Source organism: Photorhabdus aballayi, assembly GCF_026153155.1.
Lineage (GTDB): Bacteria > Pseudomonadota > Gammaproteobacteria > Enterobacterales > Enterobacteriaceae > Photorhabdus > Photorhabdus luminescens.
Genome location: NZ_JAPFCD010000034.1, coordinates 1 through 57,671, shown reverse-complemented (window position 1 = coordinate 57,671; position 57,671 = coordinate 1). Strand labels below are relative to the sequence as shown.

The window sequence follows — 57,671 nt, the reverse complement described above, 5'->3', positions numbered from 1 at the left end:
TGAATACGATCTTTAAGTAGAAAAAAAGAAATTAACGCGCCAATAGCAGGGTAAGTTGCTGAAATAGTTGCTGTGTAGCTAATACCAATGTATTGAATAGCTAAAATATAACAAGACATGCCAATTGGGCCACCAAATATAGCCGCCAGTATAATTATTCCATTTTTCTTGTTTTTGGGGATAAGGCGTATCGTTCGGTATTTTCCTTTAACTACAAGATATATAAACATATATCCACACGAAATCGTATCATTTAGGAATGCGAGTACGATGGGAATGAAAAAGCAACAGGAAAGTGCGGTGTTTTTTAGTAATAATGCGAAAAGTACGCCACTTAGACCCCAGAAGACACCAGAGGAGAGTCCATAGGCATTGGCTGTTATTTTACGGTTGGTGAATATAGCCATTTGGATACTGTTTCATAAATTTATAGACTCATGCTAAGAGGTTAGCTCAATAATTTCCAGATGTTTAACCATTTTCCTTTGTTGAGGGAATAAATGAAGGAAGTATAATGCATATGATATATCTAATAATGAGATTTTTGTTGGCTTTTTATTTTAGTTTCCTGAATTATATAATTTTTAATTGCTCGTGTGTTAAATATTTCATAGGATTATTGTTTTTCCATAGGGCTAATATTGGCAATACGGCCGGTTTTGTTGGTAGTTGATATATGGATATACCAGGTCTATTTAGTGAGAAGATTTATACCCAATAGATTTCGAGTTGCAGTGCGGCGGCAAGTGAACGAATCCCCAGGAGCATAGATAACTATGTTCCTGGGGGGAGTGAAAGCAGTATAGCTATTATTTTAAAAGATCGTAAATGTAATCTTTAGGATGAAAATCAATAGGAGAATTGATGAGGATCTTCCTAATACTCTTAAAATCGTAATTTTCACAAGATGTTTTTAGGTCATTTAATAACGGATTTAATTTATCCCAGGTCAGAAAAACTTCATTAGCTGTCATTATTCTTGGGTGATTGGTGCCAGAAACATTATCACCAATTAATAACTCTTCATAAAGTTTTTCACCGGGTCTTAAGCCGGTAATTTTGATTCCAATATCTCCATGAGGATTAGTTTCATCTTTCACTGTTAGTCCGGAAAGATGAATCATTTTCCGGGCGAGATCATAAATTTTCACTGATTCTCCCATGTCCAGAACAAAAACATCGCCATTATTGCCCAGTGCCCCTGCCTGGATAACTAATTGGGCGGCTTCTGGGATCGTCATGAAGTAACGGGTAATTTCTTTGTGGGTGAGGGTTATCGGTCCACCACTTTTTATCTGTTTTTCGAACAGGGGAACAACGGAACCGGATGAACCAAGAACGTTGCCAAAGCGAACCATTGAGAATTTTGTGTGGCTGTTCTCTTTAGCAAAGGCTTGTAATATCAGTTCAGCAAATCTTTTTGTCGCGCCCATTGTATTTGTCGGGCGGACGGCTTTGTCGGTAGAGATTAATACAAATTTTTCAACTTTTTGGTTAATTGCTGCTTTGGCAAGTGAGAGGGTGCCAAAGATATTGTTATTAATGCCCTCTATGGTATTCATTTCTACCAATGGAACGTGTTTATATGCCGCCGCGTGGTATATGGTATTAATGTTAAATTTATGGATTATTCTATTTATTTTGTCTGAATCTTTTATGTCGCCTAGAATTGCTGTAATCGTTATATTCAAATCTTTATCTGAGTTTATCTTTTGTAACTCTTTTTCTATTGAATAAAGGCAATATTCGGTTAATTCAAATAGGACTATCTGAGAGGGAGATTGAGTGATGATTTGCCTGCATAACTCTGATCCGATTGAACCGCCGGCACCGGTAATAAGAACGTTTTTGTTTTTGATGTTTTTACTGAGTAGGCTTTGTAATGGATCAACTTGTTCTCTTCCTAATAGATCATTAATGGAAACGCGTTTCAGTGAGTTTATTTGCGCTTTGCCTTCAACCAGATCATTGAAGCTTGGAATGGTGAGGATTTCACAATGTTCTTTTTGCAGTTTTTCTAGTATTTTTTTTCTATTAGATGTTGATGCACTGGGTATGGCTAATAATATTTTCTTTATATGATATTTTTCTACTAAAATCGTTATCTTCTCTGGCGGGAAGACATAAACCCCATGAATCGATAGATGATGTAATTTATGATTATCATCAACAAAAGCAATTGGGTTGAATTCTCTATGTTCTCTTAATATGGGTAAGAGTTGCCGGCCAGATTCTCCTGCTCCATATATGATAACCGGAGCGCCTTTATATTTTATTAAATTACGTAGCGTTCTATAGATAAATCTTGTGCCGCAGAGCGAGATAACTAAGAAAGAAAAATAGATAATGGGTACGGTTCTAGGCAAAAATGCTTGTTGATATAAGGAAATTGCGGTTAATAGTAGAGTAGATAGAAATGAACCAATAATAGCCCATTTCAATATACTCATGTTGACATATTTTAATATCGATCGATAAAAGCCAATTCTTAAGAAAATGAATAGTGTGAAAGGTATGGTGAATATAATCGTTAACCAATGTTGTAAGCTGAAAATGGGTACTTCTCTATCAAGGCGTAGCCACATGCTTAGCCAGTATGAAATAATGATAATAAATATATCTACAATCAGAAGAACGATGGTCTTTATTAGTCTATCTTGGTAGAAAAACATTCTCTTGTTCATAATAGTTAATTACCTAAAAACTACTTTGTAAATGGTTTTAAAAATAATCTTTAGATCATAGAAAAATGACTTTTTATCAATATATTCCAGGTAGTACTTGGCTTTTATCGGCATAATAATGTTGATATAAGCTTGATGAGGATCGTTATATTGGCTTAATATCTGGTTTTCATCGATCATTTCTATGGAAGCCAAATCTGTTATGCCGGGTTTTACCGATAATATTTTGTTTCTGATATCATCTGGATATTTGTCCATAAAGTGTGGCACTTCGGGTCTTGGCCCGACTAAGCTCATTTTGCCTCGAACAACATCAATCAGTTGAGCTAATTCATCAATTTTATATTTGCGTATAAATTTTCCAGAGTTGGTAATACGGAGATCATGACCAATAGTAAGTTGTCCTTTTTGCTCTGATCCAGTGCTCATGCTCCTAAATTTGTGAATATAAAAATCTTGATTATATTGGCCCACTCGTTTTTGTCGGAAAAAAATGGGTCCTTTCGAATCCATTTTTATCCAGATAGCAATAGTGATTAAAATAGGGAATAATAGGATGAGTCCAATGAGAGAAGAAATAAAATCAAAAAGCCTTTTTATCGCTAAATAATATGTCATCATTTATGCCAAGATCTCTTTAATTGTTTTGATAACGTAGATTTGGTCTTCTTTTGTCATTTTTGTGTATAAAGGAATGGATACAATTCTTTTAAAATTTTCTTCTGCAACTGGGAAGTTGTTTTCGTTAAGAGAATAGGTATTTTTCCATATAGGCTGTTTATGTAGTGGAATAAAATGGACAGAGCAGCCGATGTTTTTTTCTGCCATTTTTATAATAAAGTCATCTCTGGATATGTTGACTTCATCATTTAATCTAATGGTATATAAGTGCCACGCGTGTTGGCTATTAGGTTCTTTAGGTTTCGTGGGTAAGGTAATGGGCAGATCTTTTAATTCATTATCATAGAGTTTAGCCATTTCCTCTCTTTTCTTATGGAAAGTATCTATTTTCTGTAGTTGGTGGATGCCAATGGATGCACAAATATCTGGCATGTTATATTTATAGCCTGGCTCAATCACTTCGTAATACCAGGCAGGTATTTTAGATTGATATCTATCAAAGGCGTCTTTGCTAATGCCGTGGAGACGCATTGTTTTTGCTCTTTTTATGATATTTGGATTTCTGGAGACTAGCATGCCACCTTCCGCTGTCGTCATGGTTTTATTCGCGTAAAAGCTGAATACAGTGACATCAGTGTCTAGCGTGCCAATTTTCTTTCCCTTGTATAAAGTCGGAAATGAGTGGGCGGCATCCTCAACTATTCGTAGATTAAATTTTTTAGCGATTGCAATGATGGCATCCATATCACAGGATAAACCTGCAAAGTGTACCGGCATAATCGCTTTAGTTTTGGTAGTTATTGCTTTTTCTATTGCTGTTGGATCAATATTCAGGCTGTCAGGTAAGGAATCAACAAAAATGGGATGAGCCCCCAGATAACGGACAACTTCCGCTGTTGCGGTGAAGGTATAGGTAGGCACGATAACTTCATCACCCGGCTCAATACCTATGGCTTCCAGCGCTAAATGCAATCCCGCTGTTGCTGAATTTACCGCAATGGCCTCAACATCAGAATCTAAATATTGGGCAAAATCTTGTTCAAATCTTTTGGTTTTAGGTCCGGTGGTTATCCAACCCGTTTTAAGTGAATCAATAACTTCATTAATTTCTTCTTGACCGATTTCTGGGAGTGCGAAAGGGAGAAAAAAAGAGTTCATGTAATAATCCTTATCTTTTGTTTTTTACGTGGAATTTCTTATTGAATATAATTTTCATTATTCCAATGAGATACCCTGATCCATAAGATAAATGTATGCACAGAAATATTAATGGTAAGAAAATATAGTTTTTTTTATTTTTAAAATGGGCTTTTATTGTTACCAATAAAGTTAAGAAGAAATAAATAAAAATACAACCTATATATAGATATAAAAATATTGAACTAATGAATGAGAGGATTAATCCTAGGATTAACCCTAAGACAAAAATTGGTGGTATTAATTGCCGAAATGATGTTATTTTTTTCAATTTGAGATTGACTAGTGGTTTAAATAAACCGTATTGGTAAAACATAGAACAGATTTTTTTAATTGAGTCTCTGGGGTAATAATCAATAATAATATCTGGGGAAAGATATATGTTACCTCCATGCTTTATAATTCTATTGTTAAATTCATCATCTTGGTTTCTGATTAAATCCTCATCAAATAACCCTATTTTATCGAATATTGTTCTTTTGAAAAACCCAAAAGGTACCGTATCAACTTTTTTTATATTATTAATGCCAATTCGAAAATAGGAGTTACCCATTCCAAAGCGACTACTTAAGGAATATGCAATATTATCGGCAATGGTTGTAGAATTACATGGTTTTGTATTGACAATTCCACCTATATTATCAGCATCAAGTTTTTTTGATAAACTATATAGTTTGGACAAGTAGTTACTAGGATAGTTAGAATGAGCATCGATTCTGGCTATATATTCCCCTGATGAATTTTTTATACCAATATTCAAAGCAGCAGGAACATGTTTATCAGGGTTGTATAGTAATTTTATGAAATCATATTTTTCAGTATAACTCTGAATTACCTTTAAAGTACTATCTGAACTATAACCATCTATAAAAATAATTTCTAATTGCCCGATAGGGTAATCTTGTTTTAGAAGTGATTCAATACACCCCTTTATATATTTTTCTTCATTTAATATAGGGCAAATAACTGATATGTTTATCATGGTTGAATAATCACTCTATTTGGATAATAATGATAGCTATTTAAATGTAATCCCTATATTTTGTTCAAATCTTCCGGTTTTAGGTCCGGTGGTTATCTATCCTGTTTTAAGTGAGTCAATGACTTCATCAATTTCAGATTGCCCAATTTCAGGTAATGCAAAAGGGAAGGATTTATTATTCATGATTGATTATGGCCTTTAAGAAATTATCTGCCAGTATGGAATAGGTGTGATTTTCTAAAGCGTAAATTTTGCCTTTTTGCCCCATTTGGTTTAATTCGTCAGTTGATAGCTTACTGAGTTTTAATAAGGCCTGAGCAATGTCTTCTGGTTTGCCTGATTTAACGGTGATACCACAATTTACGTCAGAAACAGGATCATTACCGGCATCAATTGCACATAAAATGGGTTTTCCAGCCATCATATAATCAATAAGTTTATTCGGGCTGATGCCAAATCTGAATAATGATTGTTTTTGTAGTCCTATATAAGCAATGTCAATTTTATTGAGTAATGTGGGTATTTGAGTTTTGGGGATCGGATCAAAAAATATAACGTTATTTGTTCCCAGTGATTGAGATTCTTTTATTAAGTTATCCTTTTCAAGGCCAGTGCCGACTAATAAGAATGTCATCGGTTTATCATGAAGCAGTGAAGCGGTTTTGAGTAGTTTTTCTAGCGCATTTGGGCGTCCGTGGGCTCCGCTATAGCATACAATTTTATGGCCTTTATTTTTTTCGGTTGCAATAAGTTCTTCTAGTGAGCTGTTTAACGGAGTAAGTTGATTTATCCAATCTTCTATAACCACACCATTAGGGATAATATGTAATTTGCTGAGCTCTAATCCATGTGCTTTCGTATGTTCTTGTACATTAGGAAGCATGGAAATGACCACGTCAGGATATTTATAAGCTGCGTTTTCAGCGAGTTGACATAATTGAATAAATGGATGTTTAGGTGAAATTCCTCCTAATTCTATGGGGGAAAGAGGCCATAAATCATGGATTTCAAAGACCAGTTTGGCATTAGCTTTTTTGGCAAGACGTTTTGCAATCCATATATCCATTGGATATGTACTTGAAGCAATGACAACATCAGGTCGATATTTTTTGACTAAGTTATGGCTATCAAACCAAATTTGTCGTAAAAAAGAGAAAATATTTTTGACTCTGGATAATCCATTGCCGTTATAACTCGGGGTTGGATACCAGACATATTCTAATCCATTAATATTTTCGGTGGTTTTTTTATTGTCTATCAGTGTAGGTTGTTTGGTCCGTACATGAGAATAAGAGGCTGCGAGTAGGGTAATATTATGTCCAGATTTAATCCATTCTTGCCCTAAATGATATGGACGAAACTCCATACCCAGGTCCGGCGAACCGGTATAATGGTTTATATAGACTATATTCATAGTAATTTTTCTAATTCGTTAGCAATTCTTGTTGCAGCAATACCGCCGCCATACATGGATTGAACCGAGCCTATATCAAGACCCATCATGTCATGAACTGATTGGGTTATTTTGTGACTGTCAGCCTCTGAGAGTTTGTTGACGCCTGCTGCAATTAATTCTACCCATTCAGTTTGATCTCTCACGGTGATACAAGGTTTCCGGAAGAAGTAAGCCTCTTTTTGAAGTCCGCCGCTATCGGTAATAATCAAGGCGGTGTTTCTGAGTAACCAGATCATCTCTAAATATCCCACTGGCTCAATTAAATGGACATCTAAATGCAAGCCGTATTGTGCTAACATTTTTTTAGTCCTTGGGTGAATCGGCATAACAACAGTAGCAATTCTTCTGTGTATATCATTTAATGCGTTCACTATCTCAGTTAAACGTTTTTGATTATCGGTATTTTCAGCACGATGGAGTGTGGTTAATATGAAGTTTTGTATCGAATCCAGCCCATCCGGTTTTTTGGCTGTTTGGCTGAAATATAAAGCGGCATCTTCCATTACATCACCGACTTTTCTGATATGAACCGGCTTTGAATTGAAGCCCTCTTCTTGTAGATTATTGACGGCGGTGTCTGTTGGGCAGAAGAGAATTGAGCTGACATTATCGGTTAATATTCTATTGATCTCTTCGGGCATCTGCATATTAAAACTACGTAGACCGGCTTCAACATGGATAATGGGAATATGTAATTTAGATGCGGCTAATGCGCCAGCTAAAGTCGAGTTTGTATCACCGTATACCATAACGGCATCAGGCTTTTCTGTGATAAGTATTTTTTCAACTTCGATTAGCATCTTGCCGGTCATTTCACCGTGCGATCCGCCATGAATATTGAGTGTGTAATCCGGTTTAGGAATAGCTAATTCATTAAAAAATATATCAGACATATTAGTATCAAAATGTTGACCGGTATGAATGATAATCTCTTTAAATTTATTATGATTTTTTAAAGCGCGAGACACTGGGCTGGCTTTAATGAATTGTGGTCTGGCGCCTAATACGGTAATAATTTTTTTCATATCGATTAACGTCCAATTTGTTGGTAAAAGTTGTTAAGTTTATTTTGTTCAATATCCCAATTGTATTTTTCATTGACTGCGATAAGTCCATTACTACCCATTTCTTCTGCTATATCAGGATTATTTGATAAGTAGTCTATCGCATCAGCGATTTCTTTAGGGTTTAATGGGTCGATACAAATGCCACAGTGGTTTTTGACAACAATTTCTTTCCATAATGGGAAATTTGAAGCGATAACAGGGATACCCGCACTCATATATTCGAATATTTTATTGGGTTGGGCATCAATATGATTGGGAAGTGGATGATAGAGAACGATACCCGCAATAGATTTAGATAAAAGTTCTTTGGTTTCTATGCGATTTAAAAATCCCAATGCATCTATTTTGTGCCAATTTTTCATGCTTTTTATTTTATTCTCTAGAGCGTTATCCGAAAAATTGCCCGCGAGTTTCATTGTTGTATTTGTTGTGAGGTGAGAGAGGGATTCAACCATCTCGGCTATACCTCTAATGTCGGAGATGCCGCCGACATAGCAGACTTGTTTTTCTTTTTCGTGCCAGTTGGCATGTTTATTATGCAACTCGCCTAATATGGGATAGTTATTAATGTCTATGGTGTTGTTATTGAGTTTTAAGAATTTATCTCTTATTGACGGCGTAGCCGTAATAATGCCGTCAAATTTAGGCGTCGAATACTTCTCGTAGAGAGCGAATAATTTAGAGATAATAATCTTAGTCAATTTATTTAAATATGGCTTGCCAAAAATTTGTTTAGGGACATCCTCATGGGAATCAAAAATAACTATTTTACCTTTCCTTTTCAGTTTTAGGCCGATAGGGATGAGTTCTGGATCATGGAAATGATATAAGTCAGAATCTAATTCTAATGCTTTTTTATAAACTTTATTGGTTGTCTTAAAGATTCTATTTAATCGACCAGGTAATATACCGACATCCATGATAGCAATGTTATTCTTGATTTCATTATCTTTACCATCGGCAACAATAAGGGAGACCTCATGTTCTTTTTGTAAGGCAGAACATTCTTTTAGGAAAATACGGGTGTCGAAACGCGGATGTACCGAGGTCATATGTGTGATTTTCATAAGGGTATTTTGTTCGTTTTCGTCGGGAATAAAAATAATAATATGCTTAATGCCAGCAGCCCATAGGTCAGTAGCAATGCGGTAATCGCTGAGTTTGATATTGTGTATACAAAGGGTAAATAGAGTGTCGTTGAAAATTCAAATGGCACTTTTTTTGAACTCAGGTTCATGGCAAAGAGCAATATATTAAATATAAAAAAGTTTATGAGTAAACCCAGTGTGCCGTATCTGGCGATACCGTCGCCAATAAAGCCAGTATTAGCCGAACCTGAGGTACCATAATAGATTTGAGAAACTATTTGAGGCGCCTCTGTTGTAAATTCACTGTTGTTGTTATAGATATAATCATAAAAATAATAGGTATTTAATGTGGGTGTGAAGAATACTCTACGTAGCCAATGGATAAGTGGATCATAAAAATCGAAAATAAAATATAATACCCCCGCGGTAAGGAATAAATAGAGAATGATATTTATCACCGAATTACTGATCGATTTTGTTCCTTTTATATAGAAGTATAGGATGATAACCGCGAGATTCATAAACGCTATGCTTTTTAATCCTGAAGAACTGTAGATTAAATAGGAAATCAAAATGCTTATTGTAATGAGGAGATATTTAATCGGGCCTCTTATATAGAGGGAAGCTAATAGTAGTAATGGTGAGATAACATATCCCCCATTGGTGATGATGTACATCGTGAGTAGCGGTGTGTTGTCTTTAAAGTGCTGTCTTACGGAATAAACTTTAAATATATTAGGGGGTATTAAACTTAATCCAGGATTACTCATGACGAATAAGAGTACAATAATACCACATCCTATTATCAGTATTTTATATAAGTCCCACGGAATTTTGAGTTTCGGCATCGTTATTCTATCTATTATCCGAAAGAATAATATCGATGAGAAAAATAATATATTTATTGTGCATACGAAAATGATTGAATAAATAGATGCTGAATTAATCAGTGGAAATATAATGGATACCGGTATAATGTAAGTGATATAGATTAACCATAAAAAAACCATCACGGGATTTTTTTGGTTGTTGAGCAAAATGAGCGGTAAGAATGATATCCAGCAGAAAAAGATACTTAAGTAACCTTGAGGGGTAATATTATAGCCTCTTACCTCATGGAATGTATCTAATATAAGAACGGAGTTTAGGTAAATAATAACCTGATAGATAAATATTTTCAGGATTATTTTAATATTATTTTGCATTTTTTCTGATAAAGAAGTAAATGAGTGATAATACTAAGATAGACAGGAAATACATAGTGATGAATTGATAGTATGCCCAACTACTAGGGCCATGTTTTATGTAATAATACCCGCTATTAGTCACAGATTTATTCCAATTGTTATATAAGTCTATTATTCCTTGGTTTTTGAAATTTTGATTTCTCTCTATCAGATCTTTTAAAAGAAGGGTATGTATTTTATGATATTTAATATTACTTGGATTGCCAATTAAATCATAACTGGACCATTCATTTTTTATGTCGAATTTAAATATATTATGGCTGATTGATTGATATAGTTTATCGGTTATTCGGGTGTTTTCATCTATATTTAAATAATTCTCAAAGGATTCAATGCCATAAGTCGAGTAGATCATGCCGTTTAATACAAAAGCCAATTGGTCTGAGTTGGCTTGGGGATCAACATATTCTTCAATCCAGGGCATATTATCTAAGGTTGTTAAACTGCCGCCTTTCTGGATAGGTGCTAGTGATGATTGATAGAGTAATTTCGACGTTAGCAGATACTTATCATCACCAAAATAGTCATAAGCTCTTAATAACAGAATAATAGCGTAGGCATCTGTTAGTCCAGACCACCAGGGGGCAGAGAGTTTATTATTTTTATAGCCTTTATATGACCAATCAAAATCATATAAGTAATGATTTTCCCCATGAAATAATTTTATGTTATTTAATAACCAGTCGGCTGAAAATTTAAAATTAGCAATTAATTCGTTTTGATTGAATGTCGGTGGCGGGACATTCCAGCCGGGTAAGGATGAATCGGTTCGCCATAATATATTGACGTTGTCTTTATTTAAGCCTAAAGAAGAGTATATCAGGCCATAGTGAACAACATAAAATGGGGATAAGAATGGCTCAGGAATATGAGGTGAGTGTGATAAAGGAAAGCCATTGCTATTAAATTCGCGTTGCGTGAATTTCCCTTTCATGACCAGGTTTCTCACATTACCGTTGAATTCATCCAGCTCATAAGCATATTTATTAAATGTATAGCTGACAATCATCACGATAATGATATAAGGAATTATTTTTATTATATTTTTGCTTTTCTTCATTTTAACCTTCTTTACGCATGAAAGATAATTTTAAAATATAGGCTGTACTTGTCATATAAAGAACAAAACTTGTGAGTGAAAATAATAAAAGGGTAAGGTAAATATCACCTAATAGATATCCAGCAAAGAGAGCTATTAATCTTAATATGATTGATGTTGTTTGAATAAATAAATTACTTTTCTGATGTTCATAAATCGATAAATATATCGATAACGATGAGTATATTATTTGTCCGCATAAGTGTGGTATTAAACATAGTAGATATTTACCTGATTCATGCCATCCTTCACCGAAAATAAAGGTTATGATGGGTATGCCTGCGAAGTATGTCACGATAGCAAATAAAATAGCAATACCCGTTAGGCAATGAAATGTTTTTTTTATCTTGAAGAAAGGTGATATAGATGTGTCTTTTAAATATCCTTGTAATATAGATGAAACGGTTTGACTTAATAGTGTAATTGGAGCGCCTGATATTCTAGCGGCAATTAAATAGAATCCAGCGGATTTTAGTCCATAGGTGGACATGATAAACAATTGAGGTAGCTCATTACTCAATGTGTTAATGAGAGCCGCAGGAAAATCATAAACGGGAAATTTATAATATTTATGAGCAAGCAGTTTTATTTTTCTAAATTCAGGTTTGTTGATAATTAAACGATATTGGGATCTTTTACTTAAAAATAGGACACCTAATGATTGCCCTAATATTTGGCCTAAGATGAGACTGCTTGCTCCTAAATGAGCAATGCCGCCAATGATTTGAGTGCTAATCATGGCAACGGTTTGCGTTATTTTAGTGATAGAGAGCGCATGGTATTGTTTTTCTCTTATACTCTTAAAACTCACTGCTCGATAAAACCCATAGGTGATAATTCCTAGCGGGATATAGTATAGATAGTTTCCTATAATTATTTTTTCTGGGATATGAGATATTGCAAAAACAATGATAACTATCAAGCTAATGGTTATTGGAATAATGCAAGATAATGTGACCAGTGAATTAGTTTCACGCGTTTTTTCTGATGCGCTGATTGAAAATTCATAACGAAGACAAGCGCCTACAGCAAAAACACTTAAAAGCGATGAAAATGAAGCATAAATACCTAATTCTTCCGGTGAGAATAATCTGGTTAATACTGGCGTTGATAGTAATAATAATATCTGGCTAAATAATGATGAGAGTAATAAGCCAGATATATTTTTCAATAATTTATAGTTCATAGATTTTAAATTGAACGGGCAATTTTATTAATTAAATCTATGGATAAATAGGGATGCATCGGCAAGCTAATCACTTCTTGTGCAATTTCGTCCCCAACAGGCAGAACACGATTGCTGGCCACCGCCGGTTGTTTATTCAGGGGAATCGGGTAATGCACAGCGGTTGGAATGCCGTGCTCTTTTAATTTGTGTTGTAATTCATCGCGGTTTTTAACCCGGACAGTATATTGGGCATAGGCGGAGAGATTGTGTGGCTCAATATACGGCGTGGTCATGATGCCGATGTCGTTCAACGCCTGATTATAGTTTTCTGCCACCGTCTGACGTAGTGCCATTTCTTCATCAAATATCTCCAGTTTGGGTAACAGAATAGCCGCTTGCAAGGTATCTAAACGGCTGTTCACTCCGACCCTGACATGATGATATCGCCTGTCTTGCCCATGACGGGCAATTTGGCGAATAATTTTCGCCAGTTCTTCATCATGGGTGAAAATAGCGCCGCCATCGCCGTAACAACCTAACGGTTTACTGGGAAAGAAGCTGGTGCACGAGATGGTCGTTAAGTTACAGGAACGTTTGCCTTTATAAGTCGCGCCAAAACTTTGGGCCGCATCTTCTATGACGATCAGGTGATGTTTTGCTGCGATGGCATTAATTTCGTCAAAATCGGCACATTGGCCAAATAAGGAAACCGGCATGATCGCTTTGGTTTTTGGCGTAATTGCCGCTTCGAGTTGCGCGGGATCTAAATTATACGTGGTGGGCTTGACGTCAACATAAACCGGAATTCCGCCCAGTAACGCAACGGTTTCAGCAGTGGCAATGTAGGTAAAGCCCGGAGTAATCACTTCGTCGCCGGGTTTAATGCCAATCGCCATTAAGGCAATTTGCAAGGCGTCAGTGCCATTGGCGCAGGTAATACAATATGGCGCTCCGGTGTAGGTAATCAGCTTTTCTTCTAATTCGGCGACTTCGGGCCCTAAAATATATTTTCCATGTGTTAATACTTTCTGGATATTCGCGTCAATTTTATCTTTAATTCTCAGTTGTTGTGCTGCTAAATCGGTAAATTGCATGCCTTTATCCTTTAATTACTTTATTCGCACGACTCGATTATTCTCTAGCTGATAAATATGGTGAGTATGAGGACAGGTAGCGGTGGCGTGTCCGTGTAGCGGTAAGTCTAATTGTTCACCAAATTCACTCATCCAGCCAATCTGTTTGGCTGGCACTCCCACCATCAGGGCATAATCAGGGACATCTTTATTCACCACAGCGCCAGCGCCAATAAAGGCATAAGCGCCAATGGTGGCGCCACAGACAATGGTACAGTTGGCGCCTAAGGTGGCGCCTTTTTTTACCCATGTGTTTTGATATTCACTTTTTCTTTCAATCAGTGAGCGGGGATTATAAACGTTAGTAAAAACCATGCTCGGGCCACAAAATACGCCTTCTTCCAGATGAACATTGTCATAAACAGAAACATTATTTTGTATTTTGCAGTGATTGCCGATAGTGACGTGATTGCCAATAAAGACATTTTGGCCCAGAGAACAGCCTTCGCCAATTTGCGCGCCAGAGCAGACGTGGGTGAAATGCCAGATACGGCTGTTTTTGCCGATTTGGGCCCCATCATCCACGATGGCGCTGGGATGTATCATTACGTGTTCTGCTGACATGAGACGGATTCCTGGGATTTAATAGGTTAAAGGCAAAGAAATGGTTTTGTTATCTCTGGCTGATAAATAGGCGGCGATAAGCAGCTCTAAGGATTTTAAGCCTTCCCGGCCATCGGTTATCGGTTTGGCTTCGCCTTTCATCACCTCAATGACATTTTTATAATAAAGCGGATGACCAAAGCCATAAACAGAAGTGGTTTCGTAGTTGGCAGTTTTGACTTGTTGGTCATACTCTTTTTCATCAGCGAAATGCCATTCCTGGATTTCATTGACGGCTAAACCCCCCACCCTGACTGTGCCTTTTTCCCCTAAGATAGTGATGGAGCCTTCAAGATTCTGAGGATAAGTACACATGGTGACGGCCATCGATCCTAATGTGCCATCCCGCCAGCGGATATTGAGTACCCCGGTATCTTCCGTTTCGATATCTAAGTGCGTGGATGTCATGGCCTGAACATCTTTGACCGGGCCGATTAGCCATTCAATTAAATCAACATAGTGGCTCGCCTGATTCATGAAGGCGCCGCCATCAAATTCCCAGGTACCCCGCCAGGCGGCCTGGTCATAATAGGCCTGGGGACGGGTCCAGAAAACATTGAGGTGGACCAGATGGATTTTGCCAAACCGTTTTTCGCTGACCGCGCGTTTCAGTAATTGCAGGGTGGCATTTAAGCGGTTCTGTTTGACGACAAAGAGGTATTTGCCGGCTTTATCCGCGGCTTTAACCATGTTTTCCCCATCAGCCAGACGGGTTGCCATCGGCTTTTCGGTGACGACATGAAAGCCTTTATCAAAGCAGGCCATCGCTTGTGCTGGATGCAGGCCGGATGGGGTGGTCAGGATAATGATATCGGCGGTGATGTTATCCAGCATGGTATTTAAGTCGCTAAAACCCGGGACGCCGGTTTTTTCTACCGTCGCGTTTAATGCATTTTGATCGTTATCACAGACGGCCACTAATTCGGCCGTTTCTTGATGTATTTCCAGCGAATTGAAATGATTTTTAGCGATCCGCCCACAACCGACTAAAGCAAATCTTATCTTTCTGTCTTTGATGATACTCAGCATATCTTATCCTAAAGTTAAGCTTTGATAATGTTTGTGTGATTGGGTGAATATTTACCCCGGGTATCAACAATTAATGTGGCGTGGTTGATAATTAATTCATAATCAAATTTGTCGTGATCGGTGGCTAAAATAATGCAGTCGAAGTCTTTGAGATTATTTTCAGTGATCGGCTGGCTGATTAAATTAAAATGATGTTCCCGCATTTTAGGAAAAACCGGGACATGCGGATCTGAATATTCAATATTGGCTCCTAATGCGCTTAATTTTTCCATAATATGCACTGAAGGGCTTTCTCGCATATCATCCACATTCTTTTTATAGGCAATGCCGAGGATTAAGATGCGGCTGCCATTAATGGATTTATTCGCTTTGTTAAGGGCTAATACGGTTTTGGTGACCACATAATCGGGCATGGAAGAATTGACTTCCCCGGAGAGTTCAATAAAGCGGGTATTGATACCATATTCCCGCGCTTTCCAGGTTAAATAGAAGGGATCAATCGGAATACAGTGGCCGCCTAATCCGGGGCCGGGATAATAGGGAACAAAGCCGAAGGGTTTGGTTGCCGCGGCCCGGATCACTTCGTGGATATCAATCCCCATTTTATCGGCAACGAGTTTCATTTCGTTGACTAAGCCGATATTGACCGCCCGATGGATATTCTCCAGGAGTTTTGTCATCTCGGCGGCTTTGGTTGAACTGACAGGGACAACCTGGTCAATCGCGTGTTGATAAACGGCAATACCGGCTTTTAAGCAGTTTTCAGTATGACCGCCGATGACTTTAGGTATGGTGCGGGTTTCGAAATCAGGATTGCCGGGATCTTCTCGTTCGGGCGAATAGACCAGGAAGATATCTTCGCCGACGGTTAACCCGCTTTCTGCAACCCGGGGGAGTAACTCTTCTTCGGTGGTGCCCGGATACGTGGTGCTTTCTAAGGAGAGGACTTGCCCGGCTCTTAGATACGGTTTTACCCTGTCCGTGGTGTTAATCACGAAACTGATGTCGGGTTCACGGTATTTATTTAACGGCGTGGGGACGCAAAGAATAATGGCATCGCATTGAGTGATTTTAGTGAAATCTGTTGTGGCTTCGAAACCGGTATTTATCGCTTTGCTAATTTTGGATGAGGGAATATGTTCAATGTAACTTTGGCCTTGATTTAGTTTATCTGTTTTTTCTTGATCAATATCGAAACCAATGACTTTAAAACCGATATCGTTATATCTGAGCATTAACGGTAAGCCAACATAGCCCAGGCCAACAATGGCAATGGTGGCGGTTTTATTATCAAATTTCTCGGTGAGAATGTTGAGTGAGGACATATTTTGCCTTTTAAGATGATGACTTAAAAATGAAATTGTGAAAATAAATTACATTTGGTTTTTAATAGAATGCTATCTATTTCCATAAGTTTTATTTGGCAAGTAAAATTTTAACAAGGTTTTTAAATAGGTTGTGGAAGATATATTGCTGAAATAATAAATAAGGCAATAACAAAGCTACCGCACTAGGTTATTGGTTCCCAGAACTCCATAAAATCTTATAATTTTATCTACTGTTTTGATTTTTTAATGCTTTTGTCTGCTGTAATGGAAACGTAATTAAAGATAAGTTTTTTTAATGAATAACAGGGGAGGTTAAACTGTCAGACTTACGGGGTCAAGTATAAATAAAATTTATTTGTTTAATTAATTTTCAGAATAAGGTTAGCAGAAATCTGTATTACCGGCCATGAAGTGGTAGCCAAATAACCAAACGTAAGCCGCCGAGAGGGCTGTCCTCGGCACAGACCCAACCGCGGTGCTGGTTAATCGCGGTTTCAACAATTGCTAAGCCAAGGCCAGTGCCGCCGGATTCCCGATCGCGGGCTTCGTCTGTACGGTAGAAAGGGCGGAATATGTGTTCGCGGTCTTCCGGGTTGACGCCCGGGCCGTCATCATCAACGGTAATGGTGATCCCTTGATTATCGGTATGAAATGCGACCGCGATATGGTGGTGGGAGTAGCGTAAGGCGTTACGCACGATATTTTCGAAAGCACTGCCAAGTGCTAATGGGTTGCAGTAAATTGCCCAAGAGCTCGGTGGTAAGGTGGCTTCAAGGGTTTTATCCATCTGTTCAGCTTCGAAGCGGGCATTGTCAAGGATATCGTTCCATAAATCTGTCATTTTGATGTTTTCTCTCAACAGTTCATTTTTATGCTGACTGCGGGAGAGCACTAACAGATCGTTAATCATGCTGTCTAGCCGTTGGGCTTCTGTTTCAATTCGTTCCAGCTCTTTACTTTCACCATGACGGCGGCGAAGTAATGCTGTTGCAAGTTGTAGACGGGTGAGAGGTGTGCGTAGTTCATGGGAGATATCGGAGATTAGCCGTTGTTGTGCGGTGACCATTCTTTCCAATACACTGATCATCTGGTTGAAGCTGTTACCGGCGGCCAGAAATTCTTGTGGGCCGGCTTCCAATTCTGGATGCTGACGTAAATTGCCTTTAGCAACATCGTCTGCGGCATTTTTTAATTTGCGGGCAGGTTTAGCCAAACTCCATGCCAGCCATAGTAGGAGTGGCGCACTGATTAACATAGTGGCGGTTAATAGTAATAACGGCCGGTCAAACATCAGATTAATAAAATCCGATTGTGGGCTATTCGCTGGACGAACTAAATACAGTTGATAATGATCTTCTCCATCTCGAATGGAAAAGGGCCCTAACATTTCAGAACGACCATATTTTTTCTTTTTCGGGTGATCGGCATTATCTGATTGCCCGATAAAGTTGCGGACAACTTGCATTTCACTCCTTTGTGCGCCAATAACTCGCCCTTCGCTGGTGACCAATATCAAGCGCTGACCTGGGGGGGCCCATTTTTCAATCGCGCGAAATAAACGGCGCCACCAAAGTAAATCGTTAGCGGGATCTTGAGCTAATTCTGCTTCGATATGTTGTTCCAGCATAACTCCCTGCCGGTATTCATTTTCCAGCAGAGAGGTTAGTTGTCTGGAATCCAGTTTCGGCACCATTAATACCAACATTAGGACTAACGCCAGAGTAAACCAGAAAATTGCGAAGATGCGTGCCGTTAAACTGTTTATCATGTCGCAGAAACCATTAAATATCCTCGGCCGCGTAAAGTCTTAAACCAGGGGAGTCCATCTTCCCGTTCAGGCAATTTACGGCGTAGGTTAGAGATATGCATGTCAATTGCTCGGTCAAATGGAGTAAGTCGCTTGCCTAATACTTCTTGGCTCAAATGTTCACGGGAGACAACTTGGCCTAAATGTTGAGCTAATAGATAGAGCAAAGTAAATTCGGTACCGGTTAAATCGAGAATTTGATTAGCAAAGCTGGCTTCCTGTCGGCCAGGGTTTAATTGCAGGTTATCCACCTGAAGCGTAGGTGGGCCATTGTCTGTTTGTTGTTGCTCACTCCAGTTTGAGCGGCGAAGAATAGCACGTATACGCGCCACTAACTCACGGTCATTAAAGGGTTTGGCGAGATAGTCATCCGCCCCTAATTCTAGTCCCAGAACACGATCCAAATCACTTCCTCGTGCTGTCAGCATAATGACAGGAGTTTGGTGGTGTAGCCGAAGCTCCTTCAATGTTGTGATGCCATTTTTACGCGGCATCATAATATCGAGTAGTAGTAGGTCGATCGAATCGTCAAGGAATTTTAATGCCTGCTCTCCGTCATGAGCGATCACAACGTTAAATCCTTCCATTTCAAGTAGTTCTTTTAATAGTGATGTCAATTCACGATCATCATCAACTAATAGGATTTTATGCATCGATTACTTCCTCCAAGAGCAAAAATACGATAACAAACTTTGCTATTCCACGACTTTACGTTCTTTTACAAGCTTTTGACGCTAGTTTGCAGCCGCGTAGGTATAGTTGTCCACATTGGACTTAATAGCATCGTTCGGGGAAACGAGGAGTTGTTTAATGCGTAACATAGCAGCGTTAGTTTTAGCGTCAATGTTTGTTCTTGGCTCGACAGCATCTTTAGCTGGAACAGCAAGTACAATGCACGCTGCTACGGTACCCGATAATTGTGCGCCTTGCGATTATAAAAAGGTAGGAAACTATCATTATCGTAACAGTAATGATGTTGGTGATAATGACCATATGTTCAGCGGTATCACTTTAACTGAGCAGCAGCGTCAACAGATGCGTGATTTGGTCGGGCAGAAACATCAACCGCGTTCATCGATGTCAATGAGCCGCACGGAGCGAGAAGAGATGCGCAAGCTGGTCACTGCGAAGGATTTTGATGAAGTGGCAGTAAAAGCCCTGATTGAAAAGATGATCAGATGTAATGTGGAACACCAGGTAGAAATGGCACGTATCCATCATCAGATGTACCAACTGTTGACGCCTGAGCAACAAGCGCAATTGGAGCAACATTATCGACAACGTATGTCTCAGTTACCGAACTGATTTGTAATACCCATAGCAGCAAAGTAGTAGCAAACGAGAATTTTTCCTTGCCATAGACACCATCCCTGTCTTTTCCCCCGCCTTTTAGGCGGGATTTTTTTTATCTGGCTAAGATTAATTCACTTTAAAATCAACTGGATATAAGTTTTACAAGCAACTGTAAGTAGCGCGGAAATTCTTAAGTGTGGACATTAGCGTGGACACTTTTGAGTGCTACGGTTGCTTGTTACTGCTAAATTTCCATGCCGCCATTCAGTGGATTTAACGTGATTGCAAATAGTCGGGTGCCAGATGAGCATATGCCATAGTTTGTTGTATATTGGCATGATCGAGTATTTGTTGCAGGGCAACAATGTTTCCACCTTTCATCACAAAGTGACTCGCGAATGTGTGGCGTAGAACGTGCGTTGCTTGTCCTTCTGGTAAATCAGGTTTTACTACATGTAGGATCTTGCAGAAATTTCTGTAGTCAACATTGAACAGCTTGCCCATTTTCTTTTTACCGCGAATTTCTCTCTCCAATTTTTCAGAAATGGGAACGATACGTTGATCTCCATTTTTGGTATTCTCAACTAAAAGCCCAATTAACAAACTGGAGGGGAAGATCAAGAACGGCAACGGATCACGCCGGAAGTTTATCCTCATGGGCTCAGTCTATCAGACTCATCAACCTCATCCTGGTAACGTAATGGATAAAGGCGCAGTAAATGGCCTTCGTGAGTGGTTCGAAAATGTAATAGGGGTCGAACATGATTAAAAGCAACAACATTATGACTATCGACGGCCATCCCGCTTCTGTTACCTACGAAGCAGAAATTAGGGCCTTTCGCGGCAAGTTTCTGGATGTCACCGGATATTGTGATTTCGTATCAAACAGTATTGACGGGCTTGAAAAAGAGGGACAAATCTCACTGGCTGAATATATAGAAACGTGCGAGGAAGAGGGAATTAACCCATTCAAGGAAGAGGACAAGATAAAATCTTTTACTCTTCGTTATCCTGGCTGGCTGGAAGCTCGCTTGACTGCGGCGACAATATCACACGCAGTCTCAAAGAACCAGTTCATAGTTCAGTTGCTTGAGCGGGAACTTCAATAAAATAGATAACGCCGGACAGTGACAAAACTTGTTTTTATTGCTGTTTGGGGTTGTTGGGGTCTGCTCAACCACCCCAGCGATAACAGATACTGCAATAGTGACTTATCGAGGATACTTTCCTGTTCGGCCTTGATAAATGAAAAAGCCTACAGTATGTGGGATTGATAGATCTGTTAATGTGATGGTTAAATTTTAATTAATTATTTCTTATGAAAGTAATTTGTGGTGAAAGCCCCGTTTAAGGGGCTTTGTTGTCAATGTGGACATTGAGTGGACGATGATAGAAAAAGTATATTTATTTTCAATATGTTATGGGTTGTAGATCCCTAGTTTTTCTTGTGTGATATTTGCACGTAAACGAGCGGCTTTTAAACGTTTGTTAATCATAAAGTTAACCGTCAGTTATTAGAAATGTAGCTGGCGATATATTTAACATTTCTTAGTGCTTTTTTGTCAAAACTTACTTAACAATAACCTTAATGTTTAATTTGTTATTTGGGCAGTAACCGGGTAGCTGCGATAACCGCCAACAAATGCGGGCTATACTGGCCCCCACATTTTGTTGGCTTTTTACTATTGCTTAATGCTTTGAAGTGACCTGTGGCGTTTCGTCATTGTCACCGTATAGAACGATCCCTGACGTGTCGATCTCATCTTCCAGTTGGCGCAAGTCGTAGTTCGTCTGTAAGCGCATCCAAAACGCCGGATTACTCCCCAGTGCAGCAGACAGTCGGATAGCGAGCGCCGGGGTTAACGCCGTTTTACCCGAAAGAAAGCGGGAAACCGTTGCTGGAGTTACGCCGATGTTTTTAGCAAACTGGCGAACGCCAACCCCCAAATCCTCCAGCATGTTGGATACCATAACGCCCGGATGAGAAACAATAGCCTGTCTCATTAGTGATAATCCTCCAGGTTTAAAATATAAGCATCACCATTTTTAAATTCGAACGTGATGCGCCAGTTAGCTCTGACAGTAATTGACCATATGCCAGTCCTATCCCCTTTCAGGGGTGTAACTTGTAGGCATGAATATTTAAATCTTCTATCATGCTAGCCGTGTCGATGGCCTGTAAGCGGTCATTGATTCGGACAGCATCCTGCGCCGGGATGCCTGAAATAACTCCTTTTTCAAAAAGTTGTTTCAACCCTTTGTGTTTAAATGACTTAATCATTTTGCTCTCATTCTTGTTACACCATGCGTAACATTATACTCTGCTGTTACATGGCATGCAACGCCAACAATAAATAACCAAGGGCCGTAACTCTAAATATCAAAAAATTTTGCAGACAATGGTTGCGTTAACTAATTGCCATTTGAGGAGATTTGGCAATATGTTCAATAGTGAATTGGGGTAGTAGAAACAGATGGCTGATTTTCATCAGCCAAAGTTAAAGTTTATGGCCTGGCCCACACTTTTTTATGTTCTGTGCATCTTCATTATAAGCAAGGTAGGTGTGATAACTTTATTTTTAACGATTTCTCATTAATGAGTGCAAAAGAATTATTGTCTGGGTAGTTTCATATTGTTGTGGGGGGGATGGAAGCCCCGAAAAAATCGGGGCTTATGTCGATGTGGTCAAGGTGTAGACACTTATTTTAATAAATCCTTTTATTACAATGTGTTATGTTTAAAAAACAAACACCATCCTTGTCTTTCAGGCCCTTTTGAGGGCTTTTTTTTCAGTCACTTACAACACATTTCCTTGTAAAACAACAACATAAAAAAGTATGAAGGGGTTGGAAAGTATACGAAAGTTTTTGAGTGTGGACGCTTGTTGGACGTTCGCCACACTCTCCTGCTTTACTCTATTTAATCCCACCCTTAAGAGGGTTTAATGTAATGGTATGTTGCAGATAATCTGAGGCAAGGTGTGCATAGACCATTGTTTGGATTATGCTGGCATGTCCTAATATCTGTTGTAATGCAATTATATTCCCTCCATTCATCATGAAGTGACTGGCAAAAGTGTGTCTGAGAACATGGGTTGCTTGCCCTTTAGGTAAGTCGGGTTTTACTACATGTAAGATCTTGCAGAAATTTCTGTAGTCAACATTGAACAGCTTGCCCATTTTCTTTTTACCGCGAATTTCTCTCTCCAATTTTTCAGAAATGGGAACGATACGTTGATCTCCATTTTTGGTATTTAGAAAAATTACACGGCCTTTTAGTACCTGTTGAGCTGCCAGACTTTCGGCTTCTCCCCAGCGCGCACCAGTGCTAATGCAGAGTAAAGCCAGCTTTTTTTCCTCTTTACTTAGAGAATTGAGTAGTAGATCTATCTCTGGTGTCCCGTTGAACGTCGGATGAATATCGCTGGAGTCATCCGCTGCGTCGCATGTCAGGAAGTTTTTGAACTGAAACAGAAGTATTATCGGAGTATATGAATTGGTGAATAAAACTATCTTGAAGTGGGTAGGTTCCAAAGTCCGCATTATGGATAAATTGCTGCCCTATTTGCCAGCAGGTCAACGGTTGGTTGAACCGTTCGCAGGTTCATGTTCTGTGATGATGAATACTCAATATGATGCGTATTTAATTGCGGATGCCAACGGCGACTTAATTGATATGTATCAGTGCATCAAAGATAATTGTGATGGGCTTATAAATTTTGCGCAAGACTGGTTTTCGTATTTTAATAGCGAACATGGGTTTTATTGTCTGAGAGATTTATTTAATTCTGACGATGTAAAATATAAATCACAGATATGGCTCGCATCGGTATTTCTATTTCTAAACCGGCATTGCTTTAATGGCTTGTGTCGTTATAACTCAAAAGGTGAATTCAATGTACCTTTTGGGAACTGTAAAAAGCCTTACTTTCCTGAAGTAGAAATATTGGCGTTTGCTAAGAAATCCAAGATTACTTCTATCCATTGTGCCGATTGGCGCGAAATACTGAAAATAGTTGATTTTGGTGATGTGGTTTATTGCGATCCTCCCTATTTCACCAAAGGCGTTAATTTCACGCAGTATTACAAAAATGGCTTTTCTCATAATGACCATCAGGAGCTTACTACTTCTTTGAAACAGCTCAATGAATTATTGGGTGTTCCTGTCACCGTTTCCAATTCCATTGAAGCTAAAGAACTTTATGCCGATCTGGGGTTCACTATCCATGAAATAGAAACACCGCGCACCATTGCCGCTAATGGCGACCGTCAGCCGGCAATAGAGATTATTGCAACGTTAGAGGCGAGTGCATGAGTGAATTAATCGACTTGTTGCAGGAACACAACAGTGATTACCAGAAGTCAAAACACCTGCAATATGAGATGTTCAAACCCGGCTTGCCCCGCGAATCAACGTTAGCTGAACAGATTATGTGGCAGGTGAATCCTGACGATCATGACTGGCGCCATAATATTGTCGGCAATCTGCCCGATTTTTTGGCGCTCTATTTTGCTACCCGGTACAAAAAAATATTTACCCAGTCAGGGTGTAATGGTCGCCGCCGTGCTAATACGTTTTTGCGTCAGTTTGGCGAGAATGTATTACCACGGCTGAATAAAGTCACTGAACGTTATCAATTCAAACATCATGTATCAGGTGTTACTCCATTTCCTTTTATTGAGCAGTTGGAAAAACTGGTCACACTGGATCGTAGAGATATCAGGCAGCTTGCGTGGGAAATTGCCCGTTTGGGTTGGACGATGAGCGGGGAAAACTAACATTATCATTCGCGGAGTTGGCAAATGTTATTGATTTCGTCAGAGCAGCAAACGGCGAACAGCCTTCAATTATCGTCTGGGAAAATGTCCCCGGAGTTCTATCCAGTAAAGATAATGCCTTTGGTTGTTTTCTTGCGGGACTTACCGGAGAAGATGAACCATTGCAGCCGTCAAGGAAGAAATGGACGAACTCAGGTTATGTGTCTGGACCACAAAGAGCCGTTGCATGGCGAGTGCTGGACGCTCAATATTTCGGAGTGGCTCAACGACGTCGCCGTGTGTTTGTTGTCGCAAGTGCTCGAACAGATACCTGTCCCGCAAAAATACTTTTTGAGCCAGGCAGAATGCTCCAGGATTCTGAACCACGCAAAACGGCGGAGAAAGCAATTACCGGAAATGCTGGAAACCGTGTTGTTATCGGTAATCTCTGGGACTCAGAGTTAAACCCGCATCCGACATTAAGCTCAGGTGGTATTGGTATGAGCAATAAGGAGATATTTTCTCAGAGAACCAGCGGATTGGTATCTACTTATCGGTTGCTTTCGTTTGGTGAATACCGGACAGATGATGTTTCATCAGCACTGCGCTCCAGAGATGATAGAAGCGCTACTGATCTAATAGCAACTTATGGGGCTGTGCGCCGTTTAACACCAGTGGAATGCGAAAGACTACAGGGTTTTCCCGATAATCACACCCAAATTCCGTGGAATGGCAAGGCTTCGGCTGATTGTCCTGATGGTCACCGTTACCGGGCAATCGGAAATTCAATGGCTGTGCCTGTAATGGCATGGATTGGGAAACGAATTTTAATGCAAGCGAGGAACAAATAATGATGCGTTACAACGGAGTATCACTCTAGGAAATGACGAATTATCTCGTTAAATCGAAATTGTTCACTGAAACGACCGGGGCACGATCCCTATGAGGTGGTTGAATATCTGGCGTTGCTGATCCGCATCCGGTGACGGAATGCTGCTTCTTTGGCGAGGCTAGAGATTATTAGCGCAAGGGCTAAGTTAGCCCTTGAGCTAATTTGGCTAAAAGACTATTATTTAGGCATGAATAGGGGATTGCCGAATGTTTGAAATTAAGTTTCATGATGCTTTTAAGGAAGAATTAAAATCACTGCCTGACTCGCTGGAATTGCGCATGGTCGCGTTAATTAAGCGTTTGAGGGAAAACCCAACCAGCCTGAGAGAGCTGCATTCAAAACCGATAGAGGGATATAAAGGGCTGTTTGAGTTGAGAGCAAAAGCAAAAGCCAAAGACGGAATAGCCAGAAGTTTTTTTTGTTATTCCACAGGGAAGAAAATCTATCTGTTACGATGCTTTGTGAAAAAAACTAATGCTACTCTCCTGGATGAACTCAGGATAGCGATTGCGCGGAAAAATGAACTGACAGAACCATCAAGAGATTAAGAGGAAATATGATGCGTGATGACTTAGACCTCTACATTGAGGAAAGAACCAAAGAAAACCCTCGATTTAAAGCCTCGTTAGCGGAAGAGGAGAAAGAGCTTGAGTTAGCGATTGAGATGCAGAATATGCTGACTGAATGGCGGAAACATGCTGGGCTGACCAGCGCTCAGGTTGCTGAAAAAATGGGTATCAAACCACCGACTGTATCAAAAATAGAAAGAAATATCGTTAAGGCATCCATTGATACACTCAGTCGCTATGCGCGGGCCTGTGGTGTTAACGATATCAAAATATCCTTATCATTAACAAAGTGATCGTTTTTTATTCTTTTGTTGCGGGTGCGCAAAGGATGCATAATCCCCCCCATTCCCCGTACCAATCCGCAAGATCAAACAAGGATCTCATGCTCCACCAAGCACTAGTACTGCTGCGCTTTTAACGATTCCTTACAGGTGCATAAAAAGCTTCACATACACCGCGCTGCTGTGGTGCGGTGCAGAGCACAACGTAGCCCCCGCCTGCTCAAAGAAGATAACGGGGGTGATTCATCTGTTGATGAAGGATACGCGCAATCAGAATATCGGTATCCCGGATAGTATAGAAAACCGTGTGGCGGTGAAACTCAATCCGCATTACACCTGGGACAGATGGGTATTCCCTCCCTATATGTGGCATCTCTGCTAGCGTGTCAAAAAATGCTTCCAGCGCTTTCATATAATGGTCAGCCTGAGTTTCATCGAGCTGCAAAAGTGTATAATCATAAATCCCAGCAAAATCTTCGACAGCCTGATCCGTGAGCTTATACATTATGTCTGCGTTTCCGTTGTTCCGCTATATCCCGTAGGGTCAGCGAGCTTTCCCCACTTTCCAAGCCAGCAATAACCGCCTTGCGTACAATCTCATCGTAAGCTTCTTGTTGCTCCAGCAAACGCAGCGCCGAACGTATAACTTCACTGGCATTTCCATAACGGCCACTTTCAATCATATGCTGTACGAACCTGTCAAGCTGTTTGCCCATACTGACAGTAGTAATTTTTCTCATATTTCACCAATGTATTAACTATTAATACATCAAATATGTAGCAAATCAGGCCGCATTACCAACGTTCTGAAGCCCCGAAAAAATCGGGGCTTATGTCAATGTGGTCACTGTGTGGGAGCTTGTTGAAGTAAATTCTGTTATTTCAAAGTAATCAACAAGGGAAAATTAGCACGATCTCCGTTTCCCTCCTCCCACCGGCAGGTTTTTTTATTGTTGTTATTCTAACCAATCCTGTTTATCTTATTTCATTTAACTTAAGTAGATTTGATTGTTCATTTGTGCTCAAAAAGGGAAAGGATATGTCTGGTAACGAGGTAAAAGATCGGCGTCCGATCAAGACACGCAATGCAGTGTGGGCCGGTAAAATGGCTAAATGGTTGCAATGTAAAGGGGCGACACCAAATGGCATATCTGTTGCCAGCGTTGTTTTTGCTGCATTAGCTGGTGTGTGTTTTGCCGTGTGTTTTTTAGTCGAGTCTTTTTGGTTGACATCAGTTTTATTGATTATTGGAGCCTTACTTATTCAAGGCCGGTTAATGTGTAATTTATTGGATGGCATGGTCGCTGTTGAAGGAGGATTGAAGACGGCTGCCGGTACTGTTTTTAATGATCTTCCTGATCGTATTGCTGATTCTCTTATTCTGATTGGGGTGGGGTATGGTTTAACACTTTTTCCATTTGCGATTTCTCTTAGCTGTATTGCCGCATTATTAGCTGTTTTGACCGCTTATATTCGCTTGTTAGGTGGGACTTGTGGTTTACCTCAGCGTTTCCTTGGGCCGATGGCAAAACAGCATCGAATGGCATTAATTACCGTGAGTTCAATTGTTGCCGCTTTTTTACCTCAGTTATGGGGCCAGTATCTTTTATTGGCGGTATTAGTCGTTATTACATTAGGTTGTCTCTGGACATGTGTTCGGCGAACCAGAGTCATATTGGGTGAATTACAAGAGAAGGATGCTTGTAATGAATAGACCACAAGAAGTGACGCTGGTAAGTAAAGGTATGGGTTCGTTTCTGTCTGGGCTTTGCCGTTTGTTAACAGGAGTGAGAATTCGTTGGATTGGGTGTAAGCCATCGGTAGCTTCCCGAATTTATTATGCTAATCATAGCAGTCATCTGGATGGGTTAGTTATCTGGGCCGGGTTTCCTCGGGTGTTACGTTCTCGGGTGCATCCAGTTGCTGCTCGTGATTATTGGAGTAAAACTTATCTGCGTAGATATTTTATTAATAAAGTTTTTCGGGCTGTGCTTATTGATCGTAAAGGAGAGGATTGTTTAAAGGGAAATACCCTGACGCCAATGGAAGATGTATTAAAACGAGGGGAATCTTTGATTTTATTCCCAGAGGGGACACGAGGAAGTGGGGAACAAATTAATAGGTTTAAAGGTGGTCTATATTATTTAGCGAAGAAATACCCTGATGTTGAGCTTATTCCGGTTTATCTGGAAAATTTAAACAGGGTTTTGCCAAAAGGCTCGGCACTTGTTGTTCCTGTTATTTGTTCTGCAACATTTGGGCAACCTTTGGAAAAGTTAGGTGTAAAAGAGGAAAAAGCTGATTTTTTACAGCGGGCTCGTTTGGCATTGGAGGCGTTAATATTATGATCATGCTTAATAAGCAACTGTTGCTATTGATGGGAGGCATGTTCGTACCATTAATTATTGCCAGTATTGTTGGGGCAATATTGGCCTCCAAATATTCAGGGGATAAGAATAATCCAGCAATCGATAACCTAAATGCCCGCATTCGTGGTTGGTGGATGATGTGCATTGTTTGTGTGTTGGCAGTTATTATTGGGCCAGTCGGCTCAGTTTTATTATTTGCAAGCATGTCATTTTTTGCCTTACGGGAATTTTTCACTTTAACACCAACGCGACGAAGTGACCATGAAGCCATGTTTTGGTGTTTCTTTATTTTTATGCCATTACAGTACATTGCAGTTGGTATTCAGTGGTATGGCGTATTTTCTATTTTCATTCCTGTTTATGTGTTTCTATTTTTACCTGCCCGGATCGCATTGGCCGGGGATACGACTAACTTTCTGGAACGAACAGCTAAAATACAGTGGGGTATGTTAGTTGCTGTATTTTGTATTAGCCATGCGCCCGCTTTATTGATGTTAGATATTCCTGGTTATGAGGGGGAAAATGTCGAGTTATTGTTGTTTTTAATGATTGTGGTGCAGATGTCGGATGTTTTGCAGTATGTGTTTGGTAAATTATTTGGTAAACATCCTATTGTGCCTAAATTGAGTCCGAATAAGACAGTTGAAGGTTTTATTGGTGGTATTTTGGTTTCAGTGTTACTAGGAATGTCACTTTATTGGGTAACGCCATTTTCTCCGTGGGAGGCAGGTTTGATGTCGTTAGCCATTACGCTGATGGGCTTTATTGGTGGATTGTGTATGTCGGCGATAAAGCGTGATAGTGGCATTAAAGATTTCGGTGAAATGATTGAAGGGCATGGCGGTATGTTAGATCGGATCGATTCGTTATGTTTTGCCGCTCCAGTCTTTTTCCACCTGACACGTTATTTTTATACATAGAGGTTAAATAAAGGATCATTCAAAGGCGCTTTTAAATGATCTAATGTCGAATTATATAGTTTATGGGGTGAACGACAATGGGATGATCTTGCTTGTTATTGCTATTGGTAAGCGGGCCGGAGATGTGGTTTATGCCCTTGCCAATGAACGGTAAAACGCACAGTGTATCTTGTTGGCATTCGCAAAAAACGCTGTAAATTCTTATCCAGTGTGGACGGGGGATATGCAAGAACGGGATTTCTCAGAGGTTGATTGATGAACGTAAGAGCTATGGAGGCATATTAAATGACTTTTTAGTCAACTTGATCTCAAAAAAGAGACTCAGTGTTAATGCAGACTTAGTTTTTTACCGTATTATATAAAGAGTTGAATCAATTCAGCCTGATTGTTTCAGTACGCTGGGCGATAACAGGTTAAGAAAAAGCGGATTTCAGTTCAGGCAAAGTGATTGCATACGGAGTCCGTCATTAGCGGGTTTGCAATTATTACATCTACAAGTCAGAGGTCATCATGAGCAATGAGATCAAAAGAATCGGTGTCTTAACGAGTGGCGGTGATGCGCCAGGTATGAATGCAGCTATTCGTGGTGTGGTTCGTGCGGGATTAACCGAAGGGTTGGAAGTTTTCGGTATTTATGATGGCTATCTTGGTTTGTATGAAAACCGCATGAAGAAACTTGACCGCTTTAGTGTATCCGACATGATTAACCGTGGCGGCACTTTTCTAGGTTCAGCCCGTTTCCCTGAGTTTAGGGATGAGAAGGTTCGTACTGTCGCTATTGAGAATATGAGAAAAAGCGGTATCGATGCTCTGGTCGTTATCGGCGGTGACGGTTCCTATCTTGGTGCGAAGAAACTAACAGAAGCGGGTTTTCCTTGTATCGGTCTACCGGGCACCATCGATAATGATGTGGCGGGTACCGACTACACCATCGGCTATTTCACTGCGCTGGAAACAGTAGTTGAAGCGATTGACCGTTTGCGTGACACCTCGACTTCCCACAAACGTATTTCCATTGTTGAAGTGATGGGGCGCTATTGCGGTGATCTCACGTTATCAGCCGCTATTGCGGGTGGTTGTGAGTTTATCGTTCTACCGGAAGTCTCGTTTAGTTGTGATGAGCTCGTGGCTGAAATTAAAGCAGGTATCGATAAAGGTAAACGCCACGCCATCGTTGCAATTACCGAGCATGTTTGTGATGTCTATGAACTTGCGAGACATATCGAAAAAGAGACGCATCATGAGACCCGTGCTACAGTTTTAGGTCATATTCAGCGTGGTGGTTCCCCGGTTGCCTATGATCGTATTCTGGCTTCCCGTATGGGAGCATATTCCATTCAATTACTGTTGGAAGGTTATGGTGGTCGTTGTGTTGGTATTCAGAACGAGAAACTTGTTCATCATGACATCATTGATGCAGTGCAGAATATGAAACGCGTGTTTAAACAGGATTGGTTGGAAACCGCGAAAAAGCTATATTGATCACGTCAATACCGGCAAATCTCAATCTGTTGCAGCCTCTTTGGAGGCTGTAATGTCTCCTTAGTATATTCCTATCACATATAAATAAATGCTTTTAATTATTTCTGAGTGATAACGCTTTCTGTCAGCCTTGAATGTCATAACCGTTAAAAATAGTTTGTGGAGAGATTCAAGTGAGAGTCAGATGGCATGTAGCATTGGCGTTACTATTGATTACCAGTAGCAGCGTATGGGCAAAAGATCTTCAACTTCTTAATGTTTCCTATGATCCAACCAGAGAGTTATATCAGCAGTATAATCAGGCTTTTAGTGATTATTGGCAGCAGAAGACCGGGGATAAAGTGATAATCCGGCAATCTCATGGTGGCTCGGGTAAACAGGCAACTTCTGTTATTAATGGCCTTGAGGCGGATGTGGTGACACTGGCTTTGGCCTATGATGTGGATGCCATTGCGGAACGTGGCCGGATAGCGAAGGCGTGGATTAAGCGTTTGCCAGAAAATTCGGCCCCCTATACTTCAACCATTGTTTTTTTAGTGCGGAAAGATAATCCAAAACAAATTAAAGATTGGTCAGATTTAGTTCGTCCGGGTGTATCTGTTGTGACGCCTAATCCAAAAACATCAGGCGGCGCACGTTGGAATTATCTGGCTGCATGGGGTTATGGGTTGATTCATAACAATCAGGATCAGGACAAAGCGAAAGCATTTGTTAAAGCCCTTTACCAGAATGTTGAAGTGCTTGATTCTGGCGCAAGAGGAGCGACCAGTACTTTTGTTGAGCGTGGAATCGGTGATGTATTAATTGCCTGGGAGAATGAAGCATTATTAGCAATTAATGCGCTTGATAAAGATAAATTCGAAATTGTGACACCTAGCCTTTCAATCTTGGCTGAGCCGACGGTTTCTGTTGTTGATAAGGTGGTTGATAAACGTCATAGCCGTGAGCTAGCAACAGAATATCTGCAATACCTTTACTCTCCCGTTGGACAGGAAATAGCGGCTAAAAACTATTATCGGCCACGTGATAAAGCGGTTGCCGATAAGTATCATTCTGTTTTTCCTGCATTGGAATTATTTACTGTCGATCAAGTATTTGGTGGCTGGGGAAAAGCGCAAAAAGTGCATTTTGCGGCGGGCGGTGTGTTTGATGAGATTATTCAGCGCTGAAAATCAATAACCGCCGTAGATGTACGGCGGTCAATTAGCATTGAAATATGAACTATGCTTTTTTCGCAGCGGCTGCGGCTTTTACGATAATAGTGAAAGCATCAGCTTTTAGGGATGCACCACCAACTAATGCGCCGTCAATGTCTGGCTGAGCAAAGAGTTCAGCGGCATTATCTGCGTTCACAGAGCCACCGTACTGGATAATGACCTGTTTTGCGATTGCTTCATCTTTCTGTGCAATGTGATCACGGATAAATTTGTGCACAGCCTGAGCTTGCGCTGGCGTCGCTGATTTGCCTGTGCCAATTGCCCAAACAGGTTCGTAAGCGATGACGGCGCCTTGGAATGCTTCTGCTCCCAATGTGTTCAGAATTGCATCCATTTGCCTTGCGCATACGGTTTCAGTCTGACCTGCTTCATTTTCCTGTTCAGTTTCGCCGATGCATAAAACAGGGATTAGACCTTGTTGTTTAAGAACAGAAAATTTTTTCGCAATGAATTCGTCACTTTCTTGGTGGTAAGTACGGCGTTCAGAGTGGCCGATGATAATGTGCTCTGCGCCAATGTCTTTCAACATTGCGGCGGAAGTTTCACCGGTAAATGCACCAGACAGGTTAACGTCAACATCCTGTGCGCCCAGGACAATACGGCTGCCAGCCAGCGCTTGTTTAGCCTGAGAAAGATAAAGTGCTGGTGGCGCGATAGCGACGTCACAGCCGGTAACACTGCTTAATTCTTTACGCAGGCCAGTGATAAGTTCGTTTACCATATGGGTACTGCCATTCAATTTCCAGTTACCCATCACCAATGGATGTCGCATGTTTTTTCCTCCAACCAGAGAAGTTTAAGTAGTGAGCTGAATTTAGGATCGATTAGGTAGATCAATGCTCCACAGTATAGTGATCATTGCAGACAATAGCTTTTTTTTATTACTAATCTTGATTAGTTATCTGGTTCAGATAACCATAGCTTAATCGGTTCAATAGCGAAAGTAAGTGTTTTTTCGCTACTATTTACCACAATATAGCGAATGGCTCCGATGTTTTGGCTGTAAAATAGCGATTTTTTACCGTTTCTGAGCAAATTATCAATATTCTCTTTGCTTTGTTCCTGTGAAAGCGTCGGGTTAAAATAGCGCATCAGGGCTATCATGTACTGCTCTGCCAGAATTTGGTTTTGCTGAGTTTCAGCGGTATTTTCCGATGGTAGTAATGTCAGTTGCAGACTTTTTATTTTTTCACTTCCTCGCTCAAGTACGGCGGAAGAATAAAGTTTTTCATTAATTTTGCTGGCAGCTCGTGTCAGTGGCAGGTAAATGTTTTTACTTATGATTACCCGATATTCGCGTAGTGGCAATGTCGGGTTGCGGCGATTATATTTTTCGCGAAATCGCGGAATAGTTTCATCGAAGGAAGGGGCATTCGGCAGAAGATAGGTCGCTTGTACTGTGGGTTCTGTGGTTGTGGGTTTATCAGCATTGGCTACCAATGGTAAACCGACAATGTTTGCCGCTAATATTATGGCTAGAAATTTATTAACGTCCGTTTTCATGTTGCCGCTCGCTTAGGTTAAACTGCGCTGAGAAACAGAATACACGATTGGAAAAGAATAGATGACATTACAACAATGGGTTTTTTCATTCAAAGGACGAATTGGACGGCGTGAATTCTGGATTGGCATTGGTGTTTGCCTGGCCTTGATGTTTGTTATCTTGACTATTCAGGGAATGAATTCTTTGACCATGCACTATGCTGTTTTTGCGCTTGTCTTGGTGATGTATCCCGCAGCAGCAATGATGGTTAAGCGTCTGCATGACCGAAATAAGCGGGGAGGTTGGTCGCTGCTTTTATTACTGGCAGGGTTGTTGATCGCCGTTGATTGGGGTGGCATGGCGCCATTCTGGCAATGGGGGATTGGCCGTTTTATCCCCACATTGATCATTGTAATGATGGTGCTTGATTGCGGTGTATTCCGTGGTACGGATGGGCCAAACCGGTTTGGCGAAGCGACAGAGAAAGTGGATTTTATTTCTGCCAAAGATGACTGAAATTACCAATATTGCTCACTGGTGATATGCCCCGGTTTGCGGCGTAAGTGTTTCGTCATTCCACGCTGCTCTTTTAGCAGTTGTTGGGTATCTTTCACCATTTGAGGATTACCGCATAACATAATATGGCTGTTGTCGTTTTTCATCGTAAGCCCGACAGCGGCCTCAAGTTCTCCGTTCTCGATCAGTGCCGGGATACGGCCAGTCAATGAGCCGGGGTTTTGTTCACGGCTGACAATAGTTTGAATTCGTAGCTTGCCATTGAAATGCTCAACTAATTGCTGCATTAAGGGCAGATAGCTTAAATCTTGTGTTAGTCTGACTGCATGCACCAATACAATATTCTCAAATCTTTCCAGGTAGTCCCCTTGTTGAAGAATTGAAAGATAGGGGCCAATGGCTGTTCCCGTTGAAAGCATCCATAATGTTTTGCAATCAGGGATTTCATCAAGAATAAAGAAGCCTGCGGCTTGTTCTGTCACTAATAGATTATCACCAGGTTGCAGTGCTGCTAACTGTGGACTAAGTTTGCCTTCAGGAACCGTCACTAAATAGAATTCAAGGTTATTGTCTATCGGAGCATTAACGTAAGAGTAAGCCCGTTGCACCCGTTCATCATCTATTTCCATCGCCAGTTTCGCAAACTGACCCGCAGTGAATTTTTCAATCGGTGCATGCATCCTGATGCTGAATAAGGTATCCGTCCAGTGAATAACCTGTGTAACTTTTCCTGTAACCCAGTTTGCCATTGGAACTTGTCTCCTATTCTAAAAGAAATCCCCGAACCGTTTGTTTTTACGTCGCTATTTTAGTCTATAGAGATAAATACCATTATCGATTCTGTGTTACAGAAAAATTAACCATTATTTTGTTAATATTTAGTTGATATGTACATATTTGTTGCCATATGTGGCGTAATTGACTGTCATTTTTTCTGAGAATAAAATTGTGCACTACCTCGCAAAATATTTTAGATTTGTTAAGTTAGTCACATTGGTGAAGTAAGAGCATGCAGGCTGTTTTCTAATAGCCTGGCGGTTTACTGCGACTTTATGAATTGTATGAACGTGTTGTGAATGCGATGAGAAAATTAGAAAACTTTCATTTATTACTGATATTGATTGCACTGGCTGCTGTAGGGCAGATGACACAGACAATCTATGTGCCTGTGATTGCAGATATTGCTAAAGATTTTAATGTGCCAACAGGTTCTGTACAACGTGTGATGGCTGCATATCTGCTTTCTTATGGGCTTTCACAGCTTTTTTACGGTCCTCTTTCAGACCAAATTGGCCGACGTCCAGTTATCTTGGCTGGTATGATAATTTTCCTGTTTGCTACTGTCTGTGCTTTATTCTCTCCTAATTTGGATGTATTGGTTGTCTCCAGTGCTTTGCAGGGGCTAGGAACGGGGGTTGCCGGTGTGATGTCCAGAACGATGCCAAGGGATTTATATACTGGCACTGCGCTGCGTTATGCTAATAGTTTGTTGAATATGGGAATTTTGGTTAGCCCGTTACTTGCGCCGATGATTGGCGGTGTGATAGCGCATTTCTTTGGTTGGCGTTCCTGTTATCTGTTTTTATTACTTTTGTGTGTTGGCGTCGTTTATTACGTGTTTTCTAAATTGCCGGAAACCCGACCACAGCAAACTGAAAAACGAAAAATGCTCATTTCTTTCCATCAACTGTTATCAAATAGCGCGTTTACTGCTTATTTGGTGATGTTAATCGGCGGCTTATCAGGGATTGCGGTCTTTGAGGCCAGTAGTGGCGTGTTAATGGGCGGTGTGCTTGGGTTGAACAGTATTACCGTCAGTATTTTGTTCATTTTGCCAATTCCTGCGGCTTTCTTTGGCGCATGGTATGCCGGGCGGGAAGGAAGAACTTTTTATAATCTGATGTGGCATTCGGTGGTTTGTTGTTTATTGGCTGGTGCATTGATGTGGTTACCGGGATGGTTCGGCGTTATGAATATTTGGACGCTGTTGGTGCCTGCCGCGCTTTTTTTCTTTGGTGCAGGAATGTTATTTCCATTAGCGACAACAGGAGCAATGGAACCATTTCCTTATCTGGCCGGTGCAGCCGGGGCGCTGGTTGGCGGTTTGCAGAATATTGGCTCTGGTCTGGCAACTTGGTTATCTGCAATGCTGCCGCAAAATGGTCAGTTTAGTGTGGGTATGTTGATGTTCTTTACGTCAGTTTTGATCTTGCTTTGTTGGTTACCATTGGCGCATAGGATGCAGCGTCAGGGGCATGTTGTTTAATTAACCTGAACTCTGGATAAGGAAGAAAAGAAAAAAGGAACTAAGTGCCTGAGGCACGATCAAAGTTTTTGCTTAGAAAACAAAATCGTGCCTCAGGCTATGACTACTTTAGAAGAACTTTACTGCTGCGTCGATGATTTTTGCCAAAAATTTATGCCAATGTGGGAGCAACAGCTTATCGCAAATAACCAGCTTAAACACCATCGCGCCACATCACTGTCTCTCAGTGAAGTGATAACTATCCTGATTTTATTTCACATGAGCCATAATCGTCATTTCAAAGGGTTTTATACGGAGTATGTACAACCCTTCCTTACCGCTGAATTTCCCGGATTGGTGAGCTATAACCGGATAATAACATTGAAGAAAAGCGCCATTATTCCTTTGTGCGCTTTTCTTTCTTCACGCAAAGTCAAATCACAGGGTATTGCTTTTATTGATTCCACCAAAATCGCCGTTTGCCATAATGCGAGTATTCCCCGATTATCAATGCATCAAAATGTAAATTTTCAGCCTATAGATATACGTAAACCTATCGATAAATCATCTCCTTTATTATCACAAGCGTTAACATCAAATGAAATATTAACCTGTGAGTTTTTCTTTTATCGAACTTCGATGAATGGTGGTCTTGAATTATATTATAAAATAAAACTAACCGAGGCATCTTTAGTTAATATAAATTTCTTTTGCCCAAACTCTATAACACATAATGATGCGCAACCAGAGGAATCTCTATCCATTAAATTTAAATCCATTACGTGGGAGCATGTAACTGCCGGAACTAGTTCTTATAGTATATGGGAAGAGAGGGTATACTAATGATTATTCCGACAATGAGTCATTTTGATTTTTATGGTGATGAATTAATTAAGATATCCAGATATTCAGCAGCTTATTTGTTGGATGATATTGAATCTAAAAATGAATATTTATATGAAATTGGTCAGGTGGTTAGATTAATAAGGAGTGATTATCAAATCGCCTTATATAATTATAATCAAGGGCGTCATGAGTCATGGGCTGACGTAAAAAGATGCATAGCCGAAATAAGAAGGGAATTGGATGCTGAAAGGTATGGTTATGAACAAGGAAGAAGAAAAGATAGGAAAACATATTTAAATACCCAAGAATACTCAGGAAACGGATTTCTATATTATGGTAAAAATGGGTTAAAAGTTGTTGGAGGTATTGTGCAGCTTGGAGCTGGAATTATGGCTTTTGGCACAAGGGGAGGGTGGGTAAGAGGCATGGAGTCTAAAGGCATGGGAGTTCTAGCTATAGCCACAGGGGTTGGCGACGCAGTGGAAGGGGCAAGCAATATCATGTATGAATGGACAGATGGCTATATAAATCCAAATAATCCAACTAAGTTTTTGACAGAAAAGGGTTTTTCTTTTTTTGGTGCTGATGAGGGTACTGGGGAATTCGCGTATGATATGGTAAACTTTGGCGTTGGTATTTATTTTGGGTTTACAGCTTTTGCTAAATATGATCCTTCTAAAAGAATTATAAACTTACCTGTGAAAACAAAAAGTGGTCTTGAAAAAGTACCACTTTTACATAAATTATTCACTGAAAAAGGGGGGGTTAGGTTATTCAGGCATATGGAAAATGATTATAAAAGAAAAATTTTTACCAGTGGTAAAGCAGTACTTACTTATAAAGCTAGTAATGCGGCAATTAAAGCATATTTGCTGTTAGATAAATATTTTCTCAATGAGAAAGATGAAAGTAACTGAATAGGTAAATTATTTTCGCCTTTAAGTATAGAAGAAAACTAAATTTTCTATCTAAGGATATTACTATGGATAGAAGTATTATAGAAGAAAAATATATGAATGCATAAATGAAAAACATCGCAACAGGATTATTATTGGTTGAGTATATGCTTACGAAATAAAGTAATATGATTATGGTGTTGAGTGTGAATACTGTTGATAGATTCCAACGAAACAAATCACTAAGCCACTCATCATATTTGTCCATTGACTCGTGCTCTCTTTCATATGCATTTTTTAAAGAATTAATGTCTTTTTTTGACAATTTACTTAATAGATAAATATTATTTTTCTTCATGGTGTTTCTCTTGTTTATGGGTAATAATGTTTTTATCACCCAGTGTAAATTTTTATTGTCAAGCTAGTTTTAGTTGTATTTTCTCATAAGGTGAATATTTATCCTCTTCTGAGAAACTAGTGTTTATTTTTTCTATAAATGCATTTTGAAATTTAAATTCATGGGTTATTTTATTATCAATGCACTGAAAAATTTTTAATTCTAAACTTTCATTTTTATCAATAGCATTAAGTAATAAAGGTGATGCACTATCTACGTTTTTTTCTAAAATGATTTTGTCTATATGACTTAAGCCATCAATGCCTTTTGATAACTCAAGGGAGTGGAGCTGTATTTTATCTTTGTGAGCATCATTTTCTGAACAGTTTTTCGATAACAATCCTTGTTCTGCCCCTGATATTTCCATGTAAGTAGTATACTGCATAGTATTTCCTCTTTATTGTTAATTAATCCCAAGTAAGCCATTTTATTTGAAAATAGGCAATGAAAACCTAATGTAATAATAGGGATTCTGTAAATTTACATAATGAATCGTCTCAGAAAATGGTAATTTAAAGTCCGTCAGGCAGTGAACGTTGTTACCGTTCACCGTCTGATGATTAGACAAAATGATTATTGCAGAGTAATTTTAGACTATAAACACATACGCCCCCGAAATTGTATCTCAACTTGGCGGTAGACTCACAATTCACGAGGGCGCAGGCTCAAAACTTAAAGAGAGTTTAGAATAATTAAGCAGTTAAAGAAAGGGTGGTCATTCATTTCACCCTTTCTTTATATCTAGATATCTAGGGAATCTTAGCCTTTATCTTCCCAATCCTGCGCACGGGCAACCGCCTTTTTCCAGCCATTGTATTTGTAATTACGTTCAGTGGTTTCAATACCTGGACGGAATTCTTTTTCAATGGTGGCTTTACTTTTCACTTCATCTAGGTCTTTCCAGTAGCCAACCGCCAATCCTGCAAGGAATGCTGCGCCCAATGCCGTGCTTTCACGCACAACTGGGCGTTCTACTCGGGTGCCAAGGATATCTGATTGGAATTGCATCAGGAAGTTATTGGCAACAGCACCGCCATCTACCCGCAGTGCTTGCAGTCGGGTGCCTGAATCAGCTTGCATGGCATCCAATACATCGCGGGTTTGATAGGCGATGGATTCCAGCGTTGCGCGAATGATGTGATTACTGTTGGTGCCGCGGGTTAGTCCAAAAATTGACCCTCGGGCGTAGGGGTCCCAGTAGGGGGCGCCAAGGCCGGTAAAAGCAGGGACCACATACACGCCGTTACTATTTTTAACTTTAGTGGCAAAATATTCGGAATCAGTAGCATCGGCAATGAGTTTCAGCTCATCACGTAGCCATTGAATGGAAGCGCCGCCAACGAAAACCGCACCTTCAAGCGCATAGTTCACTTCACCGCGGGGACCACAGGCAATGGTTGTCAGTAATCCGTGGTTGGAGCGCACGGCGTCTATACCCGTGTTCATCAGCAGGAAACAGCCTGTCCCGTAGGTGTTTTTCGCCATACCCGGTTGGACACAAAGTTGACCGTATAGAGCAGCTTGCTGATCGCCTGCGATACCTGCGATAGGAATTCGAGTACCGCCTTTACCGCCGATGTTGGTCTGACCATAAATCTCAGAAGATGCATGAACGGTCGGCAGTAGGGAACGCGGGATTTGTAACTCATCAAGAATATGCTGATCCCATTCCAGATTGTGAATGTTGAACAGCATTGTTCGAGAGGCGTTGGTGAAATCGGTAACGTGGACTCGGCCTTGGGTCATTTTCCAGACCAACCAAGTATCCACAGTACCGAACAGTAGCTCACCTTTTTCAGCCCGTTCACGGGCGCCTGGGACATTATCTAAGATCCATTTGACTTTGGTGCCGGAGAAATAAGGGTCCACTACCAGCCCTGTATTCTGGCGAATATATTCTTCCAATCCCTCTTTCTGTTTTAGTTTAGTACACGCGTCTGCGGTACGACGACATTGCCAAACGATGGCATTGTAGATAGGTTTACCGGTTTCTTTTTCCCAAATGATCGTTGTTTCACGTTGGTTGGTAATCCCAATACCAGCAATTTGATCGGAACTAATATCTGCTTTTGCTAATACTTCTACCAGAGTGGAGCTTTGGGTTGCCCAGATTTCCATTGGATCGTGTTCGACCCAACCCGGTTTAGGGTAAATTTGCTCAAACTCTCTTTGGGAAATCGAGATAATATTGGCGTCGTGATCAAGAATTATTGCTCGGGAGCTGGTGGTTCCCTGATCAAGGGCGACAATGTACTTTTTCTCAATCATATTTTCTGTTGTCATGATAATAACCTGTTCTGGTAACGCTCTACTTTAGGCTTTCTTTTTCTTCTGATCTTCAGTCTTATGAACATCAGAGGGCAAATGGCGACCAATAAGTTTGCGGTAACCAAATGCTCCTACAATACCGCCGATAATGGGTGCAGTCAGAGTAACCAGACAGTAAGGGATTTCACGTCCACCTGTCAGGGCAATATCTCCCCAACCCGCTAGATAAGCAATTAATTTGGGACCAAAGTCACGGGCCGGGTTCAGAGCGAAACCGGTTAATGGACCAAATGCGCCGCCGATAACGGCAATCACAATACCAATCAGTAATGGGGCCAGAGGACCGCGGGGAATACCGTTGCCATCGTCAGTCAGCGACAGAATCAAACAGAGCAGAATGGCGGCAATGATAACTTCTATCATAAAAGCTTGAGAAATGGACAGCTGCGCCATTGGATAAGTAGAGAATACTCCGGCGGTAAACAGGCTTTCAGGAGTACCGCGAACGATATTGTGTACCTGTTCGTAATCAAGGAATACACTGTAGTACATCATGTAAATGAGAGCGGCAGCGATGAAGCCGCCAATCATCTGGGCAATAATAAAAGGAATAACTTTTTTGCCATCAAAGCGGGCAAACAGCCATAAGGCAATCGTCACCGCTGGGTTGAGGTGAGCGCCGGAAACACCTGCGGTGAGATAAACAGCCAACGCAACGCTCATACCCCAAATGATACTGATTTCCCACAAGCCTAATTGTGCGCCGGCAAGACGTGCAGCGGCGACACAGCCTACGCCAAGGAAAACCAATAGTGCGGTACCAAGAAACTCAGAGATACATTGTCCGGTTAATGTCGTGCTAGTGGTTTGGCTCATATGTTCTATCCTACAAAGAAGATTTTAGAGGCATAATTATTATTGTCACCTTTCAGAAATTGAAAGGGAGGTTTTGTAAATTTATCGTTAATGAGCGGAAACGAGAAATAGCGAAATTGAAATGTGTGTGTTGTGTCAACAAAATGAGCGAATCCGCATTTATCCGCTATTTTGCTAAAAATTAAAGTGTGAGACACTTTGAGGTTTTTATTTGGTAGTTATTTTTCATGTGTTGGGGATGTTGCTAGACAGGGGCGCGTTGGCTACATACAATCAGACAATTGCTTATAAGGGGGAACCGAGAATGTCATTTGAAGTTTTTGAAAAGCTGGAAGCCAAGGTTCAGCAGGCGATTGATACTATTACCCTGCTACAAATGGAAATTGAAGAATTAAAAGAAAAAAATCGATCTTTGTCTCAGGAAATTCAGAATGCCGCCAGCAGTCGTGAGTCTCTGGTTCATGAGAATGAGCAATTAAAACAAGAGCAACAAGTATGGCAAGAACGTCTGCGTGCCTTGTTGGGCAAAATGGAAGATGTTCAGTAATTACAATTTCCGGCAGACAAAAAGGGCGATCTAAAAAATCGCCCTTAATTCTATCTGTTGTACTTTACCATCAGATGATCTCATCTTCTTCGTTATCATCAAGTCCTAGCGGCTCTTCAGACAAAATGATACCGGTGTTGTCGGCATACAAATAATCGCCGGAGAAGAAGGTGACACCACCGAAGTTCACCCGGATATCGCTTGCACCGGTCCCTTCATCACGACAGCCAGCAGGAATAGCGGCTATAGCTTGAATACCGAGGTCGAGCTCTGCTAGCTGGTCAACCTGACGTACAGCACCGTAAACAACAATGCCCTCCCATCCATTTTGCACAGCGAGTTGTGCCAGCTCAGCGTCAATTAATGCTTGGCGTACAGAACCACCACCATCTACCAGTAAAATGCGTCCATGACCACTGTCTTCAAGCAGGTCGTAAAGTAACCCGTTGTCTTCAAAGCATTTAACCGTGATGATTTGACCACCAAATGAAGTACGCCCGCCAAAATTGGAGAACATAGGTTCTACCACATTTACTTCTTCTTGATAGATGTCACAAAGCTCGGAAGTATCATATTTCATAGGATTTACGTCTGGTTAAGGTATGGAACAGTAAGTATATCCCTTTCAGGTCGATGTTAGCAAAATCATCAATTATTAAATTGATGTTGTTAACAGGTATCTATAATGATTAAGTTACAACACCTCTCGGAAAAACAGCACAAATGCTATTTAATTGAAACAAATGCTGTTTAATTAAAAAGTAAGACCAACTGAAAATAGAATATTAGTCAGTAGTGCCGCTTTAACCATCTGTCCCAACATTGGACGCATTCCTTCAGGTGTGGGTTCATTAAGTACATACCACATATGTTTGAACAACCAAGGCAGAGCGAGCAGGAACAGCCAGCCTGACCAGCCAGACGGGTTTTTTACGGTGAATAATACCAAGCAGAGTATTGCTGTGATTATTAAACAGCCGTGATAATAACGGGCTTTTTTAGGGCCGAGACGGACAGCTAGGGTATTTTTGCCATGTTGTTTGTCATCTTCAATATCACGCAAATTATTGATATTTAAAACAGCAGTAGAGAGGAGGCCACAGGCTGTAGCCGGGAGTATGACAACCGAGTCAAAAAAACCGGCTTGAAGATAATAAGTACCGGCAACACTTAACCAGCCAAAGAAAATTAATACTGAAATATCGCCAAGCCCCATATAGCCATAAGGTTTTGCGCCGACTGTATAGGTAATTGCGGCAATAATTGCTAGCAGACCAAGTACCAGAAAACCGAATATATCGCCGGGTTCTTCACAAGCAATGGCAATCAGGGCGCTACCAGACAGACAAGTTAGCAGGACAATAATCTTCAGTGCTTTTTTCATCTGTGAGGCGGTAATAATGCCTTTTTGCATACCGCGTAGCGGCCCGATACGCTTTTCAGTATCACTGCCTTTAATAACATCACCGTAATCATTGGCGAGATTGGACAGAATTTGCAGTATGGCTGCTGTTAATAGCGCTAGTAAGGCAACCGGTAACTTGAAATGCCCTGTCCAGGCAGCGAGGGCTGAGCCGGTAATAATGGCTGCAAGGGCGAGTGGCAGCGTTTTAGGACGCAAACTTTCCAGCCATGCTTGAGTTTGACTAATAGAAGTTGATGAGTTCATTTCTGCGTTCACTTACTCCTGTAGGTTTATAAAAAACGAATGGGAGGCAAGCCTCCCATCATTAATTATAGTGGATCAGGAATCGTATACACCGATTATAGGATAAAGCGGCTCAGATCTTCATCTGCAACCAATTCATCTAGATGCTGTTTCACGTAGTCGGCATCAATATTAACTGACTGACCTTGGCGTTCGCTGGCTTCGAAAGAGATATCTTCCATCAGCCGTTCAAGCACCGTATGCAGGCGACGAGCACCGATATTTTCGGTTGATTCATTTACCTGCCATGCTGATTCAGCAATTTTGCTAATGCCATCAGCCGTGAAACTGATGTTCATGCCTTCTGTTGCCATGAGAGCTTTATATTGTTCTGTCAGAGATGCGCTTGGTTCAGTCAAAATACGCTCAAAATCTTCTGTGGTTAATGCTTGTAGCTCCACGCGGATTGGCAAACGCCCTTGTAATTCAGGGATCAAATCGGAAGGGCTAGCAACCTGGAACGCACCAGAGGCGATAAACAGGATATGGTCTGTTTTTACCATGCCGTGTTTGGTAGATACCGTACAGCCTTCCACTAATGGCAACAGGTCACGCTGAACACCTTCACGGGAAACATCAGGGCCTGAAGTTTGACCGCGTTTGCAGATTTTGTCGATTTCATCAATGAAGACAATACCGTGTTGTTCAACAGAATCAATAGCCTGTTGTTTCAATTCTTCCGGATTAACCAGTTTAGAGGCTTCTTCTTCGACCAGTAGCTTGAAAGCATCTTTGATTTTTAGCTTACGAGATTTATGTTTCTGACCAGCAAGGTTCTGGAACATAGATTGTAACTGATTTGTCATCTCTTCCATGCCCGGAGGCGCCATGATCTCGACACCTACAGGGGCGGTAGCAACATCAATCTCAATTTCTTTATCATCAAGTTGACCTTCACGTAATTTCTTACGGAATGCCTGACGTGCTGCTGATGGCTCAACTTGTGTCTCTGCTTGTCCCCAGTTATTTTTTGCTGGTGGGATCAGGACATCCAGAATACGCTCTTCTGCCAGTTCTTCAGCCCGATAACGGTTTTTCTCAATGGATTGCAGGCGAACCATTTTAACCGCAGCATCGGTCAGATCACGGATGATAGAGTCAACTTCTTTACCAACATAGCCAACTTCGGTGAATTTGGTCGCTTCGACTTTGATAAATGGCGCATTTGCCAGTTTTGCCAGGCGACGGGCGATTTCGGTTTTACCTACCCCAGTCGGACCAATCATCAGGATATTTTTAGGCGTTACTTCGTAGCGCAGCGTTTCATCTAGCTGCATACGACGCCAGCGGTTACGGAGTGCGATAGCTACAGCGCGTTTCGCTTTGTCCTGACCAATAATGTGATTGTCAAGTTCGCTGACAATTTCGCGTGGAGTCATTTCAGACATACTATCTACCCTTACGCTTTTGAAGGAAGTTCTTCGAAGTTGTGATTATGGTTGGTGTAAATACAGATATCACCGGCAATGGTTAGTGCTTTCTCTGCAATTTGCCTGGCGCTGAGATCAGTATTTTCCAGCATTGCCCGTGCGGCGGATTGGGCGTATGGACCACCGGAACCAATGGCGATCAGGTCATTTTCTGGCTGAACGACATCGCCGTTACCTGTGATGATCAGGGAGGTATTTTCATCTGCGACTGCCAGCAGTGCTTCCAATTTGCGTAACATGCGATCAGTGCGCCAGTCTTTAGCAAGCTCAACCGCTGCTTTGGTCAGATGCCCTTGATGCATTTCAAGTTTACGTTCAAACAGTTCAAACAGAGTAAAAGCGTCTGCTGTACCGCCGGCAAAACCCGCGATTACTTTGTCATTATAGAGGCGGCGAACTTTACGGACATTGCCTTTCATGACGGTATTACCCATCGTTGCTTGTCCATCACCACCGATTACGACCTGGCCATTACGGCGAACACTTATGATTGTAGTCACGAGTAAGCCCTTGGTTACAAAAATAGATAAATGTGACGCACGGTACTTTCGACAGTGCATATTCGATAGGGTATACGGCTATCGAAAATACCGTGTGCACGGTGTTTAGCAGAATAGATGGGGGAGAATTATAATTTTTCAACCCCCAGTAATACGGAGAATGCAACCTGATACGCCAACGCCTTTCAGACGTTCCTGCATTTTTTCTGCGGTGTTTTTACTATAGGGACCAAGAACAACACGATGCCAGCCGTCTCCCGTTGTGATCTGGCTTTCAATGCCTGCAAATGCCAGGTTGGCACGTACTGATTCAGCTTGGTCCATGTTGCGGAATGAACCACATTGCAAAATCATACGCTGTGCCTTTTCTACGGGCTTAGGTTTACTGATTTCAGCTGGCGGCGGTGTTTGTGGTTGAACTGGCTGAGTCTGTATTGGTTGTTGTGGTAACGTTTGTTGAGGCTGTGGTTGCGGTCTTGTTGCCAGCGATTGTTGTGTTTCCGCTGATGGCTTGATGATCACTTGTGAACGTGGTACCTGAACGCCATTGTATGGCACTTCTGGCAGAGAGGTTGCCGGTTGACGCATATCTGCCCGCATTTGTTCAAGTAACTGCCGTTGCTCTGCGGTCAACTGAGTTTGTGAATTGATTTGCCCCCCCGATGAGGGATCACGTGGTGTTTCAATACCAACAGGGCGATTTTCCAATTCTTTGATATAGCGCCAGCGCTCTTCTGGTTTTGGCGGTAATCCATTATTTTGCTGAACATGTTTTGGTAGGGTGTCTGGTGCGCTTTCCTGTTTATTATGGGTAATAAAGTAAAGGCCGCCAATAAAGATAATGACTAATGCTACCGCGACGGCCAGCGTTGCTTTTGGCAGACCTTGGGTTTGGTATTTTTTCTTATCGGTATTTTTACGGCGGGTGTTTGAACGCCCGCGACTCACATAATCTCGTTGTGCCACTGTCTAATTCGCTGAGTAATAAATAAAAGAAAATAAACGATATGTTACTTAACCTGCGGTTATTTGCCTAGCTTTTAGGCGAACAGGTGCTTTGCCGAATGATTAATTCCGATTCCAGTAACTGAGAACCGCCAGATGTTGTGTGACCTTGGATTTGATTTAACAACAGCATCATTGCCTTGTGCCCAATTTGATAGCGGGGTTGGCCAACGGTTGTCAATGGCGGATCGCTGTACATAGCGAGACTTAAGTTATCAAACCCAATGATTGATAAATCTTCCGGTATTTTTAATCCCATTCTTTTAGCCTGCCACATCACGCCAATCGCCATAACATCGCTGTGGCAAAAGATGGCGGTAGGAGGATCTAACAGAGAGAGTAGCTGTTCGGTCAACTTAGCGCCGCTTTCATGGGTAAAGTTACCTTGGACAATATAATCTTCACGAATTGTCCCACCAGAGCGACGTAATGCTTGGATATATCCTTGAAGGCGATAGCGGCAAATCGGTATGTTTTCTGGACCGGAGAGGCAGGCAATACGTTTATGCCCCAATGTTTGCAGATAATGAGTCGCATTAAATGCGGCGGTCAGGTTATCAATATGGATCGTCGGCAGTTCTAACTCTGGTGCAAATTCATTTGCCATTACCATAGGCGGTAGGTTTTTTTGTTCTTCTTTGCTGGCATCAAACGGGATATTGGAACCCAGTAACAACAGGCCATCAATTTGTTTGGTGACAATCAGGTTGAGAAACGCGTGTTCCTGTTTTCGCTGATGTTGGCAATCACCGATTAAAACCAGATAGCCATGTTGTGCCGCTGCCTCTTCAATGCCGCAAATTACATCAGTGAAAAAGGGATCGCTGATGTTCGGTACTATCACCAAAATAGTTTTTGACTCACCGCGTTTAAGATTACGGGATAAGTTACTGGGATAATAACCCACTGCCAGTACAGCTTGTTCCACTTTTTGTCGGGTTTGGGAAGAAACTTTTTCTGGATTCATGAGTGTTCTTGATACTGTTGCCGTAGAAACGCCAGCCACTTCAGCGACATCTTTCATCGTTGCGGAGGTGCCATTCTTTTTCTGCTCCAAAACTCACTCCTCATTTCCTGACGGGGTAGTTAAATGATTGTCATTTTCTGGTTGCCGGGAAACCGTCAGTGACTTTAAGAAAAGCAACAACATGCGGTTTAAGGTTATGACAATGTTATTAAGGGATCATTCTAAACAGTTTGGCAAATTCGTTTATTCCTTAGTTTGTAAAAAAGTGTGATATAAATCATTTATTCGATATGGCTCGCAAATTAGTGAATACTTTTTCATTGATTACTGATCTTCAGGTGTGATTTTTTAAATAGTAAATAAGAGTATGTTTAATCTGCTCAGGTTATCTGTTTTAAAATAGAGGTAATTAATCGCTAACTGTCTGTTGGATCAACATCGATATTCCATTTCACTTTTCGGATTTGTGGCAAAGTTGTTATTTGTGGATAAACCATCACCATGATTTTTTGTAAAAAAGTTCTGGATGGATGTTGAATTAATAGTTGCCAACGATAACGACCACCTCTTTTTGATTGTAATGCGGGAACCGGGCCCATGATCCATAAGTTATTATCCCGTAAAGGATGATGTTCAAAAAGCAGGCGCAATTGCTGTAAAAAAGCAGGTGCTTGCTGATTATCGTGATCTTCTGACCGCAAGATAATATGGCTGGTAAATGGTGGCAAAAACACACTTTTGCGTTCGTCCATAGCTTGAATAGCGAAAGCATCGTAGCCTTTATTGAGCAAAATTTGTAGTAATGGATGGTCAGGATGATGAGTTTGAAGAACAACTTCTCCCTGTTTACCCGCTCGACCAGCCCGACCAGAAACCTGTGTATAAAGTTGTGCGAAACGTTCCGCTGCCCGAAAGTCTGCTGAAAACAGGGCGCCATCAACATCAAGTAAAGCGACCAGAGTGACGTCAGGAAAATGGTGACCTTTTGCCAGCATTTGGGTGCCAATCAGTATACGGGCATTTCCGGTGTGAATGTCAGCGAGTTGTTGTTCCAGTGTTCCTTTGCGGCTGGTGGTATCTCTGTCAATGCGGGTAATGGGAACATCAGGAAATAGGGTTGAAATACCGTCTTCAAGCTGTTCTGTGCCGAGGCCAACAGGTTGAAGATGGGTAGAACCGCATTGCGGGCACTGACGGGGAACGGGGCGCTGGCTGTCACAATAATGGCAACGTAACTGACGATGGTGTTGATGCAGTGTGTAATAATGGTCACAGCGTTGGCATTCTGCAATCCAGCCACATTCATGGCAGAGTAGGGCAGGGGAGTAACCGCGACGGTTAAGGAAAAGTATGACCTGATTATTGGCTTGTAGATGTTCTTCAATACGCTTTATTAGTGGTTGAGATAACCCGACTTTGAGTGGTAAACCTTTTAAGTCCAACAGATGTTGAGTCGCTGGTTGAGCGTGGCCTGCTCGTTTGGATAATGTTAGCGGGCGGTATTTGCCTTGTTGCACATTGTAAAGTGTTTCCAGTGCTGGAGTCGCAGAACCCATGATCACCGGGATATTCTCTTTTTTTGCTCTGAATACTGCTAGATCACGGGCATGATAACGCCAGCCCTCCTGTTGCTTATAAGAACTGTCATGTTCTTCATCAATAATGATGATGCCAAGGCTGGCAAAAGGGGTAAATAGGGCTGAGCGTGTACCGATGACAATTGCGTTCTCACCCTGTTGTGCCCGTAGCCATACAGCAAGGCGTTCACTGTCATTCAGGGCTGAATGAAGAACATCAACCGGTGCGTTGAAACGTTCACGGAAACGACGGATGGTTTGTGGTGTCAGGCCAATTTCCGGTACAAGTATCAGCGCTTGTTTACCTTGCGCCAAAATATTCTCCAGCACACTGAGATAAACTTCTGTTTTACCTGATCCGGTGATGCCGGCCAGTAACCAGGGAGAAAATTGCTGGTCTTCTGCGCGGATAGCACCAACGGCTGTGGCTTGTTCAGTATTCAATTTCAGGCGTTCGCCGGTGATTTGGAAGTGATTTCGCCAATTCTCAGATTCAGGTCGCACAGGGTATAAATCGATAAGTGATTTCTTCTTGAGCGACTGGAAGGCGCTTTCGCTCAGTTCCAGTTCTGTAATCTGATGGCGATATATTGCTTTACGGCGTAGGGTTGCGAGTACTTGCTGCTGTTTTGGTGAGCGTTTCAGTTGAGCCAGCGGTAATTCAGCGCCTGTTGGCGTGACTTGCCATTGCCATAGAGGGGTTGATTCCGCGGGTTTTCCCTGACGAAGTAGTACCGGCAATGCATGGAACAGGACTTCACCGATGGGGTAATGGTAATAGCTGGATGCCCAGAGTAATAGCTGCCAAAGATTTTCTGAAAATAAGGCGTGAGTATCGAGAATAGACTCTATGGTTTTTAGTTGTTCTGCTGGAATATCACTGTTGTCAGTTATCCCGGTAACGATACCAATAGCTTTACGTTTACCAAAAGGGACTGCTACCCTCATCCCTGCAACGGGTAATTGACTCTCTGTGGGCAACAGATAGTCAAAAGAGCGGGTAAGAGGGACAGGCAGAGCAACCTGAACAACAATCATAAAATTATTCCGAACGATCAATAAATAAAGCAAAAATTGGCTATAGGGTATCATAGACAATCAACGGATTTCATTGCGGGATAGGCAGATCTTCTGTATGATCCGCCGCCTTTGGTATGGAATATACCAAACTCATTTTATCAACACGACGTGTGGTGTCTGGCGGCAACAGGGCTGGATAGCGACACGGCCTTAACAGAGGTTATCCCATGAAAAAAGGTATTCATCCTAAATATGAAGAAGTTACTGCAACTTGTTCTTGCGGTAATGTAATACAAATCAGATCTACCGTTGGTCACGCTCTGAACCTAGACGTATGCGGCCAATGCCACCCATTCTATACGGGTAAACAACGTGATGTTGCTACTGGTGGTCGTGTTGATCGCTTCAAGAAACGTTTCAACGTTCCAGGTGTCAGCAAGTAATTGCCGAATTGCGCCTATCCGTAATGACAGGCCAACTGGTACTAACGCCCGGTGTTTTGCATCGGGCGTTTTGCATTTTAGCCATAATAAAAAATCCCTGAATTTTTACAGGAGTTTTTTGCGTTACTATCAATATTCCCAGGTATCAGGATCAATCCCTAATTCCCGCATGATCTTTTTGGCCTCCGCTGGAATTTCATCATTACGCTCTTTGCGTAAATCATCATCATCAGGCAGCGGTTGCCCAGTAAATGCATGCAGGAATGCTTCACACAGCAATTCACTGTTAGTCGCGTGACGCAGGTTATTTACCTGGCGACGGGTGCGTTCGTCGGTGAGGATCCTCAACACTTTCAAAGGAATTGAGACTGTGATTTTCTTCACTTGTTCGCTTTTTTTGCCATGTTCAGCATAAGGGCTGACATATTCACCGTTCCACTCAGCCATGGGGTACCTTAAATAGTCGTAAAATCATAAAATTAAGCCGGATAACAGCACCAGCTTTCGTTGTGACATATTGCCATTTTATCGTGATTTCCTTATCAATTATACAGTTATAGTATATGCGATAAACTAATGACGATTAATAAATAAAGTAACATTAGTTATGATGAATAATTATCCCATTGCTTAATCTAACCGTAAAGAGGTTTAGATGTCTAGATGTGTTGACGTCTATTGTGGTAGCAGATATTCTTCCCTGAATTAATTTATGACAGACAGTGGTAGCTGATATGACACGCAAACCGGCAACAATAGCAGTTCGCAATGGGTTGAATAATGATGAACAGTACGGCTGTGTTGTTCCGCCTATTTATCTTTCCAGCACATATAATTTTACAGATTTTAATCAGCCAAGGACACATGATTATTCCCGCAGGAGTAATCCAGGCCGTGACATGGTACAACGGGCGTTAGCTGAGTTGGAGGGAGGCGCGGGTGCTATTATGACCAGCAGCGGAATGTCAGCTATTCACCTGTTATGCACGGTTTTCCTTAAGCCCGGCGATTTGTTGGTCGCGCCTCATGACTGTTATGGCGGCAGCTACCGTTTATTTGACAGCCTGAGTCAACGTGGCGCTTATGAAGTGGCTTTTGTTGATCAGAGTGATGAACAGGCATTAAAGCAAGTCTTGTCCAAAAAACCAAAGTTGGTATTGATTGAAACGCCCAGTAATCCTTTATTACGTATTGTCGATATTGCCCATATATGCCGGCTTTCCCATGAAGCTGGGGCGATAGTCGTTGTTGATAATACTTTCCTGAGCCCTGTATTACAGAAGCCTTTGGCGTTGGGGGCAGATCTGGTTGTGCATTCCTGTACTAAATATCTTAACGGACACTCTGATGTGATTGCCGGCGCCATTATTGCAAAGGATGAAGAGGTCGCCACGGAGCTCGCTTGGTGGGCGAATAATATTGGTGTAACTGGCGCGGCGTTTGATAGTTACCTGCTATTGCGTGGAATGCGTACTTTATCGCCACGGGTCTTGTTACAGCAAAAGAACGCATTGGAGATTGTCAATTATCTTCAACAGCAACCGCTAGTGAAAAAACTTTTTTATCCTGCTTTAAAAGATCATCCCGGACATGAAATTGCTTGTAAGCAACAATTTGGTTTTGGCGCAATGGTAAGCTTTGAGTTAGATGGTGGTGAACAGGCGATACGTCGTTTTCTATCTGAGTTAACGTTATTTACTTTGGCGGAATCACTAGGTGGGGTAGAAACCTTAATTTCCCATACGGCTACCATGACTCATGCTGGAATGTCAGCACAGGCAAGGGCGGAAGCGGGGATTACGGATGCACTATTGCGTGTTTCTGTGGGTATTGAAGATAGTCAGGATTTAATCGCTGATTTGGAAAATGCATTTCAGGCAGTAGTAAAGGAGTGACCATGAGTGCACTGGCAATTGTAGCGGCGGAAAATGGCCGCCAATTACATAAGTTTGGTGGAAGTAGTCTCGCGGATGTGAAATGTTATCAACGGGTAGCCAAGATTATGGCTAATTACAGTCAACCTGGCGATTTAATGGTGGTATCCGCGGCGGGCAGTACGACTAACCAGTTAATTAATTGGCTTAAACTTAGCCAGAACGACCGTATTTCTGCTCATCAGGTACAGCAGGTTCTGCGCCGTTATCAGCAGGATCTGATAAGAGGTTTGCTGCCTGAAACTGTTGCTGAAGAGTTGGTGACGCGTTTTATTGCCGATCTTGAAAAGTTAAGTACATTATTGGATAAACCGGTTAGTGATGTGACTTATGCAGAAGTGGTCGGGCACGGAGAGATTTGGTCCGCACGTTTGATGTCTGCCGTGCTTGAGGCTCAGGGCATTCCTAGCGCTTGGGTGGATGCTCGCCAGTTTTTACGTGCGGAACGGTCGGCTCAACCGCAAATTGATGTTGCACTTTCTCAACCGCTGCTAAATCAATTAATAACGAAAAACCCAAATAAGCGATTGGTCGTGACCGGTTTTATCTCCAGTAATCATGATGGAGAAACAGTTTTGTTGGGGCGAAACGGCAGCGACTACTCCGCAACTCAGGTCGGGGCTTTGGCAGGGGCGAAACGGGTCACCATCTGGAGTGATGTTGCGGGTGTTTACAGTGCTGATCCGAGAAAAGTCAAAGATGCCTGTTTGTTGCCATTATTACGTCTGGATGAAGCCAGCGAGCTTGCTCGTCTTGCCGCACCAGTGCTGCATGCCCGTACCTTACAGCCTGTTTCCATCAGTGATATTGATTTGCTATTACGTTGCAGCTACCAGCCGGAGCAAGGATCAACGCGTATTGAAAGGGTTTTGGCCTCTGGAACTGGCGCCAAAATTGTTACCAGCCATGATGATGTTTGCCTGATTGAATTGCATGTGGCTGCTCATCATGATTTTAAACAGATATACAAAGATATTGATCTGTTGTTAAAACGGGAACAAATTCGCCCATTGGCGACAGGTATCCATCCAGACTGTAATTTGATCCAGCTCTGTTACACTTCCGAAGTGGTGAATAGTGCACTGGGTGTGCTGGAAGATGCTGCGCTTCCGGGCAGACTTTCACTAAGAGAAGGTTTGGCGCTGGTGGCGTTGGTTGGAGCGGGTGTATGCAAGAACCCATTACATTGCCACCGTTTTTATCAGCAACTTAAAGATCAGCCGGTAGAATTTATCTGGCATGCGGAGGATGGCATCAGCCTTGTCGCTGTGCTGCGGACTAATCAGACTGAACATGTGATTCAGGGATTGCACCAGAGCTTGTTCCGTGCTGAAAAGCGGATTGGCCTGATTTTGTTCGGTAAAGGCAATATCGGCTCCCGCTGGTTGGAGTTATTCGCTCGTGAGCAGAAAAATATTTCAGCTCGCAGTGATTTTGAATTTATTCTGGCGGGAGTGGTGGATAGTCGCCGGAGCTTGCTCGACTATCAGGGGATTGATGCTAGCCGGGCATTAGCTTTCTTTGATGATGAAGCGACAGAGTATGATGTTGATGCGTTATTTCTGTGGATGCGAGCACACCCTTATGACGATCTGGTGATACTGGATGTGACGGCCAGTGAAGAACTTGCTCGATGTTACAACGACTTCGCCAGCTACGGTTTCCATGTCATCAGCGCTAATAAAATTGCCGGCGCTTCCAGTAGCAGTGATTATCGTCTCATTCGTGATGCATTTGCTAAAACAGGTCGTCATTGGTTTTACAATGCAACAGTCGGCGCAGGTTTACCGATAAATCATACCGTGAGGGATTTACGGGAGAGTGGCGATACCATTTTGTCCATCAGTGGCATTTTCTCCGGCACGTTATCTTGGTTGTTTCTGCAATTTGATGGCTCAGTACCCTTTAGTGAGTTAGTTGAGCAGGCGTGGCAACAGGGATTGACAGAGCCTGATCCGCGTATTGATCTGTCTGGTCAGGATGTGATGCGTAAATTGATTATCCTTGCTCGTGAAGCAGGGTATGAGATTGAGCCAGAACAAGTGCGGGTTGAGTCATTGGTCCCGAAAGAAGCAGCATCTGGTTCTATTGAGCAATTCTTTGATAACAGCGGTGTTATCAATGAGCAAATGGTGCAGCGATTAGCCGCAGCGCAGGAAATGGGCATGGTGCTGCGTTATGTTGCTCGTTTTAATGCAAATGGTAAGGCAAAAGTGGGTGTTGAGGCGGTATGTCCTGATCACCCATTGGCTTCTTTGCTACCGTGCGACAATGTGTTTGCGATTGAGAGTCGTTGGTATCGTGACAATCCGTTAGTGATTCGTGGGCCGGGGGCGGGTCGTGATGTGACGGCAGGCGCAATTCAGTCGGATCTTAACCGTTTGTCACAACTGCTTTAAGTTTCTAACCTTTACTTATTGATCAAATATGATTTCCTTCGCTTGATGTTTGAGGTAACCAGAGGATAGGTGTCCTGCATAGGGCATCTTTCCTCATTGCTGCCTTAGGCATCGATCCGCTAAACCGATATAAACAAAACCAAAGATCCCTTGATGAAATTTTTTCCGATTCAGGGTGAATATTCCTCACCGATTTAACTCAATTTTGTTGTTGACTAAAAAATACCGATCCTTCATCTTATTTAGACGTCTAAACGTATAGGTGTTTAGAAGTGTAAATAAGAATAACTGGCAAATTATTGATATGGGAAATTATTCCGCTTGTTAACGAGGTGCAGGGTATGAGTTTTTTTCACGCAAATCAGCGAGAGGCGCTGAATCAGAATCTGGCTGAACTGGAAGGACAGATCCGTGTTTCATTTGAATTCTTTCCACCGCGTACAGCCGAGATGGAAAAAACCCTGTGGAAATCCATTAATCGCCTGAGCACCCTTAAGCCTAAATTTGTTTCCGTTACTTATGGCGCTAACTCTGGCGAACGTGACCGTACTCACAGCATAATCAAGGGAATAAAAGAGAAAACTGGCCTTGATGCGGCTCCGCACCTTACCTGTATTGATGCCAGTCGTGATGAATTGTGCGAAATCGCCCGGGATTATTGGAAAAATGGTATTCGCCATATTGTGGCTTTACGGGGTGATTTACCGGAAAACAGTGAAAAACCTAAAATGTATGGGGCTGATCTGGTCGAATTACTTAAGAAAGAAGCTGATTTTGATATTTCCGTTGCTGCTTACCCTGAAGTTCATCCTGAAGCAAAAAGTTCTCAGGCTGATCTGATTAGCCTGAAAAGAAAAATTGATGCGGGTGCGAACCGTGCTATTACCCAATTCTTCTTTGATGTGGAAAGTTACCTGCGTTTTCGTGACCGCTGTGTGGCTGCCGGGATTGATGTAGAAATCGTACCGGGAATTCTGCCGGTATCCAATTTCCGTCAGCTTAAACGTTTTGCTGTAATGACCAATGTGCGTATTCCTAGCTGGATGACTAGAATGTTTGATGGTCTGGATGATGATCCTGAAAGCGCTAATTTGGTTGGGGCGTCTATTGCAATGGATATGGTGAAGATTTTAAGCCGCGAAGGTGTGAAGGATTTTCATTTTTATACCTTAAACCGCGCGGAACTGAGTTATGCAATTTGTCATACTTTGGGTGTTCGTCCTTAATCTTTGGCTCTTACTAAGGAAATTTCTTAGTAAGAGCATGTTTTTATAAAGTGTAAACTTTTATTATCTGGTTGGATAATTAAGGTTAATCTATTTCCGGTATCTAATTTTATAGAATGGAGAATGGAGAATGGAGAATGGTAATAAATAATACTTTGTTATTAATTAAATTATTAAAGATAAGTTATATACCCGTCATCTTTCAAGTTGCCTCTTTGTTGGCTGCACTCACTCACCCCGGTCACATAGTTATCTATGCTCCTGGGGATTCGCTCCCTTGCCGTCGCGATGCATCTTGAAATCCATTGGGTATAGTAAATAACGACTCTGGTTATAATTTTTTTTACATATACCTGTGCTCATTGAAACTGCTTGATTTTCGCCCAAATGAGGTTCATGGTATCTGTCATGAAAATATTCATTACCGATGAACAAAAAGCCGAACTTGAACACCTCCATCACACCTGCCGTGATAAGAGAGAGTGTGATCGCATCAAAGCGGTCCTCCTGGCCTCTGAGGGCTGGAGTTCTGTCATGATCGCTCAGGCCCTGCGTCTTCATGAAACGACCGTTAATCGTCATATCAGCGATTACCTTAATCACCGTAAAATCAAGCCCGAAAATGGCGGCTCTCAGAGCCATCTCAGCGAAACATAGACTCAGGAACTTATCGCTTATCTGACCGCGAATCTTCTGCCTACCACACAGGCGGTTATCCGCCTTGTCAAAGAAGCGTGGGATATCAGTTACACTGTTCCCGGCATGAATAAATGGCCGCACCATAATGGATTCAGTTATAAAAAGCCGACCGGCGTGCCACACAAGTTCAACGCGGAACAGCAGCGGGCCTTTATAGAAACCTACGGGAAACTCAAGCAGGAAGCCGGAGACCATGAACCCATCCTGTTCATTGATGGCGTCCATCCCACGCAGGGGACCAAACTCGCTTATGGCTGTATGCTAAACCGGCTGATCCAAAAGCTTTGCTGAGTGCTGCGGTTTCTGCTTCTCAGGGGGGAGCTGACTTACCGAAGGCGCCGCTGACTATTCACCGTTTCCCACAAATGCTAGAAGGGGCAAGGGGCTTGGTTAACCAGC

54 protein-coding genes and 4 pseudogenes (1 of these 58 running past the window's edge) are annotated in these 57,671 nt (G+C 41.6%); 22 read left to right on the top strand and 36 right to left on the bottom strand.

Translation table 11 applies throughout. The annotated features are described in order from the left end of the window. From OO184_RS16340 to cpxR, 16 genes are all read right to left on the bottom strand, one after another. Positions 1 to 407 carry the 5' portion of a DMT family transporter gene (locus OO184_RS16340; RefSeq protein ID WP_265380089.1) on the bottom strand. The gene continues 553 nt to the left of window position 1, outside the view, so only the first 407 of its 960 coding nucleotides appear in the window; its start codon is at positions 405 to 407; its stop codon lies off the left edge, out of view. A 402-nt stretch (positions 408 to 809) separates the two neighbouring features. Beyond that, positions 810 to 2,684, bottom strand: a complete 1,875-nt coding sequence (locus OO184_RS16335) for a polysaccharide biosynthesis protein (RefSeq protein ID WP_265380088.1) — start codon at positions 2,682 to 2,684, stop codon at positions 810 to 812. Positions 2,685 to 2,693: 9 nt separating this feature from the next. Next, positions 2,694 to 3,305, bottom strand: coding sequence for a sugar transferase (locus tag OO184_RS16330; protein WP_265380087.1), 612 nt, complete (start codon positions 3,303 to 3,305; stop codon positions 2,694 to 2,696). Beyond that, positions 3,306 to 4,463 carry a DegT/DnrJ/EryC1/StrS family aminotransferase gene (locus tag OO184_RS16325; protein ID WP_265380086.1) on the bottom strand — a complete coding sequence of 386 codons (1,158 nt, stop codon included), beginning with the start codon at positions 4,461 to 4,463 and terminating at the stop codon, positions 3,306 to 3,308. It lies immediately after the preceding gene. Positions 4,464 to 4,473: 10 nt separating this feature from the next. Continuing rightward, positions 4,474 to 5,484, bottom strand: a complete 1,011-nt coding sequence (locus OO184_RS16320) for a glycosyltransferase family 2 protein (protein WP_265380085.1) — start codon at positions 5,482 to 5,484, stop codon at positions 4,474 to 4,476. Positions 5,485 to 5,659: 175 nt separating this feature from the next. Next, positions 5,660 to 6,850 carry a glycosyltransferase family 4 protein gene (locus OO184_RS16315; RefSeq protein WP_265380084.1) on the bottom strand — a complete coding sequence of 397 codons (1,191 nt, stop codon included), beginning with the start codon at positions 6,848 to 6,850 and terminating at the stop codon, positions 5,660 to 5,662. Positions 6,851 to 6,894: 44 nt separating this feature from the next. Continuing rightward, positions 6,895 to 7,965 carry a non-hydrolyzing UDP-N-acetylglucosamine 2-epimerase gene (wecB, locus tag OO184_RS16310; RefSeq protein WP_265380083.1) on the bottom strand — a complete coding sequence of 357 codons (1,071 nt, stop codon included), beginning with the start codon at positions 7,963 to 7,965 and terminating at the stop codon, positions 6,895 to 6,897. Between the two features lie 5 nt (positions 7,966 to 7,970). Beyond that, positions 7,971 to 9,059, bottom strand: a complete 1,089-nt coding sequence (locus OO184_RS16305) for a glycosyltransferase family 4 protein (RefSeq protein WP_265380082.1) — start codon at positions 9,057 to 9,059, stop codon at positions 7,971 to 7,973. A gap of 1,230 nt (positions 9,060 to 10,289) precedes the next feature. Further along, entirely contained in the window at positions 10,290 to 11,402 is a 1,113-nt protein-coding gene (locus OO184_RS16300; protein ID WP_265380081.1) for a D-glucuronyl C5-epimerase family protein, read from the bottom strand. A gap of 1 nt (position 11,403) precedes the next feature. Beyond that, on the bottom strand, positions 11,404 to 12,612 hold the full coding sequence (locus OO184_RS16295; protein WP_265380080.1) for a lipopolysaccharide biosynthesis protein: 1,209 nt from the start codon (positions 12,610 to 12,612) through the stop codon (positions 11,404 to 11,406). Between the two features lie 20 nt (positions 12,613 to 12,632). Continuing rightward, the gene (locus tag OO184_RS16290; protein ID WP_265380079.1) at positions 12,633 to 13,703 is read right to left on the bottom strand and encodes a DegT/DnrJ/EryC1/StrS family aminotransferase; all 1,071 of its coding nucleotides are present in this window, start codon (positions 13,701 to 13,703) and stop codon (positions 12,633 to 12,635) included. 15 nt (positions 13,704 to 13,718) lie between these two features. Further along, positions 13,719 to 14,306, bottom strand: coding sequence for an acyltransferase (locus OO184_RS16285; RefSeq protein WP_265380078.1), 588 nt, complete (start codon positions 14,304 to 14,306; stop codon positions 13,719 to 13,721). A gap of 18 nt (positions 14,307 to 14,324) precedes the next feature. Beyond that, positions 14,325 to 15,374, bottom strand: a complete 1,050-nt coding sequence (locus tag OO184_RS16280) for a Gfo/Idh/MocA family protein (RefSeq protein ID WP_265380077.1) — start codon at positions 15,372 to 15,374, stop codon at positions 14,325 to 14,327. Positions 15,375 to 15,388: 14 nt separating this feature from the next. Next, a complete protein-coding gene (locus OO184_RS16275) occupies positions 15,389 to 16,699 on the bottom strand; it encodes a nucleotide sugar dehydrogenase (RefSeq protein WP_265380076.1) in 1,311 nt (436 codons plus the stop codon). A gap of 400 nt (positions 16,700 to 17,099) precedes the next feature. After that, on the bottom strand, positions 17,100 to 18,470 hold the full coding sequence (gene cpxA, locus OO184_RS16270; RefSeq protein ID WP_265380075.1) for an envelope stress sensor histidine kinase CpxA: 1,371 nt from the start codon (positions 18,468 to 18,470) through the stop codon (positions 17,100 to 17,102). Next, positions 18,467 to 19,162 (bottom strand): envelope stress response regulator transcription factor CpxR, encoded by a 696-nt coding sequence (gene cpxR / locus OO184_RS16265; protein WP_088372631.1) that lies wholly within the window; start codon positions 19,160 to 19,162, stop codon positions 18,467 to 18,469. The genes cpxA and cpxR overlap by 4 nt, the downstream gene beginning before the upstream one ends. A gap of 157 nt (positions 19,163 to 19,319) precedes the next feature. Between cpxR and cpxP the strand changes: the two genes are divergently transcribed. Continuing rightward, positions 19,320 to 19,814, top strand: coding sequence for a cell-envelope stress modulator CpxP (gene cpxP / locus OO184_RS16260; RefSeq protein ID WP_265380074.1), 495 nt, complete (start codon positions 19,320 to 19,322; stop codon positions 19,812 to 19,814). Positions 19,815 to 20,046: 232 nt separating this feature from the next. Here the strand turns inward: cpxP and OO184_RS16255 are convergent. After that, positions 20,047 to 20,378 (bottom strand): annotated as a pseudogene (locus tag OO184_RS16255) (tyrosine-type recombinase/integrase); the annotation flags it as partial. Between the two features lie 185 nt (positions 20,379 to 20,563). Here OO184_RS16255 and OO184_RS16250 point away from each other — a divergent pair. Further along, complete coding sequence (locus tag OO184_RS16250; protein ID WP_265380073.1) at positions 20,564 to 20,911, top strand: type II toxin-antitoxin system HicB family antitoxin; 348 nt, start codon at positions 20,564 to 20,566, stop codon at positions 20,909 to 20,911. Positions 20,912 to 21,491: 580 nt separating this feature from the next. Here the strand turns inward: OO184_RS16250 and OO184_RS16245 are convergent. From OO184_RS16245 to OO184_RS16235, 3 genes and pseudogenes are all read right to left on the bottom strand, one after another. Further along, positions 21,492 to 21,806, bottom strand: coding sequence for a HigA family addiction module antitoxin (locus tag OO184_RS16245; RefSeq protein WP_132345292.1), 315 nt, complete (start codon positions 21,804 to 21,806; stop codon positions 21,492 to 21,494). Continuing rightward, positions 21,806 to 22,083: pseudogene (locus tag OO184_RS16240) on the bottom strand (type II toxin-antitoxin system RelE/ParE family toxin). Before OO184_RS16240 ends, OO184_RS16245 begins: the two are co-directional and overlap by 1 nt. A 635-nt stretch (positions 22,084 to 22,718) precedes the next feature. Next, positions 22,719 to 23,345 carry a tyrosine-type recombinase/integrase gene (locus OO184_RS16235; RefSeq protein WP_376712568.1) on the bottom strand — a complete coding sequence of 209 codons (627 nt, stop codon included), beginning with the start codon at positions 23,343 to 23,345 and terminating at the stop codon, positions 22,719 to 22,721. A gap of 1 nt (position 23,346) precedes the next feature. Here OO184_RS16235 and OO184_RS16230 point away from each other — a divergent pair, with 1 nt between their 5' ends. The 5 genes from OO184_RS16230 to OO184_RS16210 all read left to right on the top strand — a co-directional run bounded on the left by OO184_RS16230 (position 23,347) and on the right by OO184_RS16210 (position 26,314). Further along, the gene (locus OO184_RS16230; protein ID WP_265380072.1) at positions 23,347 to 24,117 is read left to right on the top strand and encodes a DNA adenine methylase; all 771 of its coding nucleotides are present in this window, start codon (positions 23,347 to 23,349) and stop codon (positions 24,115 to 24,117) included. Then, positions 24,114 to 24,581 carry a hypothetical protein gene (locus tag OO184_RS16225; RefSeq protein WP_132345298.1) on the top strand — a complete coding sequence of 156 codons (468 nt, stop codon included), beginning with the start codon at positions 24,114 to 24,116 and terminating at the stop codon, positions 24,579 to 24,581. Before OO184_RS16230 ends, OO184_RS16225 begins: the two co-directional genes overlap by 4 nt. Further along, entirely contained in the window at positions 24,536 to 25,411 is an 876-nt protein-coding gene (locus tag OO184_RS16220) for a DNA cytosine methyltransferase (RefSeq protein ID WP_265380071.1), read from the top strand. The genes OO184_RS16225 and OO184_RS16220 overlap by 46 nt, the downstream gene beginning before the upstream one ends. Before the next feature lie 247 nt (positions 25,412 to 25,658). Continuing rightward, positions 25,659 to 26,000: a type II toxin-antitoxin system RelE/ParE family toxin gene (locus OO184_RS16215; protein WP_265380070.1), complete on the top strand. Its 342-nt coding sequence runs from the start codon at positions 25,659 to 25,661 to the stop codon at positions 25,998 to 26,000. A gap of 11 nt (positions 26,001 to 26,011) precedes the next feature. After that, entirely contained in the window at positions 26,012 to 26,314 is a 303-nt protein-coding gene (locus OO184_RS16210; protein WP_503692497.1) for a helix-turn-helix domain-containing protein, read from the top strand. 208 nt (positions 26,315 to 26,522) lie between these two features. Here the strand turns inward: OO184_RS16210 and OO184_RS16205 are convergent, their stop codons facing one another. Beyond that, positions 26,523 to 26,807, bottom strand: a complete 285-nt coding sequence (locus tag OO184_RS16205) for a type II toxin-antitoxin system RelE/ParE family toxin (RefSeq protein WP_265380068.1) — start codon at positions 26,805 to 26,807, stop codon at positions 26,523 to 26,525. Beyond that, positions 26,800 to 27,042 carry a type II toxin-antitoxin system ParD family antitoxin gene (locus OO184_RS16200; RefSeq protein ID WP_265380067.1) on the bottom strand — a complete coding sequence of 81 codons (243 nt, stop codon included), beginning with the start codon at positions 27,040 to 27,042 and terminating at the stop codon, positions 26,800 to 26,802. Before OO184_RS16200 ends, OO184_RS16205 begins: the two co-directional genes overlap by 8 nt. 299 nt (positions 27,043 to 27,341) lie before the next feature. Here OO184_RS16200 and OO184_RS16195 point away from each other — a divergent pair, with 299 nt between their 5' ends. The 5 genes from OO184_RS16195 to OO184_RS16175 all read left to right on the top strand — a co-directional run bounded on the left by OO184_RS16195 (position 27,342) and on the right by OO184_RS16175 (position 32,242). Next, positions 27,342 to 28,016: a CDP-alcohol phosphatidyltransferase family protein gene (locus OO184_RS16195; RefSeq protein ID WP_265380066.1), complete on the top strand. Its 675-nt coding sequence runs from the start codon at positions 27,342 to 27,344 to the stop codon at positions 28,014 to 28,016. Then, positions 28,009 to 28,650, top strand: a complete 642-nt coding sequence (locus OO184_RS16190; protein WP_265380065.1) for a lysophospholipid acyltransferase family protein — start codon at positions 28,009 to 28,011, stop codon at positions 28,648 to 28,650. The genes OO184_RS16195 and OO184_RS16190 overlap by 8 nt, the downstream gene beginning before the upstream one ends. Then, positions 28,647 to 29,591 (top strand): phosphatidate cytidylyltransferase, encoded by a 945-nt coding sequence (locus OO184_RS16185; protein WP_265380064.1) that lies wholly within the window; start codon positions 28,647 to 28,649, stop codon positions 29,589 to 29,591. The genes OO184_RS16190 and OO184_RS16185 overlap by 4 nt, the downstream gene beginning before the upstream one ends. 510 nt (positions 29,592 to 30,101) lie before the next feature. After that, a complete protein-coding gene (pfkA, locus tag OO184_RS16180) occupies positions 30,102 to 31,073 on the top strand; it encodes a 6-phosphofructokinase (RefSeq protein ID WP_049584903.1) in 972 nt (323 codons plus the stop codon). 173 nt (positions 31,074 to 31,246) lie between these two features. Continuing rightward, positions 31,247 to 32,242: a sulfate ABC transporter substrate-binding protein gene (locus OO184_RS16175; protein ID WP_265380063.1), complete on the top strand. Its 996-nt coding sequence runs from the start codon at positions 31,247 to 31,249 to the stop codon at positions 32,240 to 32,242. Positions 32,243 to 32,294: 52 nt separating this feature from the next. Here OO184_RS16175 and tpiA read toward each other — a convergent pair whose 3' ends face one another. Together tpiA and OO184_RS16165 are read right to left on the bottom strand one after the other, a co-directional pair. Continuing rightward, the gene (gene tpiA, locus OO184_RS16170; protein ID WP_265380062.1) at positions 32,295 to 33,062 is read right to left on the bottom strand and encodes a triose-phosphate isomerase; all 768 of its coding nucleotides are present in this window, start codon (positions 33,060 to 33,062) and stop codon (positions 32,295 to 32,297) included. A 122-nt stretch (positions 33,063 to 33,184) separates the two neighbouring features. After that, positions 33,185 to 33,793 carry a YiiQ family protein gene (locus tag OO184_RS16165; RefSeq protein WP_265380061.1) on the bottom strand — a complete coding sequence of 203 codons (609 nt, stop codon included), beginning with the start codon at positions 33,791 to 33,793 and terminating at the stop codon, positions 33,185 to 33,187. Between the two features lie 61 nt (positions 33,794 to 33,854). Here OO184_RS16165 and OO184_RS16160 point away from each other — a divergent pair, with 61 nt between their 5' ends. After that, positions 33,855 to 34,289: a DUF805 domain-containing protein gene (locus OO184_RS16160; RefSeq protein ID WP_265380060.1), complete on the top strand. Its 435-nt coding sequence runs from the start codon at positions 33,855 to 33,857 to the stop codon at positions 34,287 to 34,289. A 2-nt stretch (positions 34,290 to 34,291) separates the two neighbouring features. Here the strand turns inward: OO184_RS16160 and fpr are convergent, their stop codons facing one another. Continuing rightward, positions 34,292 to 35,038: a ferredoxin--NADP(+) reductase gene (fpr, locus tag OO184_RS16155; protein ID WP_265380059.1), complete on the bottom strand. Its 747-nt coding sequence runs from the start codon at positions 35,036 to 35,038 to the stop codon at positions 34,292 to 34,294. A 332-nt stretch (positions 35,039 to 35,370) separates the two neighbouring features. Here fpr and emrD point away from each other — a divergent pair, with 332 nt between their 5' ends. The 3 genes and pseudogenes from emrD to OO184_RS16140 all read left to right on the top strand — a co-directional run bounded on the left by emrD (position 35,371) and on the right by OO184_RS16140 (position 38,297). Next, positions 35,371 to 36,555, top strand: coding sequence for a multidrug efflux MFS transporter EmrD (emrD, locus tag OO184_RS16150; protein WP_265380058.1), 1,185 nt, complete (start codon positions 35,371 to 35,373; stop codon positions 36,553 to 36,555). A gap of 99 nt (positions 36,556 to 36,654) precedes the next feature. Continuing rightward, positions 36,655 to 37,314: pseudogene (tssD, locus tag OO184_RS16145) on the top strand (type VI secretion system tube protein TssD); the annotation flags it as partial. 62 nt (positions 37,315 to 37,376) lie between these two features. Further along, entirely contained in the window at positions 37,377 to 38,297 is a 921-nt protein-coding gene (locus OO184_RS16140; protein WP_265380056.1) for a DUF4225 domain-containing protein, read from the top strand. 395 nt (positions 38,298 to 38,692) lie between these two features. Here the strand turns inward: OO184_RS16140 and OO184_RS16135 are convergent, their stop codons facing one another. From OO184_RS16135 to OO184_RS16125, 3 genes are all read right to left on the bottom strand, one after another. Beyond that, positions 38,693 to 39,058, bottom strand: a complete 366-nt coding sequence (locus OO184_RS16135) for a type VI secretion system tube protein Hcp (RefSeq protein WP_265380055.1) — start codon at positions 39,056 to 39,058, stop codon at positions 38,693 to 38,695. A 374-nt stretch (positions 39,059 to 39,432) separates the two neighbouring features. Next, complete coding sequence (gene glpK / locus OO184_RS16130) at positions 39,433 to 40,956, bottom strand: glycerol kinase GlpK (RefSeq protein WP_265380054.1); 1,524 nt, start codon at positions 40,954 to 40,956, stop codon at positions 39,433 to 39,435. Between the two features lie 30 nt (positions 40,957 to 40,986). Then, positions 40,987 to 41,817, bottom strand: a complete 831-nt coding sequence (locus OO184_RS16125; RefSeq protein ID WP_265380053.1) for an MIP/aquaporin family protein — start codon at positions 41,815 to 41,817, stop codon at positions 40,987 to 40,989. Positions 41,818 to 42,121: 304 nt separating this feature from the next. Between OO184_RS16125 and zapB the strand changes: the two genes are divergently transcribed. After that, positions 42,122 to 42,364: a cell division protein ZapB gene (gene zapB, locus OO184_RS16120; protein ID WP_214089456.1), complete on the top strand. Its 243-nt coding sequence runs from the start codon at positions 42,122 to 42,124 to the stop codon at positions 42,362 to 42,364. Between the two features lie 70 nt (positions 42,365 to 42,434). Here zapB and rraA read toward each other — a convergent pair whose 3' ends face one another. The 7 genes from rraA to priA form a co-directional block, all read right to left on the bottom strand. Further along, positions 42,435 to 42,944: a ribonuclease E activity regulator RraA gene (gene rraA, locus OO184_RS16115; protein WP_265380052.1), complete on the bottom strand. Its 510-nt coding sequence runs from the start codon at positions 42,942 to 42,944 to the stop codon at positions 42,435 to 42,437. A gap of 174 nt (positions 42,945 to 43,118) precedes the next feature. Continuing rightward, positions 43,119 to 44,033, bottom strand: a complete 915-nt coding sequence (locus OO184_RS16110) for a 1,4-dihydroxy-2-naphthoate polyprenyltransferase (RefSeq protein WP_265380090.1) — start codon at positions 44,031 to 44,033, stop codon at positions 43,119 to 43,121. A gap of 95 nt (positions 44,034 to 44,128) precedes the next feature. After that, positions 44,129 to 45,460 carry an ATP-dependent protease ATPase subunit HslU gene (hslU, locus tag OO184_RS16105; RefSeq protein ID WP_265380051.1) on the bottom strand — a complete coding sequence of 444 codons (1,332 nt, stop codon included), beginning with the start codon at positions 45,458 to 45,460 and terminating at the stop codon, positions 44,129 to 44,131. An 11-nt stretch (positions 45,461 to 45,471) separates the two neighbouring features. Next, positions 45,472 to 46,002, bottom strand: coding sequence for an ATP-dependent protease subunit HslV (gene hslV, locus OO184_RS16100; RefSeq protein WP_049584891.1), 531 nt, complete (start codon positions 46,000 to 46,002; stop codon positions 45,472 to 45,474). 138 nt (positions 46,003 to 46,140) lie between these two features. Then, a complete protein-coding gene (ftsN, locus tag OO184_RS16095; RefSeq protein WP_265380050.1) occupies positions 46,141 to 46,968 on the bottom strand; it encodes a cell division protein FtsN in 828 nt (275 codons plus the stop codon). Positions 46,969 to 47,035: 67 nt separating this feature from the next. Further along, on the bottom strand, positions 47,036 to 48,064 hold the full coding sequence (gene cytR / locus OO184_RS16090; RefSeq protein ID WP_265380049.1) for a DNA-binding transcriptional regulator CytR: 1,029 nt from the start codon (positions 48,062 to 48,064) through the stop codon (positions 47,036 to 47,038). A 326-nt stretch (positions 48,065 to 48,390) separates the two neighbouring features. Then, positions 48,391 to 50,589: a primosomal protein N' gene (gene priA, locus OO184_RS16085; RefSeq protein WP_265380048.1), complete on the bottom strand. Its 2,199-nt coding sequence runs from the start codon at positions 50,587 to 50,589 to the stop codon at positions 48,391 to 48,393. 209 nt (positions 50,590 to 50,798) lie between these two features. Between priA and rpmE the strand changes: the two genes are divergently transcribed. Continuing rightward, positions 50,799 to 51,014 (top strand): 50S ribosomal protein L31, encoded by a 216-nt coding sequence (gene rpmE / locus OO184_RS16080; protein ID WP_214052729.1) that lies wholly within the window; start codon positions 50,799 to 50,801, stop codon positions 51,012 to 51,014. A 129-nt stretch (positions 51,015 to 51,143) separates the two neighbouring features. On the opposite strand, the gene metJ is transcribed toward rpmE, so the two are convergent. Then, positions 51,144 to 51,461, bottom strand: a complete 318-nt coding sequence (metJ, locus tag OO184_RS16075; protein ID WP_265380047.1) for a met regulon transcriptional regulator MetJ — start codon at positions 51,459 to 51,461, stop codon at positions 51,144 to 51,146. 287 nt (positions 51,462 to 51,748) lie between these two features. On the opposite strand from metJ, the gene metB reads away from it, so the two are divergent. The 4 genes and pseudogenes from metB to OO184_RS16055 all read left to right on the top strand — a co-directional run. After that, positions 51,749 to 52,909 (top strand): cystathionine gamma-synthase, encoded by a 1,161-nt coding sequence (gene metB / locus OO184_RS16070; protein WP_265380046.1) that lies wholly within the window; start codon positions 51,749 to 51,751, stop codon positions 52,907 to 52,909. Between the two features lie 2 nt (positions 52,910 to 52,911). Next, a complete protein-coding gene (locus OO184_RS16065; RefSeq protein WP_265380045.1) occupies positions 52,912 to 55,347 on the top strand; it encodes a bifunctional aspartate kinase/homoserine dehydrogenase II in 2,436 nt (811 codons plus the stop codon). A gap of 341 nt (positions 55,348 to 55,688) precedes the next feature. Continuing rightward, complete coding sequence (metF, locus tag OO184_RS16060; protein WP_265380044.1) at positions 55,689 to 56,573, top strand: methylenetetrahydrofolate reductase; 885 nt, start codon at positions 55,689 to 55,691, stop codon at positions 56,571 to 56,573. A gap of 408 nt (positions 56,574 to 56,981) precedes the next feature. Then, positions 56,982 to 57,527, top strand: a pseudogene (locus OO184_RS16055) (winged helix-turn-helix domain-containing protein); the annotation flags it as partial. Positions 57,528 to 57,671 lie beyond the last annotated feature (144 nt).

Excerpts from the sequence above, each read along its gene's own strand:
- OO184_RS16230 (WP_265380072.1), top strand. The coding sequence starts at position 23,347 with ATGGATAAATTGCTGCCCTATTTGCCAGCAGGTCAACGGTTGGTTGAA.
- zapB (WP_214089456.1), top strand. The coding sequence starts at position 42,122 with ATGTCATTTGAAGTTTTTGAAAAGCTGGAAGCCAAGGTTCAGCAGGCG.
- rpmE (WP_214052729.1), top strand. The coding sequence starts at position 50,799 with ATGAAAAAAGGTATTCATCCTAAATATGAAGAAGTTACTGCAACTTGT.
- emrD (WP_265380058.1), top strand. The coding sequence starts at position 35,371 with ATGAGAAAATTAGAAAACTTTCATTTATTACTGATATTGATTGCACTG.
- wecB (WP_265380083.1), bottom strand. The coding sequence starts at position 7,965 with ATGAAAAAAATTATTACCGTATTAGGCGCCAGACCACAATTCATTAAA.
- priA (WP_265380048.1), bottom strand. The coding sequence starts at position 50,589 with ATGATTGTTGTTCAGGTTGCTCTGCCTGTCCCTCTTACCCGCTCTTTT.
- cpxP (WP_265380074.1), top strand. The coding sequence starts at position 19,320 with ATGCGTAACATAGCAGCGTTAGTTTTAGCGTCAATGTTTGTTCTTGGC.
- tpiA (WP_265380062.1), bottom strand. The coding sequence starts at position 33,062 with ATGCGACATCCATTGGTGATGGGTAACTGGAAATTGAATGGCAGTACC.
- OO184_RS16135 (WP_265380055.1), bottom strand. The coding sequence starts at position 39,058 with ATGCAGTATACTACTTACATGGAAATATCAGGGGCAGAACAAGGATTG.
- OO184_RS16140 (WP_265380056.1), top strand. The coding sequence starts at position 37,377 with ATGATTATTCCGACAATGAGTCATTTTGATTTTTATGGTGATGAATTA.
- OO184_RS16185 (WP_265380064.1), top strand. The coding sequence starts at position 28,647 with ATGATCATGCTTAATAAGCAACTGTTGCTATTGATGGGAGGCATGTTC.
- fpr (WP_265380059.1), bottom strand. The coding sequence starts at position 35,038 with ATGGCAAACTGGGTTACAGGAAAAGTTACACAGGTTATTCACTGGACG.
- OO184_RS16165 (WP_265380061.1), bottom strand. The coding sequence starts at position 33,793 with ATGAAAACGGACGTTAATAAATTTCTAGCCATAATATTAGCGGCAAAC.
- OO184_RS16245 (WP_132345292.1), bottom strand. The coding sequence starts at position 21,806 with ATGAGACAGGCTATTGTTTCTCATCCGGGCGTTATGGTATCCAACATG.
- OO184_RS16285 (WP_265380078.1), bottom strand. The coding sequence starts at position 14,306 with ATGTCAGCAGAACACGTAATGATACATCCCAGCGCCATCGTGGATGAT.
- OO184_RS16250 (WP_265380073.1), top strand. The coding sequence starts at position 20,564 with ATGATTAAAAGCAACAACATTATGACTATCGACGGCCATCCCGCTTCT.
- OO184_RS16160 (WP_265380060.1), top strand. The coding sequence starts at position 33,855 with ATGACATTACAACAATGGGTTTTTTCATTCAAAGGACGAATTGGACGG.
- OO184_RS16320 (WP_265380085.1), bottom strand. The coding sequence starts at position 5,484 with ATGATAAACATATCAGTTATTTGCCCTATATTAAATGAAGAAAAATAT.
- OO184_RS16205 (WP_265380068.1), bottom strand. The coding sequence starts at position 26,807 with ATGTATAAGCTCACGGATCAGGCTGTCGAAGATTTTGCTGGGATTTAT.
- hslU (WP_265380051.1), bottom strand. The coding sequence starts at position 45,460 with ATGTCTGAAATGACTCCACGCGAAATTGTCAGCGAACTTGACAATCAC.
- OO184_RS16290 (WP_265380079.1), bottom strand. The coding sequence starts at position 13,703 with ATGCAATTTACCGATTTAGCAGCACAACAACTGAGAATTAAAGATAAA.
- OO184_RS16065 (WP_265380045.1), top strand. The coding sequence starts at position 52,912 with ATGAGTGCACTGGCAATTGTAGCGGCGGAAAATGGCCGCCAATTACAT.
- OO184_RS16225 (WP_132345298.1), top strand. The coding sequence starts at position 24,114 with ATGAGTGAATTAATCGACTTGTTGCAGGAACACAACAGTGATTACCAG.
- cpxA (WP_265380075.1), bottom strand. The coding sequence starts at position 18,470 with ATGATAAACAGTTTAACGGCACGCATCTTCGCAATTTTCTGGTTTACT.
- OO184_RS16110 (WP_265380090.1), bottom strand. The coding sequence starts at position 44,033 with ATGAACTCATCAACTTCTATTAGTCAAACTCAAGCATGGCTGGAAAGT.
- OO184_RS16335 (WP_265380088.1), bottom strand. The coding sequence starts at position 2,684 with ATGAACAAGAGAATGTTTTTCTACCAAGATAGACTAATAAAGACCATC.
- OO184_RS16280 (WP_265380077.1), bottom strand. The coding sequence starts at position 15,374 with ATGCTGAGTATCATCAAAGACAGAAAGATAAGATTTGCTTTAGTCGGT.
- metB (WP_265380046.1), top strand. The coding sequence starts at position 51,749 with ATGACACGCAAACCGGCAACAATAGCAGTTCGCAATGGGTTGAATAAT.
- OO184_RS16200 (WP_265380067.1), bottom strand. The coding sequence starts at position 27,042 with ATGAGAAAAATTACTACTGTCAGTATGGGCAAACAGCTTGACAGGTTC.
- pfkA (WP_049584903.1), top strand. The coding sequence starts at position 30,102 with ATGAGCAATGAGATCAAAAGAATCGGTGTCTTAACGAGTGGCGGTGAT.
- OO184_RS16195 (WP_265380066.1), top strand. The coding sequence starts at position 27,342 with ATGTCTGGTAACGAGGTAAAAGATCGGCGTCCGATCAAGACACGCAAT.
- OO184_RS16215 (WP_265380070.1), top strand. The coding sequence starts at position 25,659 with ATGTTTGAAATTAAGTTTCATGATGCTTTTAAGGAAGAATTAAAATCA.
- glpK (WP_265380054.1), bottom strand. The coding sequence starts at position 40,956 with ATGACAACAGAAAATATGATTGAGAAAAAGTACATTGTCGCCCTTGAT.
- OO184_RS16305 (WP_265380082.1), bottom strand. The coding sequence starts at position 9,059 with ATGACCTCGGTACATCCGCGTTTCGACACCCGTATTTTCCTAAAAGAA.
- OO184_RS16330 (WP_265380087.1), bottom strand. The coding sequence starts at position 3,305 with ATGATGACATATTATTTAGCGATAAAAAGGCTTTTTGATTTTATTTCT.
- OO184_RS16275 (WP_265380076.1), bottom strand. The coding sequence starts at position 16,699 with ATGTCCTCACTCAACATTCTCACCGAGAAATTTGATAATAAAACCGCC.
- OO184_RS16190 (WP_265380065.1), top strand. The coding sequence starts at position 28,009 with ATGAATAGACCACAAGAAGTGACGCTGGTAAGTAAAGGTATGGGTTCG.
- OO184_RS16235 (WP_376712568.1), bottom strand. The coding sequence starts at position 23,345 with ATGCGGACTTTGGAACCTACCCACTTCAAGATAGTTTTATTCACCAAT.
- OO184_RS16315 (WP_265380084.1), bottom strand. The coding sequence starts at position 6,850 with ATGGAGTTTCGTCCATATCATTTAGGGCAAGAATGGATTAAATCTGGA.
- metJ (WP_265380047.1), bottom strand. The coding sequence starts at position 51,461 with ATGGCTGAGTGGAACGGTGAATATGTCAGCCCTTATGCTGAACATGGC.
- cpxR (WP_088372631.1), bottom strand. The coding sequence starts at position 19,162 with ATGCATAAAATCCTATTAGTTGATGATGATCGTGAATTGACATCACTA.
- OO184_RS16210 (WP_503692497.1), top strand. The coding sequence starts at position 26,012 with ATGCGTGATGACTTAGACCTCTACATTGAGGAAAGAACCAAAGAAAAC.
- OO184_RS16125 (WP_265380053.1), bottom strand. The coding sequence starts at position 41,817 with ATGAGCCAAACCACTAGCACGACATTAACCGGACAATGTATCTCTGAG.
- OO184_RS16325 (WP_265380086.1), bottom strand. The coding sequence starts at position 4,463 with ATGAACTCTTTTTTTCTCCCTTTCGCACTCCCAGAAATCGGTCAAGAA.
- metF (WP_265380044.1), top strand. The coding sequence starts at position 55,689 with ATGAGTTTTTTTCACGCAAATCAGCGAGAGGCGCTGAATCAGAATCTG.
- rraA (WP_265380052.1), bottom strand. The coding sequence starts at position 42,944 with ATGAAATATGATACTTCCGAGCTTTGTGACATCTATCAAGAAGAAGTA.
- OO184_RS16300 (WP_265380081.1), bottom strand. The coding sequence starts at position 11,402 with ATGAAGAAAAGCAAAAATATAATAAAAATAATTCCTTATATCATTATC.